Below are 53,148 nucleotides of genomic sequence, written 5' to 3'. Positions count from 1 at the left end.
TGCACGCCTTCTTCGATCCGGCGACTTCGTCTCTGACGTACGTCGCGTGGGATGAACTCACACGCGACGCGGTCGTGATCGACCCCGTGCTCGACTACGATCCCGCGACGCACTTGACGAGCGCGCACTCGCTCGATCGCGTGAGCCGCCTGGTCCGTGACCTCGATCTCAACGTACACTGGATTCTCGACACGCACGCGCACGCCGACCACCTGACCGCGGGTCGCGAGTTGCGTGCGCGGATGCCGGGCGCGCGCTGGGGCATGGCCTCGGCGCTGGGCGAGGTGTTCTCGCGCTTCCGCGAGGTGCTGGAGGTCTTCAGCTAGATGGCCGAAGACGCCGCCTCCAAGACAGAAGAGCCGACACCCAAGAAGCTCGAGGACGCGCGCCGCAAGGGCGACGTCGCCAAGTCGCTCGATATCCCCCAGCTCGCGTCGCTGGCAGCCGCCTTCGGCGTGCTCGCCGGCGCCCGGACCGGCACCCTGGAAATGATCTCGCCCGGCATGCGGCGCGAGGTGGTGGACGGCGTCGACAAGATCCGCGGCGCCTACACCGCAGGCAACGTCGCCACCCTGCTGGACCTGCCTTTCGCCCTCGTTTTCGTCGGCATGCTGTTCCTGCTGAGCCCGCCCATCGCCGTCGTGGCCTCCACCGTCATCACGCTGGTGCTGCTGGGCAGCCTGGCGTCTTCCGCCAGCCTGGCTTCCCGCATGAAGGACCTGGCGGTGGCGGGCGGCAGGCGCGGCGGCCTGATCGCATCGGCCATCGTCGCCGCGGACACCATACGCGCCTTCAATCTGGGCGGGTTCGTCCGCCAGGCCTGGGAAACGGAAGACGCGCGCCAGCGCCGCCTGGCGACCGTCATCGGCCTGCGCCAGGGCCTCCTGCAATCCGCCACCCAGACCGGCCAGGCCCTGATGGCGGTGGCCGTGATGGCCCTGGGCGCCGTGTTGGTGGTCAAGGGCGAGTTGAACATCGGCGCCCTGATCGGCTGCAACATCCTGGCCGGCAAGGCCCTGGGGCCCATCGTCTCCTTCGCCAAGCTGGCCGAGGCCTTCGCCAAGGCGGGCCACGCCGGGGCCATGATCGGCGAATTCGCCCGCCTGCCCATGGAACGCCTGCAGGGGTCCAAGCTTGCCCATTACGCGGGCGCCCTGGAATTCCGCGACCTGGCCTTCGCCTATCCCAACGCCAAGGGGCCTTTGTTCGAATCCCTCACCCTGCGCCTGGAGCCGGGCAGCCTGCTGGTGGCGTCGGGAGGCAACGGCACCGGCAAGACGACCCTGGCCCGCCTGCTGCTGGGCCTGGTGGAACCGACGCGCGGCCAGATCTTCATCGACGGCGTCGACCTGGCCCAAGTCCTGCCCGAATGGTGGCGCCGCCAAGTGATCTACCTGCCGCAGGAGCCCCGCTTCCTCAACGGAACGCTGGCGGAAAACATCCGGGCGGTCAATCCGGACCTGGACGACGAGGCCCTGTCGGCCCTGATCGACCAGGCGGGCCTTCGCGACTTCGTGTCCCGCAGCGCCGCAGGCTTGGCGAGCGAAATCACGGGCCACGGCGACAACCTGGCGCTGGGTATCCGCCGCCGCCTCGCCCTCGCCCGGGCCCTCGCCCACGACGGCATGCTGGCGGTGATCGACGAACCGGGCGAGGGTCTGGACAAGGAAGGCGTCGCAAGGGTCAACGCGGTGCTGATGGACCTGGCCCGGCGCGGGCGCACCATCGTGGTGCTGACCCACGATCCGTCGACGATCCGGGGCGCCCGCTGGGTGGTCGATCTGAACGCCAAGCCGGTGCCGCGCGTCCAGGCGGGGGACACGCCATGAACGGGGAAGGGCCGGAAGACGCCGTCGGCGCCGCGACGCGGGCCTTCTTTTGGCTTTGCGTGGCCCTGGTGGGCGGGTTTCTCGCCTGGGCCGGCATCGGCACCCTGGAGGTGGTGAGCACCGCCATGGGCGAGGTCATCCCCTCCACCCAGTTGAAAAGCGTCCAGCACCTGGAAGGCGGCATCGTGCGCGAGATCCATGTCGCCGAAGGCGACCGGGTCGAAGCCGGCCAGCCCCTGGTCAGCCTGGAACCCACATCGACCGGCGCCGACGTGGGCGAGTTGACCGCCCGCCTGGCCTCGCTGAAGGCCGACATCGTCCGCCTGGAAGCGGAAGCCGCGGGGGCCACGCAGATCGCCTTTCCCGCCGACTTCGCCGCCGATCATCCGGGCGCCGTGCGCGAGGCCAGGAGCCTTTTCGATGCCCGCCGCGCCCGCATCGAGGGCCAGATCGCCCAATCCCAGGAAACCGTCGCCCAGCGCGAGCAGCAGGTGCGGGAAATCTCCGCCCGGCTGGGCAATACCCGCGACAAGCTGAAGCACCTGAACGAGCAGGTGAAGATCAGCGAGGAACTGCTCAAGGACGACCTGACCAATCGCATGGTGCATCTCAACCTCTTGAAGGAGCAGTCGGGCCTGCGCAGTTCGGTGGCCGAGGACGAAGCCGCCCTGCCGCGCCTTCAGGCCTCGATCCGCGAGGCCCGCCAGCAGATGGAAAACATCCGCACCGGCTTCCACGAGGAAGTTCACGGCGATCTGGAAAAGAAGCGCCGCGACCTGGAAGAACTTTCCGCCCGCTTCCGCAAGTTCGAAGACAGCCTGACCCGCACGGTGCTGCGCGCCCCGGTGGCGGGGCTGGTCAAGACCCTTTACGTCGCCACCTTGGGCGGGGTGGTGAAGGCCGGCGGCTCGGTTGTCGATCTGGTGCCGGAAGGCGACCGCTTGGTCATCGAGGCCAAGCTGCCGGTGCAGGACGTGGGCTACGTCCATCCCGGCCAGACTGCGGTGGTGCGCCTCGCTTCCGCCGACGCGGTGCGGCTGGGCGACATCGAAGGCAAGGTGGTCCAGGTCAGCCCCGACGCCTTCCAGCAGGAAAAGGGCGGCGCCTATTACCGGGTGCGGATCGAAACCGGCCGCGACTACTTCGAACGCAAGCAGTTGCGCTACAGCCTGGTGCCCGGCGTCCAGGTCCAATGCAACATCCGGATCGGCCAGCGCACGGTGATGGAATACCTGCTGGAGCCGTTCCTCGGCACCTACCACATGGCACTCAGGGAGCGCTGATGAGTATCTGGGGCAAAGTGATCGGCGGCGTGGCGGGCTTCGCCATGGGCGGGCCCCTGGGGGCCCTGGCCGGCGCGGTGGCCGGGCATGCCTTCTTCGACAAGCGGCGGGAGGAAGAGGCTCCGCCCGCGCTGGGCTACGATGCCGAACGCCAACTCGCCTTCACCATGGCGGTGATCGTGCTGGCCGCCAAGATGGCCAAGGCCGACGGGGTGGTCAGCCGCGACGAGATCGCCGCCTTCCGCGGCCTGTTCCACATTCCGCCCGACGAGATCGGCAATGTCGGCCGCCTGTTCGACGAGGCGCGGGCCGACGCCGCCGGCTTCGAGCCCTACGCCGCCCAGATCGCCAGCCTGTTCGCGGGTCAGCCGGCGGTGCTGGTGGAACTTCTGGACGGCCTGTTCGCCATCGCCAAGGCGGACGGCGCGATCCACGAGGCCGAACTGGACTTCCTGCGCCGGGTGGCGGCGATCTTCGGCTTCGGGCCGCAGGCCTTCGAACGCATCCGCCAAGCCCACATGCCGCCCCAGGAAGCGGACCCTTACGAAATCCTTGGCGTCGAACGGGGTGCCGCCGATGCCGCGATCAAGGCGGCCTGGCGGAAGCTCAGCCGCGAAAACCACCCCGACCGCCTGGTCGCCCAAGGCCTGCCGCCCGAGTTCGCCGAACAGGCCAACCGTCGCATGGCCGCCATCAACGCCGCCTACGACCGCATCGCCAAGGAACGGGGCATGAAATGAAGCCCCGGGACGGCTGGCTGCTGGCGACCGTCCTGGTGGTCTGGGCGCTCAACATGGTCTTCGCCAAGGCCGGGCTGGCCCAGATTCCCGCCTTGCTGATGATCGCGCTCCGCTTCGTCCTGGTGGCACTGCTGCTGGCGCCCTACCTGCGCCGTCCGCCGACGTCGATGAGGGAACTGGCGATCCTGTCCGGCCTGGTGGGCGTCGTCCATTTCGGACTGTTGTTCAAGGGCCTGGAAGGCGTGGGTGCCGGACCGGCCTCCATGGCCTCCCAGACTTTCGTGGTCTGGGGCGCCGTGCTGGCCTGGCTGTTCTACCGGGAGAAGCTGCGGCCCTTGCAGATCGCCGGCATGGCCCTGGCCTTCGCCGGGGTCGCCGTGCTGGCCGGCGAGGCGCCCGACGGCCGTGACGCTCCCTCCTTCCTGATGGTGGTGGCCGCCGCCTTCACGCTGGCCTACGCCACCATCCGCATCAAGCGGCTGGGCGACGTCCATCCCATGGCCCTGAACGCCTGGATCGCGCTGTTGGGGGCGCCGCAACTGCTCGCCGTCTCCCTGGTGGTCGAAAGCGGCCACCTGCCGGCGCTGGCGGCCGCCGACTGGCGGGGCTGGGGCGCCACCGCCTTCATGGCCGTCGGGGGGACCATCGTCGGCCACGGCCTGTGGTATCATCTGGTCAAGCGCTACCCGGTGAACGTCACCGTGCCGCCCACCTTGCTGTCGCCGGTGCTGGCGGCGCTGTTCGCCGCTTGGCTGCTGGATGAGCCCTTGGGCTTGCGTTTGCTGCTGGGCGGGGCCATGACGCTGGGCGGCGTGGCCGCCATCCAGGTCTTCCAGGCGAGAGCCGCGCGATGATCGATCTGCCGTCCCCCAACTGGAACAACCGCCCGGCAGGAATCGCTGTCGATATGCTGGTGCTGCACTACACCGGCATGCGGACCGCCGCCGAGGCTCTGGCGAGGCTGTGCGATCCGGCGGCCGAGGTCAGCGCCCATTACGTCGTCGACGAGGACGGAACACTCTATCGTCTGGTGCCGGAGGATAAGCGGGCCTGGCATGCGGGCTTGGCTTCCTGGGGCGGGCGAAGCGACGTCAACACCCGCTCGCTGGGCATCGAACTGGTCAATCCCGGCCACGAGTTCGGCTACCGCCCCTTTCCCGAGGCCCAGATGGCGGTGCTGGAAGCCTTGTGCCGGGACATCCTGGACCGCCACGCGATCCCGCCCGCCAACGTGGTGGGCCATGCGGACGTGGCGCCGCGACGCAAGGCCGATCCGGGCGAGATGTTCGACTGGCGCCGCCTGGCGGCCAAGGGCATCGGGCGCTGGCCCACGGGCGCCCGCTTGCGAATGGCCCCGCCCGACGAGGTGAAGGCCTGGCTGGCCGCCTGCGGCTACGAGACCGAAGACCCGGCCGCCAGCCTGACTGCCTTTCAGCGCCACTTCCGGCCGACCCGTTGCGACGGCCACCCGGACCCGGAGACCGTCGGCCTGTTAGCGGCCTTGGCGATCTAATCCGGATTTCTCGTGTGATACTGGCCAACCCTTGAAATGACTCGTTGGCCGGTTGGTTCTCTAACCGGTGTCAATGCCTGGCACTCCACCTTTCCGCCTGATTCGGTCGAGATGCCCAATCGGGGACCTGGTTCTCTCCGCAGACCTCGGGCGGAGTTAGCCGCACCCTGGCTCCCGCCAGTTCCTGACCACCAAGCGGGGCGGTTCGGCGCTCCACGCGGCCTGTTTCTCGGCTTCATCCTGTCGGGTTCCCGGCTTCGCCGACAAGATCGTCTCGACGTACGCCCCCGGCATGCCTACGCCGGAAATCCATGGCCACCTGCGCAATTTCGGGGCGGGGATGCCGGACGGGCCCTCCCCGGTGGAGCACGGGCCCGTCCGACGGATTATTCCACGTCGACGTAGAACAGGTGGTCGCCGATGACGATCTTGGGCGAGCGCCGCCTGGCCCAGGGAGGAGTAATACCCCGGGCGTGGTAATGGGTGGCACCGCCCGTGGGATCGGAGAGCCGACCTTCGATGGCGTCGCGGGCGATGCGCAGGCAGACGGCGAAGACCTTGTTTCGCGCGGTGGCCTTCAGCAGCGCCTCGCGGTTGGGATCGTCCGCGTTCCAGCACGAGAATTGCCAGGGCTTGCGGCACACTTCGGCCACCGTGTTGCCCCACCAGTAGCCACCCTTGCGTCCGCGCGCCTTGCGAACCCGGTTCATCACCAGGCAAGCGATGGCTTCCCTGCCTTCGGCCGGCTCGCCGCGGGCCTCGCCGTAGAGAGTGCGGGCGAGAACGTCGATGGCCTCGCTTTGCGGCTGGGGCCCGGTCATGACCAAGCTCCCTTGTGGTCGCGGGGGCTACGGTCGAGCTTGTCCTCGATCCGCACCAGATGTTCGGTGAGGCGCTTCTCCACTTCCTTGAGATAGGAGATGGAAGCATAGTGCTGCGCTACCTCCAGCTTATAGGCCGACAGCCGTTCCTTCTGAGCGGCGACATCGGCATCGCAACGTTGCCGACACGCGTCGAAAGACTGATCCAGATCCTGGCGGTTGCGCCAGATCATCCAGAACAGTCCCGCGAGCGCAGGAAGCTCGACGACCGTGATCCACCAGATCAGGTCGACGGTCCAGGTTTCCTTCATGGACGTGACTCCGTGGTTGGTTGGAAAGGAAAAGCCCCGCCGGAGCGGGGCTTCGTGAGGGCACCGATGGTGCCGATTTCCCCGACGATGAGGAAATCTGTTGCCTCGTATTCAGATCTCGAAATCGAGGCCCGCCTTCCATCCCGCGGTGCCTGGCCGCCATCGACCCCGCGAGCGGATGTCGTCGGGGTCGGCCAGGCGCGCCAGGCGGACCGGTTCGGTAAGCAGGCAGCCGGCTACCGCGTCCAGGCCATCGTCGGGACCTGACCCTTGGGCGGTCCATTCCCGCATCTCGGTGATGAAGGGCGTCGACCAGACCTCGCGGTGAACATGCAGCCGTCCGGCTGCCAGGACCGCATCGAAGGCGTCGATGATTCGCAGTTCCTTGTTCCGCGTGCTCGTCATTTCGACGACCGCGCAGGCCAGGCCGGCGGCACGCAACTCGCGGCGCAACAGGCCCGGAAGGAACTTACCGAGACCGTTGCTTTCCAGACGTACGGCCGGCAGGAAGAATTCGTCGGCGAAGGCGGCAACCTGGCGGCAAAGCTGAGTCGCCTCGTCGACCTCGGCAAGCTTGGCCGGATCATGGCGCAGGTAGCGTATGCGGTGCAGCCAGTAGTCGCCGTCGGCATCGGTGAAGACGGCGGCGACGACGCTGGCATCTCCCTTGCCGGGAGACCCGTACGCGGGGTCCCACCAGCAGGAGGCCGAGACTAGTCGGTGCCCGCCCAGAGAGAGGGTGGCTTCGCCGTTGCCTTCGGCATAGACAAGATCGTCGGTGTATTCCCGCAGCTTATCGGGATCGAGCCGGCCTTCCGCCAAGCTGGTGGGCCTGAGCATCATCTGGCTGTCGAACTTGTTGGGACCGGTACGACGCCGGATGGCCTCGATCTTCGCGGCAGGGAAGCGTTCCGGCCACCGGCTTTCGCCCTTCTCGTCGACGACAGCCAGTTCCAGACGACGGAACCCGGCCAGGAAGGGCGCTTCCTCGCCGGTCTCCCGCCGCACCTCCTCGGCGTAGATGGTGTAGAAGGTGTGGGGTGTACCGACATAGAGCTGCAGACCGCCCGGCACCAGGACGTAGTCCAATTCGTGCAGGCGTTCGCGCAGGTCGGCGCGCTTGTTGACGCTGTCGCAGGTATTGGGCACCTCGACGTCGTCGCAGATGATGACGTCGGCGCGCGAACCGGTGACGTTCGCCCCGATGCCTTTGGCGAGCATGGAAGGATCGCGCAGTTCGGCCGGGCGCTTGACGGTGAACTGGTCGGAGGCCCATTGGTCGGCTCGTTCGGGCTTCAAGCCCTTGGTCAGCGGGTGGCGTTCGATGATCCGCTTGACGTTGCGCACCATCTTGCGGGCCAAAGCCAGATCGGCGGCCATCACGAGGATGCGGAGGTTGGGATCGCGCCCGAGCAGCCAGGCACAGAACAGGCCGACCAGGGTGGACTTGCCGCTGTTGCGGAAGGCCATGAGCAGCAGGTGATGATGGCGCGCCCGCCAGCTTTCGTCGAGCCAGCGCGCCATGCGGATGTGAAGGTCTGGGGTCTTGAGCGACTGGCGTTCGTTCCAGATCCAGACGAAGGCGGAAAAGTCGGCTTGGGGATCGGTCATCGGAATTTTCCCTCGAAAGGAAGAGGGCGCCGCCCCTCGGCTGCGGCGCTCTCCTGGTTCAAGCTTCTGGGTCTTCCCCCTCGCCCAGGGCGGCCCGCGCGCGGGCGATCAGGGACGAGGGGTCTTCGTCGGCAGGCCCGCCCGGACCGGACATCCTGTCCGACCCGTCGACCCAGCGGGCCAGCTTGGCCAGCAGGTCCAGGTGGCCTAGGGCGGCCCGGCAGGCGGCATGGTATTGCGCCGCCTCCTTGGCATCGGCAGGCGGCGGGTCCTTGGCCAGGGCCTCGTAACCGGCCATGGCCGCCGCGATGAGGGCGGGCAAGCGCAGGGACAGCACCCCCCGCGCCTCTTCGATGGTGGCCGGACCGCTGGCCTTCTTACGTGAACCCGCCATGGTCAAAAGTCCGGCCACAGATCGTCGTCGCCGATCTCCAAACCGGGCTCGGCGGCAAGCCGAACCTCAATGGCGTCGGACGCCGCGCGCACCGACTTGATCCAGGCCCAGGCGGCATCGATCAAGGCCGCTTCGGCCTGTTCGGCCTCGGTCCAGGTCGCCTCGCCGCGGCGTATCAGTTCAACGGCACGTGCCGTCATGTTGGCCTGCCTCCACTCCGGAAAGCGGGCGTTGATACGCCGACGGGCCTCCGCCTTCACCCGCAAGACGGGGGAAAGCGGCTTCTTCATTCTTCTAGCGGTCATCGCATCAATCCTTCCATTGCAGGACCACGCCGTGGACCTGGATTTGCTTGCCGTTGGCGGTTTCGATCCGGTACTTCATCGCCGACCCCGACGGTTGGGCGGAAATGTCGATGTCGGCGTCCTCGTAAAGGGTCGTGCCGTCGGCCAGGGTTTCGACGGCCATCAGGGTCGCGGCCGTCCAGGTCGTGCCGCCGTCGCGGCCGACCTTGCCGACGAGATCGGTGTTGATCGTGATGCCGTCGATGGGCTTGGTTTGGATCGCCAGCCGGGCCGTGGCGGGCACGGCGTCGGCCGTGAAGGCGGACGAGACGAGGGTCATGTCCGACGGAGACGCGGCGGCGTAGGCCTTGGCCTCGCCGAGAGTGACCGACGATCCGCCGAGAATCTGCGTAACGGTAAGCCGCCAGTACTTGTAGGTCGTCGAATTCGCGAACGTCCACTCACGGGTCTCAGGGATAGCCCAGTTCGACAAGCCGGACAGGTCGAGGAACGTCACCTCCTCCCCGGCGAACGCCCCGGTATTGCTGGCCTTGAGCGAGAGGGCGCCGGGACCGTAGTTGCCGGACGATGAAGAGTTCGACAGCGAGAACTTGGAGATCACCTCGCCGGAACCCGAGAAGGTATAAGTCCAGTATTGCGGCGCTGCGGTACCGGTCCACCAAGTCGCCTCGTTGCCGTCAATCAAATTGCCGGGCGTTCCCGCCGGAGACGAAGCGGAGCCATTCCCCGTGGTGAACAGGTTGATGCCGTATCCCGAAGCGGTGTTGTGGTAGTAATCTTCGGTTGCGTCGTAGGTGGCGCCTGTCTTGGTGGCCACGTCGGTCTCGTCGGCGAAGGGATCGGCGATGCCGTCGACCATGTTGTAGCGGTCGCCCTTCAACTCGGCGATGGACAGGGCGAACAGACGGTCGTTTTCCGACGTGCCGCCGGTCTGAAACGCAATGGCCTGCGCGACGCGGAGCGGCGTCATCGCGACGCCGTTGTCGGTGCCGGCTTCGGCTTCGGCCTGGGAGGCGATGGGCACGTCCAGGGTTCGGGTCTCGTTGCCGCCGTCGTTCTGGGTAGTCAGTCCCGCCAACCCGCTGGCCAGTAGCTTGGCCTCAAGATTCCCGATCATGGTGTCGTTGGCCGAAACCTTGATACCCCCGACTGCCGCCTGAGCCTCGTCGCGGGCCTGTTCCGCCCCGTCGCGTGCGGAGGCGGCGGAGCCTTCCGCAACCGCTGCCGCCGCCGCGCTAGATGCCGCGTTGGCCGCATGAAGCGAGGCATTGGCGGCATCGGTCTCGATCTCGGCCAAGCTGCGTGACGATACCGCGACGTTTCCGTCGACGTCGAAGGCCATTATCTTCATCGACCGTGCCGCCTTGGCCGGCAAGGTCAGCGTTGCGGCCACGTCGGTATCGCCCAGGCGGATCGAGCGGCCGAGATCGTCCGCCACTTGCTGGGCGAAAGCCGTTTGGCGATCAAGTTCATCGTTGATGGTCTTGGCACGGAAGTCACCAGATTCTTGGAAATCGGTGGACCGTTGAATGGCCAGCTTGCGCCGCAGGGTCACCACCGCCCCGCCGACGGGCGCGGCGGAAAGTCCGATGGTGCCGCCGTTGGACGTGCCGGCGCCGGTCACCGAATAGTCGGCGTTCAGCACCTTCTTCACCGTATCAACGTAGACCTCGATATCGGCGACGGCGAAGACGGGAAAGGGGTAGGTAAACAGGGTCTGTACCCCGTCCGCGACGTACTGGATGCGGGGGGAAACGTCCCCGATCTGGATGTGTTCGGTCATTTCCGGAATTCCCTATTGCTGAGAGAGAAGGTTCTTGCTGGGCAGGAACCGCTTGGCGTTGGAAAACAGCCACTGCATGCGCCGGTGGGAGGCATCGAGTAGGTTCTGCTGGCGCTTGTAGGCGGTGCTTTCACCGATCTCGTCCAGGCGCATCTGGGCCAGGCTGCGGTTGGCTTCCGCCTCGTCGTCGAAGGTAGAGGCGAGGCCGTCCAGGACCGCCTGGCCGGAGCCGGAGCCGGAATCGAGCCCCATGGCGCCGAACCGGGCGCGCTGGGTGCCGAGCGCCTGGCGCTGCTGCGCCGCCAGACGCTGGTTCTTCATGGCCGTGGCCTGCTGGATCTGCTGGGCCTTGGCCTCGGCTTCGGCGGCGATGGCGCGCCCTTGCAGCTTGGCCGACCGGTCGCCCTTGAACAGATCGGCAATGTCCATCGCGGCCTCGAGGGGGTTCATGTTCCCCATAAGTCACTCCTTAGGTTGCGGGTGGATGGAAATCAGCTGTTGGCGGCCAGTTCGGTGGTCACCGACAGCAGGTTGAAGGCCAGCGGGGCGTCGTCCTCGATGCGCCACAAGGGTTCGATCCCGCCCCGGCGCCAGCCGTAGGCACGGATCTTCTTGTCGCCCGTGAAGACGGGGGCGGGGGCGTCGAGCACGGCGTCCCCGAAGCGCTTGAACGGAACGCGGACGAATCCGCGCCCGACATCGATGCGCAGGGAGGCGGTATCCTCCATGCGCAGCGTGATCGCCACGGGACGGATACGCGTGCCCTGGATATTACCCCCCTGCCCCGCCAAGGCGGGGACCAGGGGCTCGATCAGATGGCTATAGGGCAGCCCGATCTGGACGTCGCTGGCGGCCTCGTCGAGAATCACGGTGCCATCAGAAACCACGGCAGGCGGGCGGATGGACCCGTCCGCCACGATGCTGACGGTCTGGCCGTCGAGGTGGTCGAAGCCCTCCCAGGTGGATGTCGGGGTCGCGCTGGACAGGGTGAGACCCGAATCGACGTTGAGCGTCCCGTCGAGCCTTTCGATGAAAACCCCGTTGGCCCGTTCCACCAGCAGGTAGAGCGTCTTGCCCACCATGGCGAGCGACTTGAAGCTGCCCGGGGTTTGCTGGAGACTCCAGGCGGTCACCTTCTCCGCCCGGTAGACCGTCACCGTGCCCAGCGTCCCGTCTTCCATCACCAGATGGAACAGGCGGCGCCCATTGTCGTAGTCGGCGGCCAGCGGGTCGATCACCAAGTGGTCGGCCAGCAGGGCCAGATCGAGGGCCTGGTAGGCCTGTTCCACGTCGGCGAACAGGAATTCCCGCAGTTCGTGCCCGCTGCGGGCGACGAACAAGGTGGCGCCGTCCACGTCGCGGGGCGGCACGGTGCGGTCGATGGGCGACCCGATCCGGGTCTGCCGGTTCAACTGCACCTTGCCGGGGGTCAGCGGATCGCCGGTGACCATCCATTCGGCGCCCGAGGTGAAGACCTGCAGGTGCCGGCCGGAGAAGACGGCGCGGATGGCATTGACGTGATCGGACAGGATGGCGAATTCGATCGCCTCGTCGTCCAGGCCTTCCCCCAGATCGAAATTGAACAGGTCGGACGATTTGGACAGCCACAGCCGGTTGGGCAGATCGCGCGCCCCGCCGATCACCATGCGGTCCTGGTGGAAGCAGACGGTGGCCGGCCAGCCGCGCAGCGAGGAAAAGGCCTGCTCCTCCCAATCCTTGGTCGCCTTGGTGTCAACGAGGTTCTGCTTGGCCGTTGCCGTGGCCTGGGTCGCCGAGGCCACGGCGGTGATCTCCACCTCCTTCTTCTGCAGGCGAAAGCGCGTCCCCACATGGGCCGCGTCGAAGACGGACGCCGACGCGGTCAGGGTGATGGTCCCCGAGGTGGTGTTGGGCTGCAGCGTCACCTCGTCGGCCGCGAACTTGTGGTACGGCTGGCGGATGACGTCGTAGGTATCGGTATCCTTGTCCTTTTCGGATACGAAGACCCAGTCGACGATGCTCCAGACTTCTCCGGGCGCGCGGGTGATCTTCCTCGGCTTGACCTCCGGATGGGTGACCAGCAGGGTATCGGCCGTCTGCGTCCAGTAGATCTGGGGCAACTGGGCGGCGGTCCAGGGAGTCGCGATATCGGCGATCCGGATGCCGTCCTTGTAGACGTCCAGGTGCTGGTCGGTGAACAGCAGAAGATAGACCTGCTCGGTGTTGAACTCGAACGCGACGAGGCGGCCCAGGCCCCTCGCCGTCTCCACGTAGCGCAGTCCGTCGCGCCGGCTGACGCCGCCGGTCGCATGGACGAAGACGTTACGCAGCTTGGCGGCGCCGTTCTCGTAGGCCGAAAGGTCGCCGCGCCCCAGCAGGCGGGACGTGATCTCGCCGCTGGTGAACTGGGTCTTCTCGACGCGCAGGAGTGCCATGTCAGTACCTCGCATTGATCAGGGTGAAGTCCTCGATGCGCCCCGGCGTGTCCTGTTGCGCGTCGATCTGCTTGGCGCGCGAGAACTCGTTTTCGGCCATCTTGTAGAGAGCCTCGGAGCGGGTCGTGCTGTCGGTCAGCGGAATGCAGAATTCGGCCGCCAGGCGCGCGATCAGGGTCTGATCGAAGAAGGGGGGGAATTCCTGCTCGGCCGGCCGGAAGATGTAGGTCAGCACCACGTCGGGAGAATCCGTATGCAGGCGGTTCTCCGCGATGCGGTAGCCGACGCCGTGGCCCCGGCCTTCGGTGCCCGCCGAAAGGGCACGCAGGAAGTCGGCCGGAAGCTGGTAGGCATAGGCGAAGTCGGCCACCGGTTCCGCCACCAGGCGGGGCAGGGTGACCTGGCCGGTGGCGAAATTCCAAGGGTGGCTGGACAGCAGGGCGTCGCGGACAGGGGGGTACAGGTTGGCGGCGATTTCCGCTTCCGCCGTCCCTTCGTCGAAGGATGCGATGCTGTTGGCGCCCAACTTCAGCAGGGCGCGCGAACAAAGGGCGATGGCGCTGAGAGCCATGGGATGTCTCCTCGTTTGACAAAGAAAAACCCCGCCGGAGCGGGGTGGACGAACGGCACCGGAGCGCCGGTATCGTGAACCGAAGGTGTGGCGGTATTCGTCGGTGACCCAGGCGACGTACTTGGGGTCCTGGTATGTCCAGTAGCGGGGGTCCCTTTGCAGGGCCTTCAGTTCGTCGTGGGTGAGCTTCAGGCGCTGGCCCAGGGCGGCGGCGAGTGCGCGGCGGACCTCGGTCAGCGCCGGAGCGTTCTCGGCCAGGCCGGCCGCGTTCAGGCGGCCCAGCAGATGGGGCCCGAAGGCGCGCACCGCGTCCCGCGACAAGACGAAGGCGCCTTCGGGCAGTTCGGCCGGCAGGTCGTCCTGACGCCGCGCCCAGTCGCCGTCCGCGACAAGGCCGCCCGCGGTCCGCGGCGTGCGGCCGGCGGCGTCCTCGGGGAAGGCGAAGCGATATTCGGTGGCGTAGCGCGACCGCGTCTTGTCGCAGGTCGGGCAAGGGTTCCAGTAGTCGCGGTCGGCGGCCATGCGCTTCTTGAGCACCTCTTCCGCCAGCGGCGGGCCGTCGCCGACGATTTCCGCCAGCTTGTCGCGCAGGCGCCGCACCGTCTCGGGCGAGCGGGCCAGGCGGTTCATCCCCGCCACCAGGGCGGTGTCGACGGCCCGCACCGTGACGGGGGCCAGCACGAATTCCCCTTCCTGGACGATGGCCGGGCGGACCGCGGTCCGGGGATCGCCGTCGGCCGGCACCTCGCCGCCCCGGTGGAAGAGAAGACCGAAGGGATTGTCCTCGTCCTGCCGGGGGGCCGCATCGGCGGCCATTTGCAGGGGCTGCAGGTCGGGGGATTTCTCTTCCTCCGGCCGCTCCCGTTCCTCTTGTTGCCAGAGACCTGCCGGTGCCTCCTGCTTTTCCTCGTTCCGCTCGGCCTGCTGCCAAAGCTTGGGGACCGGGGCCGCCTCGGGGGCTTCCGACCGGCGGTCGCGGCCGGGAAACAGGTCCTTCCCCGGCTGAGGGGGCCGGGAGTCTTCCGCCCCTTCCGGCGGGCTTTGGGACGGCAACAGTTGCCGCCGCTTTTCCTCGCCCCATTCGAAGAAGCGCTTGTCCAGTTCGTCGGCCAGCGCCCCGCCGGCGTCCTTGAGCACGCCGCCGGCGTTCATGATGTTTTTCAGATAGCCGGCGGGATCGGAGACGAAACCCTTGATGTCGTTGGCCTTATGTTCGATATAGGACTCCCAGAAGGACTCGCCGGATACGTCCTTGGTCGGCGCCCCGGCGTAAAGGCTCCAGCCTCCGCCCATCACCTTCTGCAGGTACTCGGGAGTGTAGGTGCCTTCGGGGAGCTTTTTTTTCTCAAAGACCTTCCGGTGGTATTCAACGGTTTGCCCGGATTTGACCCGGATATCGCCATATTCGTGGAAGTTTGCCTGTCGTGTGCGCAGGTCCGCCTGGGCGATCTGGGCCTGGATGGCCTGGCGCTCCTCCTCGGTGGGCAGGCGCCCCTGGGAGACCTGGAAGGCCTGGTCGAGGCGGCGGTTGGCGACCACGCCGGCGACGCCCCGGTTGGCCTGCACGTCGGCGGCCAGGTTGGCATAGGGATCGTGCCGGCCCATCAGGCGCCAGTAGCCCTGCAGGTCGCCGTCGGCCAGCAGCCGGCCGCCCTGCTCGAGGGCGGCGGCCGGATTATTTCGCTTGTCCATGGGTGTAGACTCCGTTTTCGCAGAAGTTGTAGGTCAAGGGGCCGGAAAGCTCCGGCACGAAGAAGCCGCAGACGATGCCGAAGACGCGGGCGACGATCTCGTCGGTCCGTTCCAGGTGCATGCGTTCGAAGCGAAGCGAAAGCTTCACGTTATCGACCAAGGGGAACTGTCCCTCGCAAAGAGCGTTAAGTTCCTCGCCCGTGGCACTTCGCCCGCGCTGCTGGTCACAGTCGAGAGCCACTTTCCTTTCGCCATCGATCCGCACCAGAATCTCATGCTCCGCTTGCCAATCGGGACAGCGGAGGAATCCGGCAACTTCGCCCTGGCAGGTGGCGAGGAACTCGGGGGCGTAATACTTGACGAAAGCCCCCGGATTGAACTTTATCGCTTGCAGGTAGAAGTCGACTTTTACCGCCTTGTCCCTGGTATAGGGCCCCAGGTCGGGCAGCAGGGCGCCCATCAGGATCGGGCCGGGAGACTTGGCGCCGAACCACTGCTCCCGCAGGGACAGGTAGGCGCGGGGAATGCGGAACCTGCGCCCCATCACGTCGAATTCGGCGATCTTCATGCTGTCGGTATGGTCGAAGGGCGAGCGCAGCGCCTCGGCAAGCCACAGCGCCGCCGCCAAAAGCGAACGGTGTCGGCACGACCTTACCATGAACGGATACTTGCAGCCTCATGGGTCATTCAAGGTTGCGGACATGGAAAAGCCGCCGCGGCGATCGCCGGGGCGGCGGGAAGGCGGCGGGCGCAGTTGTCCCGGTCACGTCGCGACTTTATGGCCGCCGCGGGCCGTGGTCAAGATATTTATTCGAACACAACGATTTTCTTCTCCGTGTTCGCGCTCGATAGCGCTCACGGCCCGAAGGCGTGGCGGTATTCGTCGGTGCCCCAGGCGACGTACAGGGCCTTCGGTTCGTCGTGGGTGAGCTTCAGGCGCTAGCCCAGCCCTTTCGTAGTCCTGCCGGGCCGCGGAAGGCGCCGCTCCGGGGGCGGGCGAGGCCGGGACGCCGCCGGCGACCGCCGCAAGAGCTTCGTATTCTTCCGCCGACAGGGGCCGCAGCCTGGAACTGCTCGCGCACGTTCGGACGCAGACGCCCGTCCGGCATGATCGGCAGGTAGCCCAGGCCGATGGCCGGAGAACGGGTGTCGAGGTTGTAGAAGGATGGCTTCGGGAATTCATGCCTTGCCAGCCACTTGGTATAGGACGCAATCGCTTCCTCACGCTTTCCCATGACGGGCCTCCCGTGCTTGATGTGGACAAAAAGAAGGCGGCACCCTTGGCGCCGCCGGAATCGGTTCGAAATGAACCTAACGAAATCTATCGTCTGAGGTGCATCAGGTCGTAGTGTCGTTGTGGAGATATGAAATTATGTTGCGTCCCATAATAATCACGCCGTCCCTGGAGTTGCTTCAAGGCATCGACTTCCGAAAAAAATACCTCGAAGGCAAGAAGGCAGGCAGAGATGGGATCCGTCTGCCAATCCTCCGGGAAATGCAGGCGTGCCCACTTTCCCATCTTGGACATATAGGTCCCCGCCTTGAAGGGCGTGAGCAGTTCCCAGTATTCCCGTCCCTTGTCGTCATAATGGCGCTTGAAGGGGATTTCGCCGTGGGCGCCCAGGACGACGGAATTCTCCTTCACTTCGAGGTCTCCCATTTCCTCGTCGGTGCCGCGCGAAAAGGGCACCCATTTGCCCTCGATCACCGTCGGGCAGCCGAACTTGCCGAGAGGACGGGTGTCCGGGGGCGGCAGATCGTCGCCCGCCGCCAGGGCCGCCCCCGCCGCCAGAACCGTCGCCATCGCCAATCCCAGGAACCGCATGCCGCCCTCTTCGCCTGACCTGACGGAAGGAATTCTATCGAACCTTTTGGGGAAACGCACCGGTCCGGCTACCTGGCGCCCTGCTCGAGGGCGGCGGCCGGGTTATTTCGCTTGTCCATGGGTGTGGACTCCGTTTTCGCAGAAGTTGTAGGTCAAGGGGCCGGAAATCTCCGGTACGAAGAAGCCGCAGACGATGCGCGTCGATGTCACGCGGGCCATGGCCGGTTCTCCTGCGAACGGTGTCGGCACGACCTTACCACGAACGGATACTTGCAGCCGTCTCTTCCGGTCCATCCGAACCGGAGTCCCGCCGCCACAGACCACTTGATCGACCGAAACCAACCCCCGCCTTTCCCCGCAACCCCAGAAGCCGCCGATCGACGCCATAATGAGAACTGCTGGGGCGTTGCCCGAGGCCTCGGCTTCCTCTAGCATCCACTGTCATGGCCCCCGGTTCGGATGCACTATCGCGGATTCTTCCCTGCCCCGACCTGCGGGGCGGCAGTATCGTCAATGGCAGGGACGATGGAAACCTTTGGACCACGGAAATCCAATGCGTCCTGGTAGGGGAGGACGGGGAGACGCTGTACCTGTCCCATGAGTGCCGATTCGAGTCCGTGGCCTTCGGGCCGGAACCGCCCGCGGAAGGCGAGACCCTGATCAAGCGCCGCCAGCCCTTTTCCTTTCTGACGTTCACCCGGAACGGGCGCTTCTTCCATATTCCCCAGCCCGACACTTTGTTCGGCGAATCCTTGACCCGGGGAACCCGGCGCATCGATGTCGACGGCGGATTCGTCTTCCGGCCCCACTCCCAGGAGGATTGGGCATCGCGGGTCTCCTGTTCCTGGGGAGAAGGCGAGGAAGTCTCCTTCTCCCAGCTTTCGGCCGATTTGCACCGAAAGGCGGTTCCGGTCCGCGATCTTTTCGTTCGCGCCCGCTTTGGACTGTCCGGACGGCAATGGAGCCTCTACTGCCCCTGCCGTTACCTGAATTTTCCGGGGCCGCGCCTTCCCGGCGGCCCCTATTTGCAGCCCATTTCAGGCCATGTCCTGGTTCCCGTGGAAGACAGCTTTTCTGCCGGCTACCTGGTGGCCGGAACGGACGGGGACCGGGTTCGCATGGAATTGGCCATGCCCTGCTATCGCGACGCGGCCGAGGTCCTGGGGCGCTCGCTGGCCTTGGGGCCCGAGGAATCGGCCCTGATGGGCCGTATGGCCCAATTGTTCCCTGCTCATGTCGGGGTCTACGATCTGGTATTTCCCGTCGACGGCGATGTCGCCTTCTATCGTCAGAAGGGGTAGGGTGAGACGCCGATCGCCGCCTCGTGGCCCCAGAGGATCAGGCCGTAGAGCGCCAAGCCGCCCAGAAGGCGCCAGAGGCCGATGCCAGTCCCGTGAAGCCGCGCCCGTCCGGCCAATACCGCCGCGAAGGGGATATTCGATGTCCCGATTGCCAGGCGGAGCCATTCCTCCTCGCCCAGGTGGCGGCGGCGCTTGGCGTCCAGGCTGGCCGGTCCCATCGATCCCAGGCCGAGCAGCAGGCCGAACAGCAGAATCGAGGCCAGATCGCCGTTGGGTGCCAGATGAGCCGCCGCCCACAGGATGAAGGCCCACATCAGGGGATGGCGGGTGATGGTCACGATGCCCGGCCGCACCGGATCGTAGCCCTTGCTCCCGGCCCCTACCGACAGGGGGTTGGGAGCGCTCAGGCCCGCCACCAGCAGGATGCAGGCGAAGGGCATGACCGCCAAAGGCACCCAGCGCAAAGACGTGGCGAAGGGCCAGACTTCGATGTAGGGCGCGCGGGCGTAGGCAATGCCCAGCCAGACGACGATCGCCAGGGTGAGCGCCGTATAGGCGATCACGTAGGCCACCTCGCCCATGCGCCGCACCAGCCCCTCCCGGATGGGCCGCCAGGCCGGGATGGCATGGGCCAGAATGAAGACGGCCGTGGCGGCGAACAGTTCGCCCATCAGAGGTCGGGGACTTCGATCCCCTGCTGGCGGCAGGCGGCGACCACCGTGTTGCGCAGCAGGCAGGCGATGGTCATCGGGCCGACGCCTCCCGGCACCGGGGTGATGGCGCCGGCCACGGCCGAGGCGGCCTCGAAGTCCACGTCGCCCACCAGACGCGTCTGGCCAGGCCCCTTTTCCGGGGCCTCGATGCGATTGATGCCGACGTCGATCACCACCGCGCCCGGCTTGATCCAGTCGCCCTGGATCATGCGCGCCCTGCCGACGGCGGCGACCAGAATGTCCGCCCGCCGGCATTCTCCGGCCAGATCGTGAGTCCGGGAATGAGCGATGGTAACCGTGCAGCTTTCTTTGAGCAGAAGAGCTGCCATGGGTTTTCCGACGATGTTGGAACGTCCGACCACGATGGCCCGCTTGCCCGACAGGCTGCCCAGTCGGTCCTTGAGCAGCATCAGGCACCCCAGGGGCGTGCAGGGCACCAAGGCATCGTCGGCGCCCACCGCCAGCTTTCCGGCGTTCACCACATGGAAGCCGTCCACGTCCTTGGCCGGGTCGATGGCGTCCAGGATCGCCTTCTCGTCGATCTGCCTCGGGAGCGGCAACTGCACCAGGATGCCGTTGACGTCGGCCCGCCCGTTCAATTCCTTCACCAGGGCCAGCAGGGTTTCCTGGGAGGTGTCGGCGGGAAGCTTGTGCTCGAAGGACCGCATGCCGGTCTCCAGGGTTTGCTTGCCCTTGTTGCGCACATAGACTTGGCTGGCCGGGTCCTCGCCCACCAGGACGACGGCCAGACCTGGGGTCAGCCCATGGTCGGCGGCGAGCCGGGCCACCTGCTTCGCCACCCGCTTGCGCAGTTCTTCCGCGAAGGCCTTGCCGTCAATGATCTCAACCATGACTATCCTCCATCCAGCGGCCGAGCCGCCGCACCAATTCCGCCGGATCGCCCACTACGCGCAGCACCTTGTTGCGGTCCGTGGCACCCAGGTGCACCGAGAAGGCGCTCTTGGGCAGTTTCCATGCCTTCGCGAGCAGCTTGACCACCGCCGCGTTGGCCTTGCCGTCCTCGGCCGGCGCGGTGACCGTGACCTTCAGCACCGACCGCCCCTCGGCGTCGGGATGGGTCCCGTGAATGCGGTCGTAAGGACCGCGCGGCGTCGCCCGGAGCCGGATCGTCACGCCGTCTTCGACGGCGGTGAAGAAAGCCTCAGCCGACAAGGCGGACCGCCGCCTCGACCAGGATGTCGCGCAGCAGTACCAAGCCCAGCACCAGGATGATCGGCGAGATGTCGAAAGTGCCCAGGCTGGGCAGGGCGTTGCGAATCGGCCGGAGCGCCGGCTCCGTAGCGCGAAACACGAAGTCCCCGATCGCGTAGACTACCCGGTTGCTGCTGTTGAGAACGCCGAAGTTAACCAGCCAACTCAGGACGACGCCGGCCACCACGACCCAAACATAGAGATCGATCACCGTGACCAGCAGCTTGACGACGGGGCCGACGATCATGTCCATGGGGGCGGTTCCTGTCCGGGTAAAAAAGCGCGGCCACCTTGCCCCGAAATGGCGTCGGGTTCAAGCTTGACAGGAGCCTGACCCTCCCGCCATTATCCGCCACCCTTTTCGAGGGGCCGTAGCTCAGTTGGGAGAGCGACGCGTTCGCAATGCGTAGGTCAGGGGTTCGAATCCCCTCGGCTCCACCATTTATCTGTTCGGGCCTGTTCGGGAAGCCTGAAAAAACAGCCAAAAAACAAAAGCTTGAACCCTGGCGGCTTTCGCCAGGGTTCGCTTGCGTTCGCCCATTTTCGGAATTATGGTGTGGACTCAGGTGTGGACTGGCAGGTCTAATTCCTGGTTTTTTGATCTATGGGCAAACTCACCGCCAAGACCGTTCAATCTGCGAAGGCTCCGGGACTTCTCGGGGACGGCGGCGGGCTGTACCTCAAAGTCACGCCCACGGGAACCAAATCGTGGGTCTACCGTTTCAAGGTCGGACAGAAGCAGCGCTACCATGGCCTGGGCTCGGCGGAGGTGCTGACTCTCGCTGTCCGATTGCCACTTTCCGTCGCGGATTGCGTCAGGTTTGGAACAGAATTTAGCGATCTTCAAAAACGCAGCCAGGAAGACCGGAGGGGGTGAAAGGCAAGGTCAGGGATCAACGGCGGAGGTCCGCCAGGATCACCGCCTGGGTCTCCGCTAGTGATGAAGCAATGAACTCGATGAAGGGGGCTAGCGCTCCGCTGTCAGCGTCTTTCAGTGCGGCGAGATACTGCCGTCGGCGTTCATTCCTGACGACCGCCGGAGGGTAACCGGCCTTCATCAGGATCAGGTTCATTAGGAGCCGCGCACCTCTCCCGTTGCCGTCATCGAACGGATGGATGCGGACCAGGTCGTGATGAGCGATGGCCGCGACGGTCACTGGATGCGTCCGACCTTCCTGCGTGGCAATCCATCCACAGAGGGCGGCCATCCCTCCCGGAACCTGAAGCGGGTCAACGTAGCGATGAATCGTCCCGTCGGGCTGGAGGACATGGTTAGGCAGTCGCTTGTACTCCCCAGGCCGGGCCTCCTTTTCGATCCGCTCACCCCGCTCGTTAATCGCCGGTGTAGCCCTCACTCCCAGAAGCAGCAGGGCGTTGATTTCCTTGAGCAGGCCTTCGGTAATCGCTCGGCGGGCAGCCACCACGTCACCAAGGAGATCCACTGCCTCCGCGTGATTGCGGGCATCGAGAAAGTCCTTGAGTGGTTTGCCTTCCACCGTCAGGCCTTCCTTGAGGTAGAAGATCGTATCGCCCAGGGACAGGGTGCTTCCTTCGATGGCGTTGGAATCGTAGGTCCAGGTGAACTTGAGCTTCTCCTGCACCGTCGGCCAGAGGTCTGGCCGCTCTGACCTTTGCCGGTCAATCTCGGCCCGCTGCGCTTCCACTTGATGCAACAAGGAAGTCAGTGACGGGCTTTCCGTCACTTCAAAACCGGCCGGGGTCGAGAGGGAGCCTGTGTTCATGGCGTCGGGAGATTCTTCTTTGCGTTCCATGCAGTTAGTCGTTAGGCGGCTGCTCGGATTATAGTGGCGGCCGGAACTCCGTGCAATTAAATGCGGGGAGCCAGTTGGGTAGCCACTGTGGTTCAGCTTTCCAGTTCCTGCGTAGGTGCTTGCGCGATGTCGCGCGGGATATGGAGGTGGCGCTATCACAAGGCTTGCCGTGCGGCGAAGGGCTGACTCCGGGTTGAGGTTGCCGTTGCGGCGGTGGCCGGCTGCCCGAAACCGGGCAGGGCGAGGGCTGTCCGCTGGCCGGCGAAGCCGATGGCGCCCTGGGTCTCCTTGACCCGCCAAGCCAGCGGCAGCGCCCGCCCGCCGATGCGCACGCTCACCATCACCCTCTGGTGGCGATCCGTGGCCTGGCTCTGATCGATCATCAGCACCACATGCCGCTCCGCCCCGGCCGCCCGCGCCAGAAGCTCGCCCCCGTAGGGCGCCATCACCGCATCCACGGCCACCCGCGGATTGGCCAGAAAGCGATGATCGCCGTCGATCACCCCATCGTCGATGACCATCTGGGGCTGCCATTCGATGCGTGGCATGTCGGGCCTCCGAAGCCGGCCCCCTTCCCGCCTTGGTTAGGACAGAAGCGGGCCGGGTTCGTCAACCACGTTCATCGAGCCAGGCGGCCTGGATGGCTTCCAGAACCTTTTCGTTGGCCCGTTCCGGATCGTCGGCGAAATTGGACAGCTCCCGCACCCACTTCCAAAGATCGGTGAAGCGCAGATTGGCCACGTCGGCGTCGGGATGGAGGTCTTCCAACTCGATGGCGATATGGCGGACGTCGGTCCACTTAAGGCCCATGGGACGCCCCCCTACTTGTCCACCATCATGTTGCGTGTAGCCTCGGGCAGCCGGACGACAAGGCCGTCCAAATCGGCGGTCATGCGGATCTGGCAGCCGAGCCGGGAAGTATGGGCCAGTCCGAAGGCGAGGTCGAGCATGTCCTCTTCCTCCTCCTTGGCCTCGTCGAGTTGGTCATACCATTCCGGATCGACGATCACATGGCAGGTGGAACAAGCCAGCGATCCCTCGCAAGCCCCTTCCAGGGAAATCTTGTTCTTGTGGGCGATCTCGAGCACCGACAGGCCGACCGGCGCCTCGACTTCATGGCGCATCCCGTCGGGGGAGATGAAGGTCATCTTGGGCATGGACTCGTCCTCGTTGTTCCGCGCCCTCCATTTAGTGGTTCGGGGCCGGCGGGGCAAGTCTTCCCTGATCCCGCCTCTAGTAAATGAGCTGTTCCTCCTCGCCGGAACCGGCGATGACGATTTCGCCGGAATCGGCCAGGGCCTTGGCGACCTGGACGATGGCGGCCTGGGCCTCGTCCACGTCCTTGAGGCGGACGGCGCCCATGGCCTCCATGTCCTCCTTCAGCATCTTGCCGGCGCGTTCCGACATGTTCTTGAAGAACAGTTCCTTGACTTGGTCGTTGCCGCCCTTCAGTGCCATGCCCAGCTGTTCCTTCTCCACTTGGCGCAGCAAGAGCTGGATGCCGCTGGAATCGACGCGGATGAGGTCGTCGAAGGTGAACATGAGGGCCTTGATCTTGTCGGCGCTCTCGCGGTTGCGTTCCTCGAGGGCCGAGATGAAGCGGTTTTCCGTGTTGCGGTCCAGGTTGTTGAAGATGTCGGCGATCATCTCGTGGCTGTCGCGCCGGGCGGTGCGTGCCAGGTTGGTCATGAATTCGTTGCGCAGCGTCCGCTCCACCTGATCGAGGATGTCCTTCTGCACGACTTCCATGCGCAGCATGCGCATGATGACCTCAAGGGCGAAATTCTCGGGCAGCATGGCCAGAACGCGGGCGGCATGGTCGGGCTTCACCTTGGACAGCACCACGGCGACGGTCTGGGGGTATTCGTTCTTCAGGTAGTTGGCGAGCACGGCCTCGTTCACATTGCCCAGCTTGTCCCACATGGTGCGACCCGCCGGACCGCGGATTTCCTCCATGATGGTCGACACGCGGTCGGCCGGCAGCGTCTTGAGCAGAAGCCGTTCGGTCGAATCGAAGCTGCCCACCAGCGAGCCGCCCGAGGACAACTGTCCGGCAAACTCGGTGAACAGGCGCTCGACGACGTTGGAACCGATCGACCCCAGGGTGGCCATGTTCTGGGAAATCTCGCGGATTTCCTCGTCATCCATCATCTCGAAAAGCTTGCTTGCGTGCTCGTCGCCCAGGGCCAGCATGAAGATTGCCGCCTTCTTGGGGCCCGTCAGGCTCCGGTAGTCGTCCTTGACCGCTGCCATGGGAAACGTCTCCTGTCGACGGACATCGTCTGGAAGGCGGAATGGTAACTTAGAAGACCTCGCCAATAAAGGGGCGTTTGCCGCTGCCCCGGCCCGGCGGATTTGCTATATAGGAGTCATGCAGCAAGGCCATCTGACATCGGGACCGCGTCCGGGTCCCTTTTCCGACCACGGCGACGCCCCGCGGCGGGGCCGTGGTCTCCGCCGCGGGCTGGCCGTCCTGGGCGGCTTGGCGATGGCCGGCGCCGCCTATTCCGCCCTCTGGTACGGGGCCAGCCGCGCCCTTGGGCAGGGTATCGACGGCTGGAGCGCCCAGCGGCGCGCCGAAGGCTTCGATGTCGTCCACGGACAGCCGCGAATCGACGGCTTCCCCTTCCTGGTGCGGGCGACCGTCGATTCGCCCGCCCTGGCCGCCCCGGAAGCCCAAGGCGGTTGGCGCTGGGCGGGCGAGCGGCTGTTCGTCGAGGGGCGTCCCTGGAACTGGACCCGGTTGACCTTGCGGGCGCCCGGCGCCCAGCGGATTGCCGTGCCCTGGCAGGGACGGACGACGGAATTCACCGGCAGCGCCACCCGGTTGGCGGTCGATCTGACCCTGTCGGGCGGCATGGCGATCGCCATGGACGCGATGGCGGAGGGAGTGGCCCTGGCGGCGGTCGAACCCCGTCTGGACTTGGCCGCCAAGCGGGCCCATCTGGTCCTGGAGCGGCGCACCGACGGCAAGTCGCAAGCCGGCTTGCGGCTGGAGACGGTGGGCCTCGACCTGCCCAACGGCTCTTTCGACCTGCCGTTGGGCCGTCATGTCGAGGACTTGGCGTTCGTTGCCGAACTGACCGGCCCTCTGCCCGCCACCCTGGCCTACGCCCCCCTGCTCGCTTGGCGGGACGAAGGCGGCACGGTGGAAGTGGGCTCGCTTGCCGTCGTCTACGGACCGCTGGCCCTCCGGGCCAATGGCACCCTGGCGCTCGACGGCCGCATGCAGCCCATCGGTTCCTTCGCCGCCCAGGCGGAGGGATTCTTCGAGACCCTGGCCGTCCTGGAAAGACGCGGCCTGGTGCAGCCGCGCGACGCGGCCACGGTCAAGCTGGTCATGGGAGCCCTGGCCAAACGGCCGGACGGGGGCGGAAAGCCGGTGCTGGAATTCCCCCTGAGCCTCCAGGAACGCCGGATCTTCGCCGGCCCGGTGCCGCTCATCAAGCTGGAGCCCGTCGTCTGGCCGGGCACTCCGGCCGGCACCTGGGGCGCCCCCGGCCCCGCTCCCGTCAGGGAGGAACGGCTATGAGGATGCTGGCGTTCCTGCTCGCCTGGCTGGCCCTGGCCCCGCCGGTAGGGGCCGAAGAGACGGAAGCGCCGCTCAAACAGACCCGCTTCCTGGGCGGCCAGTTCCTGATCGCGGGTCCCGGCATGCGGGACCCCCGGTTCCGCGAGACCGTCATCTACATGGTCAGCCACGACCGCCAGGGAGCCCTGGGGCTGGTGGTCAACCAAGTGCTGGGCAAGGGACCGCTCAAGGACCTGCTGGCCGACGCGGGAATCGCCGCCCCCGAGGACATGGAGGGCGAGATCGACTTGCATATCGGCGGGCCGGTCGAAACCCGGCGGGTCTTCATCCTGCACAAGGGCGACTGGCGCGGCCCCGCTACGGAATCCCTTGCTGGCGGCATGTCCATGACCACGACCCCGGACATCCTGGAAGCCCTGGCCAAAAGGGAGGGTCCGAAGGAATTCGTGGTGATCGCCGGCTATTCCGGTTGGGGACCCGGCCAGTTGGAAAAGGAAATGGCGCGCGGCGACTGGATCACCGCGCCGTCCGACATCGGGCTGGTCTTCGATCGGGACCAGGCCGGTAAATGGCAACGGGCCAGCAAGCGCGGCGGCCTCGCCCTGTAGACGAAAAAGGCGCCCCGGGGAGATCGTCCCCGGGGCGGGCCCGTCAAACGAGGGAGGGAGTCTTCAACGGGTCAAGTCGAACGAGATGTCGCTGGCGTCGTCGGTGGTTTCGAAGATGCGGTCCAGGATCTCCACCAGCACCCGGAGCGCCCCCTGGTAGCCGAAGGTGGGGAAGCGGTGGTGGTGGTGGCGGTCGAAGACCGGGAAGGTGAGGCGGATCAGGGGGATGCCGGTGTCCTTTTCCAGATACTTGCCGTAGGACGAGCCGATCAGGAAGTCCACCGGCTCGGTGAACAGCAGCGAACGCATGTGCCAGAGATCCTTGCCGGCGTAAGCCTTGCAGTCCCGGCCGAAGGGCGAGGAAGCCAGCAGTTCCTTCATCTTGGCGTCCCATTCCTTGCCGCCGTTGGTGGCCAGGCAGTGGGTGGGCTCGCAGCCCAGTTCCATCAGGAAGGAAGCCATCGAGTAGACGAAGTCGGGATCGCCGAACAGGGCGAACTTCTTGCCGTGCAGCCAGGCCTGGCTGTCGGCTACCGCGTCCACCAGGCGGCCGCGTTCCTTCTCGATGGCTTCCGGGATCGCCTTGCCCGACAGTTCGGACATGGTCATCAAGAAGGCGTCGGTGGCGGCGATGCCCATGGGGTAGTTGAGGGCGGCCGTTTGCTGGCCCTTGCCCGCCACGTATTCCAGGGAGGACTTGGAGGAGAATTCCTGCAGGGCCACGGTGGCCTTGGCGTTGATGGCCTCGCGCACCGACTCGATGGTGGTGCCGCCGTCGTACATGCGGTAGGTGCCGTCCGACGGGGTATCGAACACGTCGGAAACGTCGGAGACGATCGTGTACTCGACCCCCATGGCGTCCAGGTAGCGCTTCATTTCCCGGTTGTTGGCGACCGCGTAGCCGTCGAAGCCGGGGATGATGTTGATGGACCCCTTGGGGCTGGGCGTCAGCTCGCCCTTTTCGCGTTCCCAGAAGTACTGGAGGATGCCCTTGATCATGTTGTCGTAGCCGGTCAGATGGCTGCCGACGAAGGACGGGGTATGGGCGAAGGGGACCGGATAGTCCTGCGGGATGGAGCCCTTCTCGCGCGAGGTGCTGATGAAGGCCGACAGATCGTCGCCGATCACTTCCGCCATGCAGGTGGTGGAAACGGCGATCATCTTGGGCTTGTAGAGCGTGTAGGCGTTGAGCAGCCCTTCCACCATGTTGTTGAGGCCGCCGAACACCGCCGCGTCTTCCGTCATCGACGAAGACACGCAGGCCGAGGCCTCCTTGAAGTGGCGGGCGAGGTGCGAGCGGAAGTAGGCCACGCAGCCCTGGGAGCCGTGCACGAAGGGCAGCGTGCCCTCGAAGCCGGCGGCGGCGAAGACCGCGCCCAGCGGCTGGCAGGCCTTGGCGGGGTTGATCGAGGCCGCCTCGCGGGCGAAGTTCTTTTCCCGGTATTCCCAGGTCTTGGTGTATTCGGCCTGCTTGCGGACTTCCTCGTCCGTGGCCCGGCATTCGTAGGCGGCTTTCTTGGCCGCGAACATCTCCTTGTATTCCGGTTCCTGGAACAAAGAGACGTGGTCCTTGACCTTGACTGCGCTCTGGGGCATGGCGTTTTCTCCTTGCATGCGGTTGGGAAGGGGCCTCAGGCCGCCTTCCAGGGCGCCTTGAACTTGCTCCACACCGGCGCATTGACGGCCATATCCATGTCGCGGGCGAAGATGGCGAAGCCGTCGTAGCCGTGATAGGGGCCGGAGTAGTCCCAGGAATGCATCTGGCGGAAAGGCACGCCCATCTTCTGGGTGGCGTACTTCTCCTTGATGCCCGACCCGACCAGGTCGGGGCGGATCTTCTCGATGAACTTCTCCAGCTCGAACCCGGTGACGTCGTCGTAGACCAGGGTCCCGTCCTTCACATAGTGGGTGGTGCGCTGGTAGTCGTCGCCGTGGGCGAATTCGTAGCCGGTGCCGGCGATTTCCATGCCCAGGTCCTCGTAAGCGGTGGCGACATGGCGCGGACGCAGGCCGCCCACGTAGAGCATCACCTTCTTGCCGACGAGCCGGGGCTTGAACTTGGCCGTCACCTCATCGACCAGCGGCTGGTACTTGGCGATCACCTTCTCGGCGTTGGCCTTGATGGTGTCGTCGAACTGATCGGCGATCTTTCGCAAGGACGCGGCGATCTGCGTCGGGCCGAAGAAGTTGTATTCGACCCAGGGAACGCCGTAGGCTTCTTCCATGTGCCGGCAGATGTAGTTCATCGAGCGGTAGCAATGGATCAGGTTCAGCTTGGCCTTGGGGGCGCGTTCGATTTCCGCCAGGGTGGCGTCGCCCGACCAGGAGCCGATGACCCTGAGGCCCATTTCCTCAAGGAGCTTCCGCGACGGCCAGGCGTCGCCGCCGATGTTGTAGTCGGCGATCAGGTTGACGTCGTAGGGGCCGGTTTCCCATTCCGGCTTGGTCTTGTTGAAGACCCAGTCGCGGATGGCGTCGTTGGCGATGTGGTGGCCCAGGGACTGGGAGACGCCACGGAAGCCCTCGCAGCGCACGGGCACGATGGTCTTGCCGGACTCCTTGGCCTTCTTCTTGGCCACCGCCTCGATGTCGTCGCCGATCAGGCCGATGGGACATTCCGATTGCACCGAGACGCCGCGCGCCAGGGGAAACATCTCGCCCAGTTCGTCGATCATCCTTTCCAGTTTCTTGTCGCCGCCGAACACGATGTCGCGTTCCTGGAAGTCGGAAGTCACCTGCATGGTGACGAAGCTGTCGATGCCGACCGTGCCGTTGAAGTAGTTGCGGCGCTGGGACCAGGAATACTGGCCGCAGCCGACGGGGCCGTGGCTGATATGGACCATGTCCTTGACGGGGCCCCAGACCACGCCCTTGGAACCGGCGTAGGCGCAGCCGCGGATGGTCATCACGCCCGGAATCGATTTGATGTTGGACTTCACGCCGCAAGACGAGTTGCCGTCCTCTTCGGTCTTCTTGACGCTGAGGTGGCGGGCGCGCTTTTTCGCCGTCTTTTCCGGGTACTGGTCGAGAACCTCCTTGATGAGGGCCTCGTTGAACTGGGCGGTGGTGGAGCGATCGAGGCTCATGGCCGTTCTCCTTGATGGGGTCCTTCACTCCCCTTCCCCCACCCGCCCGAAGGCGGGTGGCAGGCGGGGCGGTCTGGCGCTCAGGCGGTGGCGCAGAGGGTCTTTTCCTTGGCTTCCAGTTCGGCCAGTTGCTGCTCGTCGGATTTCATGATGCCGAACTCAAGCAGCATGTCCTCCAGTTCCTCCATGGAGATCGGCGTCGGGATGGTGCCCTTGCCGCCGTTGGCGTGGATCTTCTTGGCGAGCTGGCGGTATTCCTCGGCCTGCTGGCAGTCGGACTTGTACTGGATGACCGTCTGGCGGCGCAGTTCGGCGTGCTGGACGATGTTGTCGCGCGGCACGAAATGGATCATCTGGGTGTTGAGCTTCGACGCCAGGGTCTCGGCCAGATCCAGTTCGCGGTCGGTCTGCCGCTCGTTGCAGATGAGCCCCCCCAGGCGCACGCCGCCCGAACCGGCGTATTTCAGGATGCCGCGGGCGATGTTGTTGGCGGCATAGAGCGCCATCATCTCGCCCGACATGACGATATAGATTTCCTGGGCCTTGTTCTCGCGGATCGGCATGGCGAAGCCGCCGCAGACCACGTCGCCCAGCACGTCGTAGGAGACATAGTCCACGTCTTCGTAGGCGCCGTTCTCTTCCAGGAAGTTGATGGCGGTGATGACGCCGCGCCCCGCGCAGCCGACGCCCGGCTCGGGCCCGCCCGCCTCGGTGCACTTGATGCCCTTGTAGCCGATCTTCATCACGTCCTCGAGTTCCAGGTCCTCGACGGAACCGGCCTTGGCGGCCAGGTGCAGCACCGTGTCCTGCATCTTGGAATTGAGGATCAGGCGGGTGGAATCGGCCTTCGGGTCGCAGCCGACGATCAGGATCTTCTGGTCCATCTCGACCAGGGCCGCGAGGGTGTTCTGGGAGGTCGTCGACTTGCCGATGCCGCCCTTGCCGTAGAATGCGATCTGACGAGGCATGATCTTGTTCCTTTCGCTGTCGTCCGAGTTCGGGTCGGCGGGGGCAGGCCCTCCGCCACGCCCCTTTCATCGCAACGGTCGTGCCATGTCTCCGGTCCGCGCCGGAATTTTCAGAATCCGGCTGTGGAATCAGGCGACTGAAGGACGTTCCCTACAATGGCATCTGGCCTTGGGGGGCTGTCGCGGTCCCGACAATCGTCCGACAAGCCTGTCGCGGGCCGCACAGGAAGCGGAAGAACGGCCGGCGGATTCCTTCGCTTTCCGGCAAGGCACGGCGCTTGCTTCCTACGGTCCGGCTGGTGGGAGGATGGAATGGTTCGCGAAACGGCGGAGATTCTGGCCAGGCGGGGCCACAGCACCAACTTGGTGGGCATCCCCACCGGGCTGCTGGCGAGCGCGGCGTTCAACGACCATCCGATCCGGCTTTCGCTGGGCGGCGTGCGCGAAACCAACCGCTCCTTCTTCCAAATGCTTGCCGATTCGCCCACCGCCGACGATGCCGCGCTGGCCTTCGAACTCTACATGGCGGCCGCCTTCGGGCTGGACCCGGAACTGCAGGAAGGGGACCGCGGCGAGCGCAAGCGGCGCTACCGCTCCAGCTACCTGCGCCTGCTCAAGGGCTGGGGCTACGACGCCAACGGACGCGAAGGCGCGGTGCTGAAGGGCTGGGTGGAAAGCCGCTTCGGACTTTACCCCACCTTTCACAAAGAACCCCTGGAAAGCTTCTCCACCTCCGCCTGGACTACCTACATCGAGGAAAAGATGGCCAGCCGCTTCCACAACAACGCCATCTACACCCAACTCGATCTTCTGTACGAATATTGCCAGTGGAGCCTGGAGCGCTTCCACGCCGTCGGTCGGCACCACGCTATCCTCTATCGCGGGGTCAACGACTTCGCGGAACATCCCGTGGTCGAGCGCCAGGACGGCGACACCGTGGTGCTGCGGCTCAACAACCTGGTCTCCTTCAGTTCGGAACGCGACATCGCCTGCTGCTTCGGCGACCACATCCTGGAAGCGCGGGTGCCGACGGTGAAAATCCTGTTCTTCAACAAGCTGCTGCCGCGGGCGCCGCTGGTGGGCGAGAACGAATATCTCGTCATCGGCGGCGACTACCGCGTGCGTGCCAGCTATCTCTAGGCGAGGGCCCATGCCAAACCATCGACCCACCTTGCGCGAACGGGCGCTGGGCGCCTACCTGGGCCTTGCCGTGGGCGACGCACTGGGCGCCACGGTCGAATTCCTCACCCAGCGCGAGATCGCGCACAAATACAAGGTTTATGACCGCATGGTCGGCGGCGGCTGGCTCAATCTGAAGCCCGGCCAAGTGACCGACGACACCGAGATGAGCCTGGCCCTGGGCCGCGCACTGCTGGCCGAGAAGGGCTTCTCCGCCCAGGCGGTTTGCGAGGCATTTGTCGCTTGGCTGCGCTCCAAGCCGGCGGATGTCGGCAACACCTGCCGACGCGGCATCCGCCGCTACATGGCCAACGGCAGCCTCGAAAGTCCCTTCAGCGACGGCGATGCCGGGAACGGTGCGGCCATGCGCAACGTTCCCGTCGTGCTCGCCACCCTGCATGACGAGGCGGCCTTCGCGGCCTGGACTCTGGGCCAGTGCCACACCACCCATAATCACCCCTTGTCCGATGGCGCCACCTTGGCTCTGGGGCGGATGACGCGCCGGATGATCCAAGGCGAAATGATCGTCGCCGCCCGCGAGGAATCCAACCGTCTGATCGCCGAACACCCGCAGTTCCGCTTTACCCCCTATCGGGGGCTCTGTTCGGCCTACGTGGTGGATACGGTGCAGACGGTTCTGCACCATTTTTTCGCGACAGACGGTTTCGAGCCCTGCCTGGTGGCGGTGGTCAACCAGGGCGGCGACGCGGACACCACGGGCGCCATCGCCGGCATGGTGGCAGGTGCCGCCTACGGCGTGCGTGACATTCCGCCGCGCTGGCTGAAGAAGCTGGACCGCAACGTCGCCCGCGAAATCGAAGAGCAGGTCGACCGGCTGCTTGACCTGGCCGGGGTCGCGTAGAAGGGCGGGGTCCAAGGCGAATCGCCGGTAGGTTATCCCTTCGACAGGACGATCCGCTGCGGTGATAAGGTTAAGCTCCGCCTCGCCTTCCGGGCCGCGGTTGACAGCCTGGAGGAACCACTGCAAAGTCGGCCTCGGTGGCTCTCGGTTGGGCGAGGGGACTGGGGGAATCGTGTCCGAAAAAATTGGACGGGGCTGGTATGGGGCGTCGCTGGTCGCAGCCGTTTGGCTGGTGGCGACGCCGGTTCTCGCCGACTCTCTCCAGGAATTTCTGGGCGCGGCTCAGGCCAGGGACCCGAAGCTGGAGGCGTTGCGCCACGACCGCGTCGGCGCCCAGGAAAAGGCCAAGGAAGCCTGGAGCGACTGGTACCCCGAGGCCTCGGTCAATGCCTGGGGCGGGCGGCAGAAGCAGAACCAGCCGGCGGGCACCCAGACCAACACGGTGGCCCGCGAGCACAGCCTCACGGTGACCCAGCTCCTTTACGACTTCGGCAAGACCGGTGCGGCCATCGACACGGCGGCGCTGCAGGAAGTGCGGGCCGACTTGGCGGTGATCGACGGGGAACAGGCCTTGTTCCTGGAGGCGGTCACGGCCTACGCCAACTTGATCCGGGCGCACGAAACCCTGCAGTTTGCCCGGCAGGCCGAGGCCAACGTACGCAGCCAGACCGGCCTGGAAGAAGCCCGTGTGCAGAGCGGCGGCGGCTACACGACGGACGTCCTGCAGGCCAAGTCCCAACTGGCCGGCGCCCGGGCCCGCCAAGTGCGCGCCGAGGGCCAGTACGAACAGGCGCTCAACCGGTTTCGCAGCGTTTTCGGGGAATTGCCCAAGGACATCGCCAAGCTGGTCAAGCCGAAGCTCGAGATGAATGTCCTGCCGAAGACGGTGGACGAGGCCCTCGCCCTGACGCTGGACCGCAGCCCGTCGCTCCGCCTGGCCAAGGTAACCGCCGACATTTCGCGCGAGCAGGTGCGGGCGGCCACGGCAAAGGGCTTTCTGCCGGTCATCGAGGCGGTGGGCGAACACAAGAAGCAGACCCATGTCGACGGAACCATGGGGGATAAGGAAACCGACACCGTCAAGGTTCAGCTCAAGCTGCCGTTCAACCTGGGCCTCACCGCGCTCAACAGCATCCGGGCGGCGGAAAGCGGGGTTTCAGCCTCGGAAAGCCGGGTACGCCAGGCCCTTGAGCAAGCCGAGGAGCAAGTGAGGAATGCCTGGCAGTCGTTGCAGACGGCGCTGGCCAACTGGCGCTATCTTCAGGATCAGGCGACCCTGGCCAATGCCTTTCTCGAGTTGGCGCGCAAGGAACGCGAACTGGGCAGTCGTTCGCTGCTGGACGTGCTGAACGGCGAGACGACGGCGATCAATGCCCTGAGCGACGCCTCGTCGGCCGAAGCCGACGTCACCATCGCGGCCGTCACCCTACTTTACCGAATGGGAACCTTGACCCGGGCGGAGATGACGAGCCTCGCCGCCGCTAAATAGAGGGCCGGCCCATGAACGAGCTTCTGCAAAGGCTGGCGGCACGGCGGGGCATCGTCGCCGAGATCCTGGCCGCGAGCTTCATCATCAATCTTCTGGGGTTCACCAGCACCATCTATGTGATGCAGGTGATGAACCGCTATATCGGTTTCGGGGTCGATGCCACCTTGATGACCCTGACCGTGGTCGCCATCATCGCGGTGGCTTTCGAAGCCGGCTTTCGCGAGGCGCGGACGCGCCTCGCCCGTCTGATCGTCCGGGAACCCAACCGGGTGCTCGCCGAGCGGACCATGGAAACCCTCCTGGAAAGCCGATTGGCCGGCCTGGAGAAATTGCCCCAGTCCCACCGCGGCGAGGTCATGCGCGGCATGGATGCCGTCGAGCAGACTTATTCGGCGACCAACTTGGCGGCCCTGACCGATCTTCCCTTCGCGTTATTGTTCCTGGGGGCTTTGTTCCTGCTGCATCCCGCCCTGGGAATGGTCGCCTTTCTGGCATCGGCGCTCCAGATCGCCGCCACGTTGCACAACCAGATGCGTCTTCGCGACCCGACCCGCCAGGTCGCCGACGCGCAGGCCGAAGTCAACCAGTCCATCGCCGCCGCCGTGGGCGCCGCGGACACGGTGCGCGCCTTCCTGGGGGCGGAGTTCGTCAAGCAACGCTGGGGCCGCGACCGCGAGGTTCTTTCCGGGCGGCGGGAAACCGTGGGCGGTCTGCAGGGCCTGGTGATGACCCTATCCGGGATGATCGGCGGGCTGCAGGGAGTCGCCATCATCTGCTTGGGCGGTATCCTGGTGGTCACGGGCAGCCTGACGGCGGGGGCCATGATCGGCGCCAATATCCTGGCGGGGCGGGCCCTGCAGCCGATTTCGCGCTTTGCCGCCATGCTGGAATCGATCTCCAAGGCCAATCAGGCGATCCGTCTGGCGGAGGACTTCGGAAAGCTGCCGCGCGAACGCCGGGAAGGAACCCTGCCGGACCGCCATGCCGGACACCTGGAACTGATCGACCTCGCCTTTTCCTTTCCCGGCGCGCCGATGCCCCTGTTCGAATCCCTTAGCCTGAAGCTGGCTCCGGGCGAGGTGCTGCTGGTGGTGGGAACCAACGGGGCGGGGAAGACCACCTTGGCCCGCCTGCTGGTCGGACTGCTGGAACCGCAACGCGGCCAGATTCTGGTGGACGGGATCGACCTCCGCCAGATCGACACCGGCTGGTGGCGGCGGCGGATCGCCTACCTGCCGCAGGAGCCTTCCTTCCTTCCCGGCAGCATTGCCGACAACTTCAAGGCGATCGATCCGAGCCTGGATCAGCGGCGCATGACCGAGGTCATCGCCGCCGCCGGGCTCAAAGCCTTCGTGGACGGCCAGGCCCGCGGCCTCGACACCCCGATCGTCGACGGCGGACGTACCTTGGCGGTGGGGGTGCGGCGGCGCCTGGCCCTGGCGCGGGCCCTGGTCAACCCGTCCCGCCTCGCCATCCTGGACGAACCGACCGAAGGCATGGACGCGGAAGGTACGGCGGCCCTGCACAAGGCGGTCAACGCCCTGGCCGCCGGGGGGGCCACCCTGATCCTGTTCTCCCACGATCCCAACGCGATGAAGGGTGCCACCTTCGTCCTGGACCTGGGGGTCAAGCCCGTACCCAGGTTGACGGCCGTCGCCCAACGGGAAAAGGTCCCAGGCGATGCGTGAGGATTTCCTGCGGCATGTCGAAAGGCTGCGGACGGCGTTCCGGGACCCCGAGATGGGACCGACGCACCTGTTCGTCGCCTTGTGCGGTGCGCTGTTCGCGGCGGTCCTGCTGAGCGGCTTCATCGGGCGGCTCGATATCGTCGCGGTGGCGACGGGGGAGGTGATACCCTCCACCCAGGTGAAGAGCATCCAGCACCTGGAGGGTGGGATCGTCTCGGAGATCTTCGTGCGGGAAGGCGAAAAGGTGGCGGTCGATCAGCCCCTGCTGGCCCTGCAGACCACGGCCAGCGAAGCGGACGTGAACGAACTCACCCTGCGCCTCGCCGCCTTGACGGCCGACCGTGGCCGGCTGGAGGCGGAACTCGCGGACAAGGGGGAGCCGGTCTATCCGGCCGACCTGGCGGAGAAGCACCCAGCCCTGGTGAAGCAATCGCGTGAACTGTTCCAGGCCCGCCGAGACCGGAAGATCAATGCGGTCCGCAAGCAGGAAGAGGCCATCACGCAGCACGAGCACGCCGTCCAGGAAATCGCGGCGCGGCTCAGGAATTCGCAGAATACCCTGAAGCTCCTGGGCGAGCGCATCGATATCAGCGAGCATATGCTCAAGCAGGAACTGTCCAGCCGCCTCAACCACCTGAGCCTGTTGCAGGAATCTTCGGTGCTGAAGGGACGTATCGAGGAGGATGCGGCCGGCCTGAAGCGCGCCGATTCGGCACTGAAGGAAGCCCGGGTCGAACTGGCCTCCCTGCGCCAGCGCTTCGTCGAGGAGGCGACCACCGACCTGTCCAAGGCCCGCCGCGACCTGGAGGAATTGAGCCAGCGCCTGGGCAAGTTCACCGACAACCTGGGCCGCACCGTGCTGCGCTCGCCGGTGGCCGGCACGGTCAAGACGCTCTACGTGGTGACCAAGGGCGGCGTGGTGCAGGCCGGAAAGACGGTGGCCGACATCGTTCCCGGCGAGGACCGGCTGGTCATCAAGGCCCGCATGCCCACCTACTACATCGGCTACCTGCGCGAGGGCCAGGCGGCGCGCATTCGTCTCGCCTATTCGGACGCCGCCCGCTTCGGCCACCTGGACGGGCGCCTGACCCTGGTCAGCCCCGATGCCGTGGTCACCGACAAGGGAGCCTTCTACGAGATCCGCATCGAGACCGACCGCGACGCCTTCGAGGCGGGGCCCCTCACCTATCGGCTCTATCCGGGCGTGCAGGTCACAGCCGACGTGCTGATCGGCGACCGCAGCATCTTCGAGTACCTGCTGTCGTCCTTTCTGGCGGGTTTCCAGGGGGCCATGCGGGAACTGTAGACGCCACAGCTTCGCCACAAAACCGGACTATACGAATCCGAGGACGCGCATCGGAGACGGCTCCGTCATGATCCCAAAGGCTCTGGCCTTCATCGTCGCGACGACCCTGGCAGGCGTGGCCCTCGCCGCCGACCGCCCGGGCATCGCCCAGGTCCGGCTGCCCGGCGTTGCCACCCTGCAACGGCCAGCCGCCATCGACAGTCCGCAGGCGCGGGCCGAACGCCTGCGCCTGCGCGACGAGGTTCGCTCCTTCCGCAGCCAGCGGAATAACCTTAGGGTGCAATAGTGTATGCAATTTTGAACTGGAAAGAGTTTCCCTGGGCTCTACAATAGGCGTCCATGGGGGAGGAAGGTGGGGTTCTGAGAGTCGAACTGGCCAAACGGGTGTCGAGGGAAGTCCGGCTGGCCGCCGCTCTGGTAGCGGCGACGGTGATGGTGTTGTCCGGCTGGCAGACCTGGAGCCACCACGACGACCAGATGGCGGCGGCCGAACGCTTGGCCTCCGCCCTGGTCCGCGCCGCGGAGGAGCGGGTGGGCGGCTCCTTGCGCAGCATCGACCTGCTGCTTCAGGATATCGCCAAGGAAGTCGCTGCGCAGCCGTTACCCGACGAGGTCACCTTCACGGCCTACTTGACGGCGCGCGCCGCCGCCTATCCGGAAGCCAAGACCGTCTTCGTGGTCGGGCAGGAAGGGATATCCCGTTACGCGACCGCCTCGGGATCGACGAACATTCATGTCGCCGACCGCGCCTATTTCCTGGAAAGCCGGGCCAGCAAGGACGATCCGTCCCTCTATCTCAGCGAGCCCCTGACCAGCCGCGCCCTGGGCACCAAGGTGATCTTCGCCGCCCGGCCGATCGTCGACGACGGCGGGGACTTCAAAGGCGTGGTGGTCGCCACCTTGAACCCGCGGTTCTTCCTCGAAGCGGTCGCGTCGATCACCGCCGGCGGCAGTGCCCGCGGCCTGTTGATGCACCGCGATGGCACGGTCTACGCCCGCGAGCCCGATCCGGACAAGTTCCTGGGGGTGAAGATGGTGAATTCGCCCATGTTGATTTCCCTCGCCAAGGCAGACTCGGGAACCTACCGGGCGTTGTCGCCTTTCGACGGGCTGGATCAGATCGTCGCCTACCGGTCCCTGGCCCACTACCCCCTGGTGGTGGGCGTCGGCGTGCCGCTGGACGGCTTCATGGCCGCTTGGCGGCGCAGCGCTGCGATCACGGCCCTGGTCAATGCCCTGCTGGCCGCCGTTGCCTTCGCCCTCGCCTTCGTTCTGGACCGTCGGCGGGACGAGCGCTTGCGTTCCCAGGCCCTGCTGGAGAATCAACAGGCCGAACTGACCCGCCACGCCGAGGCCTTGGAACGCTCCAACGCGGAACTGCGCCAGCTATCCCACGTGGCCGCCCACGACCTGCAGGAACCCTTGCGCAACATCACCAACTACCTGGGTCTGCTGGAAAGGCGCCATGGCTCCCATCTGGAAGGCGAGGCCCGCGATGCCGTCGACATCGCCATCGAAGGCAGCCGCCGGCTGCATCGCCTGATCCGTGACCTGCAGGAGTTCAGCGAAATCGGCGTCCACGAACGGCCGGCGGAGCGGATCGAAGTCGCCCGCCTGCTACGCGACGCCCTGGACGCCCTGGCCCCGGCTATCGAGGCCAGTCAGGCCCGGATCACCCACGACTCCCTGCCGGCCGTGGTCGCCGACGCGGCCCTGTTGGGCACGCTGCTCATGCAACTCCTGCGCAACGCCCTGATCTTCCGCCGGACGGACGAGCCGCCCGCCGTCCATGTATCGGCGGTGCGGGAGGGAGGCGAGTGGGTCTTCTCGGTGGCCGATAACGGCATCGGCATCGATCCCGATTACCATGATCGCATCTTTCGCATCTTCCAGCGGCTGCACGCCCAGGAGTCCTACGAGGGCACCGGTATCGGCCTGGCGCTCTGCAAGAAGATCGTCGAATGGTACGGCGGTCGGATCTGGGTCGAGTCCGCCGAGGGCCAGGGGAGCACGTTCTTCTTCACTCTGCCGGCGCCGGAGTGACCGCGGCCGGGACGGGCCGCCGGCTGCGGTCGGCCAAGCGGTCCAGGTAAAGGTAGATCACCGGCGTGATGTAAAGGGTGAGGAACTGGGACAGTACCAGTCCGCCCACCACCGCGATGCCCAGGGGCTGTCGGGATTCGGCGCCCGCCCCGAACTTCATGGCGATGGGCAGGGTGCCCATCAGGGCCGCCATGGTGGTCATCATGATGGGGCGGAAACGGCGCAGGCAGGCTTCCAGGATCGCGGTCTCGGCGTCCTTGCCTTCCTTACGCCGGGCCTCGATGGCGAAGTCGACCATCATGATGGCGTTCTTCTTGACGATGCCGATCAGCATGATCATGCCGACGAAGGCGGTCACCGACAGTTCCATCTTGAAGTAGCTCAAGGCCAGCAGGGCGCCGATGGCGGCGGACGGCAGGCCCGACAGGATGGTCACCGGGTGGATGAAACTTTCGTATAGCACACCCAGCACGATATAGATCACCACCACCGCCATCAGCAGCAAAAGCGGCAGTCCCCGGTTGGATTCCTGGAAAACCTGCGCGGTGCCCTGGAAGCTGGTGATGATGGTGCCGGGCACGTTCATCTCGGCTTCCGCGGTCTTGATCCGGTCGATGGCCTGGCTGAGCGCCACGCCTTCCTTCAAGTTGAACGACAGGGTGACGGCCGGCATCTGTGCCTGGTGTTGGATGGTCAACGGCCCCGTCGTCCGGGTCACCTTCACCAGGGCGTCCAGCGGCACCAGTTTGCCGCCCGTGCCGCGCAGGTGCAGCAGCGCCAGGGCGTCGGGACCGGATTGGTCGCGCGGCACCACCCCCATGACCACCTCGTAGTCGTTGGTCGGGGTGAAGATGGTGCTGATCTGGCGGGTGCTGTAGGCATAGGATAGGGCCTCCTCGATCTGCTGCACGGAAATGCCGGCGGCCGAAGCGCGGTCGCGGTCGATCAGCACGCGAGCCTGGAGGCTGGAAATCTGCAAGTCGGTGGTGACGTCGGTCAGTTCGGGAATCTTGCGCAACCGGACCAGCAGGCGGTCCGACCAATCGAACAACTCCTCCAGGTCGCTGGCCTGCAGGGTGTATTGATACTGGCTCTTGGTCAGGCGCCCGCCCAAGCGGATCAGCGGCGGGTTCTGCAGGAAGACCCGAATGCCGGGGATCTGCCCCAGTTTGGGCTTCAGTTCCTCGATGATCTGCTCGGGGCTCTTCTGCCGTTCCGGCTTGGGCTTGAGCTGCAGGAAGACGCGCCCGGTGTTGCCAGTCGCGTTGGGGCCGCCCGCCCCCACCGCCGACATGAAACCGTGGACGTCCGGATGCTGGTTGATGACCGCGGCCACCCGCTTCTGGCGCTCCATCATGGCCTCGAACGAGGTGTCCGGGTTGGTCTCGGTGAAACCGAAGATCAGGCCCGTGTCGTCGTTGGGCAGGAAGCCCTTCGGGGCCGAGGCGTACATCCAGCCCGACAGGACCAGAGTGCCGAGCGCCACCAGAAGGGTGAGGAAGCGGTGGCGCATCGCCGCCACCAGGGAGACTTCGTAGAGCCTGAGCCAGCCATCGAAGAATCGCTGCAGAAGGTTGTAGACGGAACCGTGCCTCTCCTCGGTCACCGGCTTGAGGAAGCGCGCGCAGAGCATGGGGGTGAGCGTCAGCGAGACGAAGCCCGACAGCAGCACGGCCACGCAGATGGTCACCGCGAATTCGTGCATCAGGCGGCCGATCACGCCCGGCATGAACAGTACCGGAATGAAGACGGCGGCCAGCGAGACGGTCATCGACAGGATGGTGAAGCCGATCTCGGCCGATCCCTTGAGGGCGGCTTCGCGGGGCGCCATGCCCTGTTCGATGTGGCGGTGGATGTTTTCCAGCATGACGATGGCGTCGTCGATGACGAATCCCACGGCCAGCGTCAGCGCCATCAGGGTCAGGTTGTTCAGCGTATAGCCCAGGTAATACATGGCGGCGAAGGTGCCGACCACCGATAGGGGCATCGCCAGGCTGGGGATCACCGTGGCCGGGATCGAGCGCAGAAACAGAAAAATCACCGCCACCACCAGCACCGTGGCGAGGATCAGGGTGAACTGCACGTCGCGGACCGAATGCCGGATGGAAACCGAGCGGTCGTACAGCACCTCCATCTCCATGGCCGCCGGCATCTGGGCCTGCAACTGGGGCAACATGGCGCGGATGTCGTCGACGATGGCCACCGTGTTGGTGTTGGGCTGGCGCTTGACGGCCAGCACGATGGCGCGGGTCTCGCGATGCCAACTGGCGATCTTGTCGTTGGCGACGCTGTCGGTCACCCGGCCCAGTTCCTCGAGGCGCACCGGTGCGCCGTTGCGGTAGGCGACCACGATCCGGCGAAAGCCCGCGGCGTCCAGCAACTGGCCGTCGGACTGTACGATGTAGGCTTGGCGGGGGCCGTCCAGAGACCCCTTGGCGATGTTGGAATTGCCCTGCGAAACGGCCTTGGCCACTTCGTCGATGGCGATGCCGCGAGATGCCAGGGCTTCCGGTTCCACCTGGATGCGCACCGCGTATTTCTGGCTGCCGTAGACTTCCACCTGGGCGACGCCCTTCAGGGTCGACATGCGCTGGGCGACGATGGTCTGGGCGAACTCGTCCACCTGGGACAGCGGCAACACCTCGGACTTCATCGACAGGTAGAAGATCGGCATGTCGGCCGGGTTGGACTTGCTGTAGTAGGGCGGCGAAGGCATCTCCTTGGGCAGGCTGCGCAGCGAGGCGGAAATGGCGGCCTGCACGTCCTGGGCGGCCGCATCGATGTCGCGGTCCAGCTTGAACTGAAGCGTGACGCTGGTCGCTCCCAGAGCCGAGGTCGAAGTCATGCTGTCCAGCCCGGAAATCAGGGAAAACTGCTTTTCCAGGGGGGTCGCCACCGAAGCCGCCATGGTCTCCGGGCTGGCGCCCGGCAGCTTGGCCGAAACGTTGATGGTCGGGAAGTCGACCGAGGGCAATTCCGCCACCGGCAGGGCCTTATAGGCCATGGCGCCGTATATGAGAATCGCCGCCATCAGCAGCGTCGTCATCACCGGCCGGCGGATGGAGAGTTCGGGGAGATTCATCCCGGCTTGCCGTTGCCCGGGGCCGCGCCGGCCGGCTTGCCCTTTTCGCGGATCGCCACCTTGGTGCCCGGCGCCAGACGGATATGACCTTCGGTGACCACCGTGTCTCCGGCCTCCAGTCCGGCACCGATCACCGCCTTGCCATCGTTCACCCGCAGCACCTTGACCGGGCGGACTTCAACTGTCTGGTCCGCCTTGACCAAGTAGGCCACGGTACCCTTCTGACTTTCCTGCACCGCTTCGGCAGGCACGGCGAGCACCGGTTCGTCCCCGCCCAATTGCAGGGCGACCCGGACGAACTGGCCAGGCCAGAGGATGCGGTCCTCGTTGGCGAAGGTGGCCTTGAGCCCGATGGTGGCCGTGTTGACGTCCACCGTGTTGTCGACGAACGTAACCTCCCCTGGGACGGCCCTGTCTTCTGCGTCGGCAGTGGTTACCGTGACCGTGGCGCCCCGGGAACCCGCCATGCGGGCGCGGACGTCGGCCAAGTGGCGTTCCGGGACCGAGAAGGAAACGTCAACCGGTTGCAGCCGGTGGATCACCACCAGCGCACCGGTATCGTTGGCCTTGACCAAATTGCCCTTGTCCACCAGGAGGGCGCCGACCCGGCCGTCGATGGGCGAGCGGATGGCGGTGTAGCCGAGTTGCACGCGGGTCACTTCCACTGCCGCGTCGTCGGCACGGATGGAGGCCTCCAGGGTGCCCAGCGTGGCCTGGGCCTTTTCGAACTGCTGGCGCGAGACGTGGTCCTTCTTGGCCAGTTCGGCGTATCGTTCCACGTCGTGGCGAGCGGTCGACAACTGGGCGCGGTTGCGCGCCAGATTGGCTTCGGCCTGGCGCAACTGAGCCTGCAGCGTGCGGGCGTCGAGGGTGAACAGGAGGTCGCCGGCCTTGACGTCCTGGCCTTCGGTGAAGGCCACCTGGACGATCTCGCCGTCGACCCGCGACTTGACCGCCACCACGGCGGAGGCCTTCACCGTCCCCACCGATCTCACCCGGAGCGGCACCACCTGGCGTTCGGCCTGGACGGCGAAGATCGGCACCACGGGCGGTCCGGCGGGCTTGGCGGCTTCGTCCTTGCCCTTGCCGAACTGCCACCAAAGGCCACCGCCGGCCGCGGCGACGACTAGCAGGACGGTCAAATAACGAAGACGTTTCAACGCAGGCTCCCGCCCTTCATCGGCCCAATATCCGTCCCAAGGGATGCCACATCATACCTTAACCTGGGATGAACGTCGCGTGATCCATGGGGAAAAGCCACGATTGACATATGACCGGCGCTGCGCAATCGTCCCGTCGCACCTTGGAGGACGGTCCCGTGATCGAACGCAAGCTGGAACAAACCATTTTCGCCAGCCGGTGGCTGATGGCACCCTTCTATCTGGGCCTGACGATCTGCCTGGGCCTGTTGACCGTCAAGTTCCTGCAGGAACTGATCCATATCGTCCCGCAGACCCTGGCCCTGACCGAAAACCAGATGATCCTGGCGGTCCTGTCGCTGATCGACCTGTCGCTGGCCGGAAACCTGCTCTTGATGGTGATTTTCGCCGGCTACGAGAACTTCGTGTCCAAGATCGATACCGGCGGCCACGAAGACCGGCCCGAGTGGATGGGCAAGGTGGATTTCAGTGGGCTGAAGCTCAAGTTGATCGCCTCCATCGTCGCCATCTCGGGCATCCACTTGCTGAAGGCCTTCATGAACGTCGAGGCGATGTCGAAGGAAAGCCTCGCCTGGATGGTCGGCATCCACATGGTGTTCGTGGTTTCGGGCGTGCTGCTGGCCCTGATGGACCGCATCATCGAGGGGCCGCCGCAGCATCGCTGACCGGGAGGCGAACCGTAACGGTGGTGCCGCCGCCGGGGACGCTCGCAATCTCCATGGTTCCGCCGTGGGCCTCCACCAAGCCCTTGGTGAGCGGCAGGCCCAGTCCCGTGCCTTCGTGGGAGCGGGTCAGCGCCGAGGCCACCTGTCCGAAAGGTGTCAGGGCTTTGGCGATCCCGGTGTCGTCCATGCCGATGCCGGTATCGACCACCGTGATTTGCACGCGGCCGATGCCGTCCCGTCCCACATCCAGGGAGACTTGCCCCCCGGCCGGCGTGAACTTCACGGCGTTGGTCAGAAGATTGACTAGGATCTGCTTCAGCCGCCGCCGGTCCGCCGGAAACGGCCGCATGCCCGAGGCGACGTGAGATGCCAGGACGACCTGTCCTTTCTCGGCACGCGGCCGAACGAGGCGCAGGGTCTCCTCGACCAGCTTTTCCGGGTCGACGGCTTCCGGATGCAGCTCCAGCTTTCCGGCCTCGATGGTGGAAACGTCGAGAATGTCGTTGATAAGCGCCAGCAGGTGCTGGCCGCTTTCCTGGATGTTGCCCAGGTATTCCTCGTAGCGCGGGTTTTCCAGCCTGCCGAAGGTGGCGTGCAGAATGACGTCGGAAAAGCCGATGATGGCATTGAGCGGCGTGCGCAATTCGTGGCTCATGTTGGCCAGGAACTCGGTCTTGGTACGGTTGGCGAGCTCCGCTTCCTCCTTGGCTCGGCGGAAGTTGTCGAGGGTTCGCTTGTGGTGGGCGATCTCCTGCACCAGGGCCGCGGTGCGTTCGCGCACCCGTTCGTCCAGCATGTCATGGGATCTTCGCAGCGTTTCCTCGGCCGCCTTGCGATGGCTGATGTCGCGTACGGTGAGAACCAGGAATCGACGCCCGGCCACCTCGGATGCCGAAGCCGCGACCTCGACCGCGGTGGTGGTGGCGTCCCGATGCAGCGCCATCATCTCGCAGGGAGTATCGCGGCAAACGGCGCTACCCAGCCGCTCGACGAACGTGCCCCCCAGTTCGTGGCGCAGCCAGCGTTCGACGGGCCCGCCCAGGATCTCATCCTTGGCGTAGCCGAACACGTCTTCCGCCTTGGGGTTGAATGCCTCGACGCGACCTTCCCCATCCAGGACCACCATGGCGTCGGGGATGTTCTCCAGGATGGCGTGCTCCCGGCTTTCCAGGATCTCCAGGTCCCGCTTCTGGCGGGCCAACTCCTGGCGGGCCAAGTCGATGTCCTCGGCCATGGCGACTAGTTCCTGGCCTTGCTGCTCCAGGATCGCCTTGGCCATTTCCAGTTCGGCGTTGGCGCGCTGCAGGGACTGCCCGCGATAGATCAGTTCGCGCTGCTGTTCCTTCAGTTCGGTGACGTCGGTGAGCGTGGTGACGATGCTGCCTTCCAGGGTGCGCTTCTGGTTGACGATGAAGTAGCGGTCGTCCTCGTATTCCAGGAATCCCTGGGCCGCGGGCATGCGGCATTCGTCCAGGCGCCGCCGGATCCACTCCTCGGGCGCCTCGTTCAGTTTCAGGAATCCGGAATGGGCGAGCCCCGTCACGACGTCGGCATAAGGCTGGCCGTGTCGTGGCGGGCCATTCTTGCTGGAAAAGCGTTCGGCGAACTTGGCATTGAACATGTCGAGCTGGCCGGCTTGGTTCCAGGCGGCGAATCCGTCGGCCATGCAGTCCATGGCGCTTTCCAGGCGCAGTTGATAGCGCACGCGCTCGGTGGCGTCGGCCCAGTAGCCGATCACGCCGCCGTCGGGCAGCAAGCGTTCCTTGATGTCGATCCAGCGGCCATCGGTCAGGCGCTCGGTGGTGACGCCCACCTTGGCGCGATGGGTCTTGAGGCGATCCTTGATCCAGCGATGGGGCGCCTCGACGACCAGCGAACCGGCGATCTCGCCGTTGGCCACGAGAATCTTGAGAATATCCTCGAACTTCAGGCCGACGACATCGTCCAATTCCTGAAGCGAACGATAGATGAAGCGAAAGTGTTCGTTGCAGTAGACAAGGGTGTCGGAAGGGTCGAACAAAGCCAGCCCGACCCGCAGGTGGTCGAACGACCTCAGCGTTCGCTGGTTCTCATCCCCGTCATTCGACATCATCGTGCGGATGCCGCCATTGCTTGTGCGAGATGGACTGGCGAGATGCCCTTTCGAGGCGGTCGGACGCCCCCTGTTTGCGGTCACCTTACCTCAGGTCGCGACGCATTCCCAGCGTTTCGAGGGCCGAGAGAGATCGGGCGACATCCGTCTTGACTCGGAAACGGCGAGGGCCGACTTTGCCCCCGAGAGGAAGGGACGGGCCATGGACCAGCAGAAGTTCGAATTCGTCACCAAGCTTCTGAAGGACCGCTCCGGGCTCGTCCTTTCGGTGGACAAGGCCTACCTGATCGAGAGCCGCCTGGCGCCCATCGCCAAGAAATACGGTCATGCCACGACGGACTACCTGATCGACCGCCTGCGCGACGGGCGCGACGAGGCGTTGGCGCACGAAATCACCGACGCCATGACCACCAACGAGACCTTTTTCTTTCGCGACGGCAAGCCCTTCGATTTTTTCCGCCAGACCCTGATTCCCGCCTTGGCGGATTCCCGGAGCCAGACCCGTAGTCTCCGGGTCTGGTGTGCCGCCGCCTCCACCGGCCAGGAGCCCTACACGCTGGCGATGATCCTCAGGGAGGAGTTGAAGCGCCTTCCCGATTGGAAGCTGGAAATCGTCGCAACCGACATTTCCACCGAGTCCCTGGCGCGCGCCCGCATGGGCCGCTATTCGCAGTTCGAGGTGCAGCGCGGCTTACCCATCCAGCTTCTCGTCAAGTATTTCAAGAAGCAGGACGAGATGTGGGAGATCAGCCCCGAGGTCCGCTCGATGGTGGACTTCCGGTCTTTCAACCTGCTGATGCCTTTCGCATCGCTGGGACGGTTCGACGTGGTGTTTTGCCGCAACGTTCTGATCTACTTCGACATCCCGACCAAGACCGATATCCTGAACCGCATGAGCCGCCAGATGGCCGACGACGCCCACCTGTTCCTTGGCGGTGCGGAGACCGTGCTGGGCATCACCGAACGCTTCAAGGCCCTGAGCGGCGAGCGGGGCGTCTACCAAGTCAACGGCCGGCCATGAGTTACGTCGTCTGGCAGGAGAAATTCCGCATCGGCATTCCCGAAGTGGACGATGACCACAAGATGCTGTTCGACCTGATCGACCAGTTCCACGAAGCCTATGCGCGAGGATCGGCGTCGCACGACCCGGAAAGGGTCTTCTCCGTTCTTCTTGCCTATACGGACCGCCATTTCGTCCGCGAGGAAGGGCTGATGCGCGATGCCGGCTATGGCGGTCTGGCCGCCCATGTCTGCGCCCATCGGGCGCTGCGGCTGGACGTCGTCGCATTCTACGAACGCTTCCGGCGTGGGGAGCAAGCGGGCCTCTGCCTCGAACTCCTGGCCTTCCTGAAGAACTGGCTGCACTTCCATATCATGGAAGACGACATGGCCTTCAAGAAGGTCTTCCGGCCTGGGGGATAGTCCGGCACACCTCGCCACAAGAAGCGGCAAAAAAGGAAGGGCCGCGGCGGTTGCCCGACGCGGCCCCGATCCATCGTTCGGCAGGAACGGGCTTACATGCCCATGTCGCCCATTCCGCCCATTCCGCCCATGCCGCCCATGCCGCCGGCGCCGCCCATGGCATCCTTCCGCTCGGGCTTTTCGGCGATCATGGCTTCGGTGGTGACGAGCAGGCCGGCCACCGAGGCGGCATCCTGCAGGGCGGTACGCACGACTTTGGTCGGATCGATGATGCCGGCCTTCATCATGTCGCCGTACTGCATCGACTGCGCGTCGAAGCCGTAGTTGGTGTCCTTGGCTTCCAGCAGCTTGCCGGCCACGACGGCACCGTCGGTACCGGCGTTCTCGGCGATCTGGCGCACCGGGGCCTGGAGGGCGCGGCGCACGATCTCGACGCCGACCTTCTGGTCTTCGTTGGCGACCTTGACCTTATCGAGGGCACGGGTGGCGTAGAGCAGCGCGGCACCGCCGCCGGCCACCACGCCTTCCTCGACCGCGGCCCGGGTAGCGTGCAGGGCGTCGTCGACGCGATCCTTGCGCTCCTTCACCTCGATCTCGGTGGCGCCGCCGACCTTGATCACCGCCACGCCGCCGGCCAGCTTGGCCAACCGCTCCTGCAGCTTCTCGCGGTCGTAGTCGGAGGTGGTCTCCTCGATCTGGGCGCGGATCTGGCCACAACGGGCGACGATGTCGGTCTTCTTGCCGGCCCCTTCCACGATGGTGGTGTCTTCCTTGGTGATGACCACCTTCTTGGCGCGGCCCAGCATGTCCAGCGTCACGCTTTCCAGCTTGATGCCCAGGTCTTCCGAGATCACCTGGCCGCCGGTGAGGATCGCGATGTCCTCCAGCATGGCTTTGCGGCGATCGCCGAATCCGGGGGCCTTGACCGCCGCGACCTTGAGGCCGCCGCGCAGCTTGTTGACCACCAGGGTCGCCAGCGCCTCGCCCTCGATATCCTCGGCGACGATGATAAGCGGACGGTTCGACTGGACGACAGCCTCGAGCACCGGCAGCAGCGGCTGCAGGCCGGAGAGCTTCTTCTCGTGGATGAGAATCAGCGCGTTCTCCATCTCGCAGGTCATCTTTTCGGCGTTGGTGACGAAGTAGGGCGAGGTATAGCCGCGATCGAACTGCATGCCTTCGACCACGTCCAGTTCGGTGGTCAGGCCCTTGGCCTCTTCCACGGTAATGACGCCTTCCTTGCCGACCTTCTCCATCGCCTGGGCGATCAGCTTGCCGATTTCCGCCTCGCCGTTGGCCGAAATGGTGCCGACCTGGGCGATCTCCTCGCTGGTCGAGACCTTCTTGGAGCGCTTCTTGACGTCGGCCACGACGGCCTCGACGGCCAGATCGATGCCGCGCTTGAGGTCCATCGGGTTCATCCCGGCGGCGACGGCCTTGTTGCCGGCGTGCACGATGGCTTGGGCCAGCACGGTCGCAGTGGTGGTGCCGTCACCGGCCTCGTCCGAGGTCTTGGAAGCGACTTCCTTGACCATCTGGGCACCCATGTTCTCGAACTTGTCGGCCAGTTCGATCTCCTTGGCGACGGTGACGCCGTCCTTGGTGATGCGCGGAGCGCCGAAGGCCTTGTCGATAACGACGTTGCGGCCCTTGGGGCCCAGCGTCACCTTGACCGCATCGGCCAGGACATCGACGCCACGCAGCAAACGCGTGCGGGCATCGGTGGAAAAGCGTACTTCCTTGGCAGGCATGATGTTCGTCCCTTTCTCGTGTGGGGCGGAAAATTACTTCTTTTTGGCCTTGGCGGCCTTGGCGTCGGCTTCAACGATACCGAGAATGTCGGACTCCTTCATGATGAGGAGTTCCTCGCCATCGAGTTTGACCTCGGTGCCCGACCACTTGCCGAACAGCACCCGGTCGCCGGCCTTCACGTCCAGCGGTTGCAGTTTGCCGTTTTCGTCCCGCACGCCCGAACCGACGGCCAGGATTTCGCCCTCCATGGGCTTTTCCTTGGCGGTGTCGGGAATGATGATGCCACCCGCGGTCTTGGTGTCCGACTCGACGCGACGGACCACGACGCGGTCATGCAGCGGCCTGAACTTCATGGTATAGACCTCCACGAACCCTTGAAAATCCAATGAACGGGGCGGGCTGCTAGCACTCACCCCGCATGAGTGCCAACCATCTAGGCCGCGTAGGCGTCGCTGTCAAGGGGGTGAGGTTGAGGCGCACAGAAATATACACCGTTTTTGTTATTTACAATCCAATAACATGCAATATATTGTATTTTATGCTCGACAAAGCGAAAGATAGGCCCATGTTCGACGCTCGCCCCTTCATCCAGATCCAGGAAGGCTTTGCCGGGAATGTCGCTCCTTTCGCCGCATGGCAGATGCTGGCGGCAGACCCGCGCTTGGTCATGGTCGATGTGCGGACGGAAGCCGAATGGAATTTCGTCGGGCATCCCGACCTGTCGTCCCTGGGCAAGGAACTGAAGTTCGTTCAGTGGCAGCTTTTCCCGGGCATGGCGGCCAATCCGGACTTTGCCGTCCAACTGGAAAAGGCGGTGCCGGACAAGGATACGCCCATCTTGTTCATCTGCCGCATCGGCCAACGGTCCCGCCACGCGGCGGTGGCGGCGACGGCGCAGGGTTACCGCTGCTGCTATAACGTGGCCGACGGATTCGAGGGCAAGCCCGACGAGGCCAAGCACCGCGGCCTTCTGGGCGGCTGGAAGGTGGAAGGCCTGCCCTGGGTACAGTACTGAGGGTGGAAACGCGCCGCGGCTGCGGTTAGATTGGACGACATGACCGCCCCGCTTGCCGCCATCGACCTGCCCGACGAGGAAGCCACCCGCCGCCTGGGGCGTCGGCTGGCCGGCGTCTGCCGGCCGGGCGACGTCTTCGCCCTGGCGGGCGACCTGGGTTGCGGCAAGACGGTGCTGGCCCGGGCCTTCATCGCCGCCTGCGAGGGCCACGACGAGGAAGTCCCCAGCCCCACCTTCACCCTGGTGCAGACCTACGAGACCGGCCGCGGTTCCCTTTATCATTTCGACCTCTACCGGTTGGAGCGGCCGGACGACGCCTACGAACTGGACATCGAGGAAGCCTTCGCCGAAGCCATATCCCTGATCGAATGGCCGGAGCGCCTGGGGCACCTGTTGCCCCCTTCCGCCCTGACGGTTGGGCTCGCCCATGCCGGGGGCGATGCCCGCCGGGCCGTGCTGTCCGGCCCCCCCGCCTGGGCACCCCGCATCGAGGAGGCCGGACTTGTCCGATAGGCAGCAAGCCATCGCCGATTTCCTTCAGGCCGCCGGATGGGGCGGGGCGGAACGGCGCAAGCTGGCCGGCGACGCGTCCTTCCGCAAGTACGACCGGGTCTTCCTGGCCGGGCGGCGGGCCGTGCTGATGGATGCCCCGCCGCCCCAGGAGGACGTGCGCCCCTTCGTCCGGGTGGCCCGCCACCTGTCCGGCCTGGGGCTCAGCGCCCCCGCCGTCCTGGCCGAGGACGTGGACCGGGGTTTCCTGCTGCTGGAGGATCTGGGCGACGACACCTACACCCGCATGCTGGCGAACGGCGGCGACGAGCGGGCGCTCTACGAACTGGCGACCGATGTGCTCATCGACCTTCACCGCCGGGCCGCCGTCCTGCCCGACGGCCTGCCGCCCTACGACGACGACAGGCTGCTTGCCGAAGCCTGCCTGGTCACCGACTGGTACATGCCCGCTGTTCTGGGCCATCCGACGCCGGAGGACCTGCGGCGGGACTATGCCGGGGTTTGGAAAAATCTGTTTCCCGTCGTCCGCGCCCAGCCGCCTGTCCTGGTGCTGCGCGACTATCACGTCGACAACCTGATGTGGCTGCCCGGACGCGAGGGAACGGCGCGCTGCGGCCTGCTCGACTTCCAGGACGCGGTGGCGGGGGCCGGCGCCTACGATCTGATGTCCCTGGTCGAGGATGCGCGGCGCGACATCGCGGATTCGCTGCGCGATGGCATGGTCGAACGTTATCTGTCCGCCTTCCCGGCCCACGACCGCCGCGCTTTCCGCGATGCCTTCGCCATCCTGGGAGCCCAGCGTCACGCCAAGGTGATCGGCATCTTCACCCGGCTCTGCGTCCGCGACGGCAAGCCTGGCTACCTGGTCCATATCCCGAGGGTCTGGCGCTTACTGGAACGTTCATGCCAACATCCCGTCATGGCGCCGGTGGCCGCATGGCTCGACCGGCATCTGCCCAAAGATAAACGGATCATCCCGCCATGCCCGAACGCCATTCCGTGATTCCCAAGGTCGGCATGGTGCTGGCGGCCGGCAAGGGGCTGCGCATGCGCCCGATCACCGACCGCCTGCCCAAGCCGCTGATCAAGGTCGGCGACCGTTCCATGCTCGATCATGCCCTCGACCGCCTGCAGGACGCCGGCGTCGAAACCGCGGTGGTCAACGTCCACCACCTCGGCCACCTGATCGTCCAGCACCTGCGGTCACGGCTTCTGCCGCGCATCCTGATTTCGCGCGAGGACGGCGAACTGCTGGAAACCGGCGGCGGCGTCAAGAAAGCCCTGCCGCTGCTGGGCGAGGCGCCCTTCTTCGTCGCCAACGGCGACGTGCTGTGGCTGGACGGCTACCGGCCGGCCCTGCACCGCCTGGCCGAAGCCTGGGATGGCGCCCGAATGGACGCTCTGCTGATGCTCCATTCGACCGTGGACGCCTATGGCTACGACGGCGTCGGCGACTTCCAGCTCGATCCCGAAGGCCGCATCGCGCGCCGGGCCGAAGGCGAGGTCTCGCCTTACCTCTATACCGGCGTGCAGATCCTCCATCCGCGCCTGTTCCAGGGCGCGCCGGAAGGGCCCTTCTCCCTCAACCTCCTCTACGACAGGGCCATCGCCGCCGGGCGCCTGTTCGGCATGCAGCACGACGGCGAGTGGTTCCATATCGGCACGCCGGACGGCCTGGCCGAAGCGGAAACCTACCTGCGCGACCGCTACCCCGGCCGCGAACGGCGGTCGACCTGACATGGGGGCCCCGCGGGTCTACAGCATCCCGGCGGGGACGCCTTTCGTCGATGCCCTGGCGGCCGGTACCGCCCGGATCGCCGGGCCGGCGCCGGAAGACTTGGCGGGCGTGCTGCTGCTGCTGCCGACCCGGCGCGCCGGGCGGGCGCTGCGCGAGGCCTTTCTCAGACGCAGCGGCGGCCAGCCCCTGCTACTGCCGCGCATGATGCCCCTGGGCGACCTGGACGAGGACGAACTGGCGCTCGAATCCTGGAACGCCGAAGGCGGTCTGGACGTGGCGCCGGCGATTTCCCCCTTGCGGCGACAGATTTTGCTTACCCGATTGGTGATGGCCTTCGAGAAGCGGCCCGGCATCCCGCCCGAGCAGGCCGCCCTGCTGGCCGCCGAACTGGCCCGGCTGCTGGATCAGGTGCGGACCGAGCGTCTCGACTTTGCCTGCCTGCCCGCCCTGGTGCCCGAGATGTACCGGCATTCGGAACACTGGCGGGTGGTGCTGGAATTCCTCTGTATCCTCACCGAACGCTGGCCGGCGGTGCTGGAAGGCGAGGGGGCGCTCGATCCCGCCGACCGCCGCAACCGGCTGCTGGAGGCAAGGGCTGGCCTGTGGCGCGCCCGGCCACCGGAGCATCCGGTGATTGCCGCCGGCTCCACGGGCACCGTACCGGCCACCGCCGACCTGCTGGCCGTGGTGGCGGACCTGCCCCAAGGTGCCGTGGTGCTGCCTGGCCTCGACCGTTCGATGGACGACGAGAGTTGGGCGGCCCTGGAACCCACCCACCCCCAGTACGGCATGGCCCGCCTGCTGGCGCGTCTGGGCCTGGACCGGCGCGCCGTGCCCGATTGGCCGGCGCCCGGCGTGCCC

At 65.7% G+C, this 53,148-nt stretch carries 52 protein-coding genes, 1 tRNA gene and 1 pseudogene; 25 read left to right on the top strand and 29 right to left on the bottom strand.

All coding sequences use genetic code 11. The features are described 5' to 3' along the window. The 6 genes from H7841_09545 to H7841_09520 form a co-directional block, all read left to right on the top strand. Positions 1 to 326: MBL fold metallo-hydrolase (locus H7841_09545; protein MEO5337122.1), on the top strand; the 326-nt coding region annotated here is incomplete at its 5' end. Further along, entirely contained in the window at positions 327 to 1,829 is a 1,503-nt protein-coding gene (locus H7841_09540) for an ATP-binding cassette domain-containing protein (protein MEO5337121.1), read from the top strand. Next, positions 1,826 to 3,112, top strand: coding sequence for an HlyD family type I secretion periplasmic adaptor subunit (locus tag H7841_09535; GenBank protein ID MEO5337120.1), 1,287 nt, complete (start codon positions 1,826 to 1,828; stop codon positions 3,110 to 3,112). The genes H7841_09540 and H7841_09535 overlap by 4 nt, the downstream gene beginning before the upstream one ends. Beyond that, complete coding sequence (locus H7841_09530) at positions 3,112 to 3,852, top strand: TerB family tellurite resistance protein (GenBank protein MEO5337119.1); 741 nt, start codon at positions 3,112 to 3,114, stop codon at positions 3,850 to 3,852. The genes H7841_09535 and H7841_09530 overlap by 1 nt, the downstream gene beginning before the upstream one ends. Next, positions 3,849 to 4,706, top strand: coding sequence for an EamA family transporter (locus tag H7841_09525; protein ID MEO5337118.1), 858 nt, complete (start codon positions 3,849 to 3,851; stop codon positions 4,704 to 4,706). The genes H7841_09530 and H7841_09525 overlap by 4 nt, the downstream gene beginning before the upstream one ends. Continuing rightward, positions 4,703 to 5,365, top strand: coding sequence for an N-acetylmuramoyl-L-alanine amidase (locus tag H7841_09520; GenBank protein MEO5337117.1), 663 nt, complete (start codon positions 4,703 to 4,705; stop codon positions 5,363 to 5,365). The genes H7841_09525 and H7841_09520 overlap by 4 nt, the downstream gene beginning before the upstream one ends. A 386-nt stretch (positions 5,366 to 5,751) precedes the next feature. Here H7841_09520 and H7841_09515 read toward each other — a convergent pair whose 3' ends face one another. The 12 genes from H7841_09515 to H7841_09460 form a co-directional block, all read right to left on the bottom strand. Next, complete coding sequence (locus H7841_09515; GenBank protein MEO5337116.1) at positions 5,752 to 6,186, bottom strand: cell wall hydrolase; 435 nt, start codon at positions 6,184 to 6,186, stop codon at positions 5,752 to 5,754. Next, positions 6,183 to 6,497 (bottom strand): hypothetical protein, encoded by a 315-nt coding sequence (locus tag H7841_09510; GenBank protein MEO5337115.1) that lies wholly within the window; start codon positions 6,495 to 6,497, stop codon positions 6,183 to 6,185. Before H7841_09510 ends, H7841_09515 begins: the two co-directional genes overlap by 4 nt. Positions 6,498 to 6,608: 111 nt before the next feature. Further along, positions 6,609 to 8,108: a phage terminase large subunit gene (terL, locus tag H7841_09505; protein ID MEO5337114.1), complete on the bottom strand. Its 1,500-nt coding sequence runs from the start codon at positions 8,106 to 8,108 to the stop codon at positions 6,609 to 6,611. Positions 8,109 to 8,166: 58 nt separating this feature from the next. Then, positions 8,167 to 8,502, bottom strand: a complete 336-nt coding sequence (locus H7841_09500; protein MEO5337113.1) for a hypothetical protein — start codon at positions 8,500 to 8,502, stop codon at positions 8,167 to 8,169. 2 nt (positions 8,503 to 8,504) lie between these two features. Then, positions 8,505 to 8,807 carry a hypothetical protein gene (locus tag H7841_09495; GenBank protein MEO5337112.1) on the bottom strand — a complete coding sequence of 101 codons (303 nt, stop codon included), beginning with the start codon at positions 8,805 to 8,807 and terminating at the stop codon, positions 8,505 to 8,507. Between the two features lie 4 nt (positions 8,808 to 8,811). Next, complete coding sequence (locus H7841_09490) at positions 8,812 to 10,590, bottom strand: phage tail fiber protein (protein ID MEO5337111.1); 1,779 nt, start codon at positions 10,588 to 10,590, stop codon at positions 8,812 to 8,814. 12 nt (positions 10,591 to 10,602) lie between these two features. Beyond that, positions 10,603 to 11,040, bottom strand: a complete 438-nt coding sequence (locus H7841_09485; protein ID MEO5337110.1) for a hypothetical protein — start codon at positions 11,038 to 11,040, stop codon at positions 10,603 to 10,605. Between the two features lie 41 nt (positions 11,041 to 11,081). Beyond that, complete coding sequence (locus H7841_09480; protein MEO5337109.1) at positions 11,082 to 13,004, bottom strand: hypothetical protein; 1,923 nt, start codon at positions 13,002 to 13,004, stop codon at positions 11,082 to 11,084. Position 13,005: 1 nt separating this feature from the next. After that, positions 13,006 to 13,575, bottom strand: a complete 570-nt coding sequence (locus H7841_09475; protein MEO5337108.1) for a hypothetical protein — start codon at positions 13,573 to 13,575, stop codon at positions 13,006 to 13,008. Between the two features lie 1,675 nt (positions 13,576 to 15,250). Further along, positions 15,251 to 15,925 (bottom strand): hypothetical protein, encoded by a 675-nt coding sequence (locus tag H7841_09470; protein MEO5337107.1) that lies wholly within the window; start codon positions 15,923 to 15,925, stop codon positions 15,251 to 15,253. Between the two features lie 274 nt (positions 15,926 to 16,199). Next, on the bottom strand, positions 16,200 to 16,502 hold the full coding sequence (locus tag H7841_09465) for a hypothetical protein (protein MEO5337106.1): 303 nt from the start codon (positions 16,500 to 16,502) through the stop codon (positions 16,200 to 16,202). 86 nt (positions 16,503 to 16,588) lie between these two features. Then, positions 16,589 to 17,092 (bottom strand): hypothetical protein, encoded by a 504-nt coding sequence (locus tag H7841_09460; protein MEO5337105.1) that lies wholly within the window; start codon positions 17,090 to 17,092, stop codon positions 16,589 to 16,591. 443 nt (positions 17,093 to 17,535) lie between these two features. Here H7841_09460 and H7841_09455 point away from each other — a divergent pair, with 443 nt between their 5' ends. After that, complete coding sequence (locus H7841_09455) at positions 17,536 to 18,393, top strand: hypothetical protein (GenBank protein ID MEO5337104.1); 858 nt, start codon at positions 17,536 to 17,538, stop codon at positions 18,391 to 18,393. On the opposite strand, the gene H7841_09450 is transcribed toward H7841_09455, so the two are convergent. Genes H7841_09450 through H7841_09435 form a run of 4 tightly spaced genes read right to left on the bottom strand, consistent with a single transcriptional unit; the run spans position 18,381 to position 20,571 of the window. Continuing rightward, positions 18,381 to 19,064, bottom strand: a complete 684-nt coding sequence (locus tag H7841_09450; GenBank protein ID MEO5337103.1) for an NnrU family protein — start codon at positions 19,062 to 19,064, stop codon at positions 18,381 to 18,383. The two genes, H7841_09455 and H7841_09450, sit on opposite strands and share 13 nt — an antisense overlap. Next, a complete protein-coding gene (gene folD, locus H7841_09445; GenBank protein ID MEO5337102.1) occupies positions 19,064 to 19,963 on the bottom strand; it encodes a bifunctional methylenetetrahydrofolate dehydrogenase/methenyltetrahydrofolate cyclohydrolase FolD in 900 nt (299 codons plus the stop codon). The genes H7841_09450 and folD overlap by 1 nt, the downstream gene beginning before the upstream one ends. Beyond that, entirely contained in the window at positions 19,950 to 20,279 is a 330-nt protein-coding gene (locus H7841_09440; protein MEO5337101.1) for a DUF167 family protein, read from the bottom strand. The genes folD and H7841_09440 overlap by 14 nt, the downstream gene beginning before the upstream one ends. After that, positions 20,269 to 20,571 carry a YggT family protein gene (locus H7841_09435; protein ID MEO5337100.1) on the bottom strand — a complete coding sequence of 101 codons (303 nt, stop codon included), beginning with the start codon at positions 20,569 to 20,571 and terminating at the stop codon, positions 20,269 to 20,271. Before H7841_09435 ends, H7841_09440 begins: the two co-directional genes overlap by 11 nt. A gap of 112 nt (positions 20,572 to 20,683) precedes the next feature. On the opposite strand from H7841_09435, the gene H7841_09430 reads away from it, so the two are divergent. Further along, a tRNA-Ala gene (locus H7841_09430) sits at positions 20,684 to 20,759 on the top strand. A 452-nt stretch (positions 20,760 to 21,211) separates the two neighbouring features. Here the strand turns inward: H7841_09430 and H7841_09425 are convergent. The 5 genes and pseudogenes from H7841_09425 to fliG all read right to left on the bottom strand — a co-directional run bounded on the left by H7841_09425 (position 21,212) and on the right by fliG (position 24,343). Then, positions 21,212 to 22,090 (bottom strand): Fic family protein, encoded by an 879-nt coding sequence (locus tag H7841_09425; GenBank protein ID MEO5337099.1) that lies wholly within the window; start codon positions 22,088 to 22,090, stop codon positions 21,212 to 21,214. 242 nt (positions 22,091 to 22,332) lie between these two features. Continuing rightward, positions 22,333 to 22,554: pseudogene (locus H7841_09420) on the bottom strand (IS4 family transposase). A gap of 145 nt (positions 22,555 to 22,699) precedes the next feature. Then, the gene (gene iscX, locus H7841_09415) at positions 22,700 to 22,900 is read right to left on the bottom strand and encodes a Fe-S cluster assembly protein IscX (protein ID MEO5337098.1); all 201 of its coding nucleotides are present in this window, start codon (positions 22,898 to 22,900) and stop codon (positions 22,700 to 22,702) included. A gap of 11 nt (positions 22,901 to 22,911) precedes the next feature. Then, positions 22,912 to 23,247: a ferredoxin family 2Fe-2S iron-sulfur cluster binding protein gene (locus H7841_09410; GenBank protein ID MEO5337097.1), complete on the bottom strand. Its 336-nt coding sequence runs from the start codon at positions 23,245 to 23,247 to the stop codon at positions 22,912 to 22,914. Between the two features lie 76 nt (positions 23,248 to 23,323). Beyond that, the gene (gene fliG, locus H7841_09405; GenBank protein MEO5337096.1) at positions 23,324 to 24,343 is read right to left on the bottom strand and encodes a flagellar motor switch protein FliG; all 1,020 of its coding nucleotides are present in this window, start codon (positions 24,341 to 24,343) and stop codon (positions 23,324 to 23,326) included. A 118-nt stretch (positions 24,344 to 24,461) separates the two neighbouring features. On the opposite strand from fliG, the gene H7841_09400 reads away from it, so the two are divergent. Continuing rightward, complete coding sequence (locus tag H7841_09400; protein MEO5337095.1) at positions 24,462 to 25,622, top strand: DUF2125 domain-containing protein; 1,161 nt, start codon at positions 24,462 to 24,464, stop codon at positions 25,620 to 25,622. Then, positions 25,619 to 26,230: a YqgE/AlgH family protein gene (locus H7841_09395; GenBank protein MEO5337094.1), complete on the top strand. Its 612-nt coding sequence runs from the start codon at positions 25,619 to 25,621 to the stop codon at positions 26,228 to 26,230. Before H7841_09400 ends, H7841_09395 begins: the two co-directional genes overlap by 4 nt. A gap of 63 nt (positions 26,231 to 26,293) precedes the next feature. Here H7841_09395 and nifK read toward each other — a convergent pair whose 3' ends face one another. The 3 genes from nifK to nifH all read right to left on the bottom strand — a co-directional run bounded on the left by nifK (position 26,294) and on the right by nifH (position 30,284). Next, positions 26,294 to 27,826: a nitrogenase molybdenum-iron protein subunit beta gene (gene nifK / locus H7841_09390; GenBank protein ID MEO5337093.1), complete on the bottom strand. Its 1,533-nt coding sequence runs from the start codon at positions 27,824 to 27,826 to the stop codon at positions 26,294 to 26,296. A gap of 35 nt (positions 27,827 to 27,861) precedes the next feature. Further along, a complete protein-coding gene (gene nifD / locus H7841_09385; GenBank protein MEO5337092.1) occupies positions 27,862 to 29,316 on the bottom strand; it encodes a nitrogenase molybdenum-iron protein alpha chain in 1,455 nt (484 codons plus the stop codon). A gap of 80 nt (positions 29,317 to 29,396) precedes the next feature. Continuing rightward, complete coding sequence (nifH, locus tag H7841_09380; protein ID MEO5337091.1) at positions 29,397 to 30,284, bottom strand: nitrogenase iron protein; 888 nt, start codon at positions 30,282 to 30,284, stop codon at positions 29,397 to 29,399. A gap of 312 nt (positions 30,285 to 30,596) precedes the next feature. On the opposite strand from nifH, the gene H7841_09375 reads away from it, so the two are divergent. The 7 genes from H7841_09375 to H7841_09345 all read left to right on the top strand — a co-directional run bounded on the left by H7841_09375 (position 30,597) and on the right by H7841_09345 (position 38,851). Then, a complete protein-coding gene (locus H7841_09375) occupies positions 30,597 to 31,424 on the top strand; it encodes an NAD(+)--dinitrogen-reductase ADP-D-ribosyltransferase (GenBank protein ID MEO5337090.1) in 828 nt (275 codons plus the stop codon). A 10-nt stretch (positions 31,425 to 31,434) separates the two neighbouring features. Next, positions 31,435 to 32,325 (top strand): ADP-ribosyl-[dinitrogen reductase] hydrolase, encoded by an 891-nt coding sequence (gene draG, locus H7841_09370; protein ID MEO5337089.1) that lies wholly within the window; start codon positions 31,435 to 31,437, stop codon positions 32,323 to 32,325. A gap of 172 nt (positions 32,326 to 32,497) precedes the next feature. Beyond that, positions 32,498 to 33,814 (top strand): TolC family protein, encoded by a 1,317-nt coding sequence (locus H7841_09365; GenBank protein ID MEO5337088.1) that lies wholly within the window; start codon positions 32,498 to 32,500, stop codon positions 33,812 to 33,814. 11 nt (positions 33,815 to 33,825) lie between these two features. Further along, the gene (locus H7841_09360) at positions 33,826 to 35,502 is read left to right on the top strand and encodes an ATP-binding cassette domain-containing protein (protein ID MEO5337087.1); all 1,677 of its coding nucleotides are present in this window, start codon (positions 33,826 to 33,828) and stop codon (positions 35,500 to 35,502) included. Beyond that, positions 35,495 to 36,808, top strand: coding sequence for an HlyD family type I secretion periplasmic adaptor subunit (locus H7841_09355; GenBank protein ID MEO5337086.1), 1,314 nt, complete (start codon positions 35,495 to 35,497; stop codon positions 36,806 to 36,808). The genes H7841_09360 and H7841_09355 overlap by 8 nt, the downstream gene beginning before the upstream one ends. A gap of 67 nt (positions 36,809 to 36,875) precedes the next feature. Continuing rightward, a complete protein-coding gene (locus H7841_09350; protein MEO5337085.1) occupies positions 36,876 to 37,094 on the top strand; it encodes a hypothetical protein in 219 nt (72 codons plus the stop codon). Between the two features lie 53 nt (positions 37,095 to 37,147). Further along, on the top strand, positions 37,148 to 38,851 hold the full coding sequence (locus H7841_09345) for an ATP-binding protein (protein ID MEO5337084.1): 1,704 nt from the start codon (positions 37,148 to 37,150) through the stop codon (positions 38,849 to 38,851). On the opposite strand, the gene H7841_09340 is transcribed toward H7841_09345, so the two are convergent. After that, the gene (locus H7841_09340; protein ID MEO5337083.1) at positions 38,829 to 41,933 is read right to left on the bottom strand and encodes an efflux RND transporter permease subunit; all 3,105 of its coding nucleotides are present in this window, start codon (positions 41,931 to 41,933) and stop codon (positions 38,829 to 38,831) included. The two genes, H7841_09345 and H7841_09340, sit on opposite strands and share 23 nt — an antisense overlap. Continuing rightward, entirely contained in the window at positions 41,930 to 43,093 is a 1,164-nt protein-coding gene (locus H7841_09335; protein MEO5337082.1) for an efflux RND transporter periplasmic adaptor subunit, read from the bottom strand. Before H7841_09335 ends, H7841_09340 begins: the two co-directional genes overlap by 4 nt. A 158-nt stretch (positions 43,094 to 43,251) precedes the next feature. On the opposite strand from H7841_09335, the gene H7841_09330 reads away from it, so the two are divergent. Continuing rightward, positions 43,252 to 43,758, top strand: coding sequence for a TIGR00645 family protein (locus tag H7841_09330; protein MEO5337081.1), 507 nt, complete (start codon positions 43,252 to 43,254; stop codon positions 43,756 to 43,758). On the opposite strand, the gene H7841_09325 is transcribed toward H7841_09330, so the two are convergent. Beyond that, positions 43,730 to 45,850 carry a PAS-domain containing protein gene (locus H7841_09325; GenBank protein MEO5337080.1) on the bottom strand — a complete coding sequence of 707 codons (2,121 nt, stop codon included), beginning with the start codon at positions 45,848 to 45,850 and terminating at the stop codon, positions 43,730 to 43,732. The genes H7841_09330 and H7841_09325 overlap by 29 nt on opposite strands. A 202-nt stretch (positions 45,851 to 46,052) precedes the next feature. On the opposite strand from H7841_09325, the gene H7841_09320 reads away from it, so the two are divergent. Together H7841_09320 and H7841_09315 are read left to right on the top strand one after the other, a co-directional pair. Further along, positions 46,053 to 46,871, top strand: a complete 819-nt coding sequence (locus H7841_09320; GenBank protein ID MEO5337079.1) for a protein-glutamate O-methyltransferase CheR — start codon at positions 46,053 to 46,055, stop codon at positions 46,869 to 46,871. Then, positions 46,868 to 47,272, top strand: a complete 405-nt coding sequence (locus H7841_09315; protein ID MEO5337078.1) for a bacteriohemerythrin — start codon at positions 46,868 to 46,870, stop codon at positions 47,270 to 47,272. The genes H7841_09320 and H7841_09315 overlap by 4 nt, the downstream gene beginning before the upstream one ends. Positions 47,273 to 47,364: 92 nt before the next feature. On the opposite strand, the gene groL is transcribed toward H7841_09315, so the two are convergent. Continuing rightward, complete coding sequence (groL, locus tag H7841_09310) at positions 47,365 to 49,023, bottom strand: chaperonin GroEL (GenBank protein MEO5337077.1); 1,659 nt, start codon at positions 49,021 to 49,023, stop codon at positions 47,365 to 47,367. 33 nt (positions 49,024 to 49,056) lie between these two features. Further along, positions 49,057 to 49,377, bottom strand: coding sequence for a co-chaperone GroES (groES, locus tag H7841_09305; GenBank protein ID MEO5337076.1), 321 nt, complete (start codon positions 49,375 to 49,377; stop codon positions 49,057 to 49,059). Positions 49,378 to 49,589: 212 nt separating this feature from the next. Here groES and H7841_09300 point away from each other — a divergent pair, with 212 nt between their 5' ends. The 5 genes from H7841_09300 to H7841_09280 form a co-directional block, all read left to right on the top strand. After that, the gene (locus H7841_09300; GenBank protein MEO5337075.1) at positions 49,590 to 50,039 is read left to right on the top strand and encodes a rhodanese-like domain-containing protein; all 450 of its coding nucleotides are present in this window, start codon (positions 49,590 to 49,592) and stop codon (positions 50,037 to 50,039) included. A 39-nt stretch (positions 50,040 to 50,078) separates the two neighbouring features. Beyond that, positions 50,079 to 50,552 (top strand): tRNA (adenosine(37)-N6)-threonylcarbamoyltransferase complex ATPase subunit type 1 TsaE, encoded by a 474-nt coding sequence (gene tsaE / locus H7841_09295; protein MEO5337074.1) that lies wholly within the window; start codon positions 50,079 to 50,081, stop codon positions 50,550 to 50,552. Then, positions 50,542 to 51,552, top strand: coding sequence for a phosphotransferase (locus H7841_09290; protein ID MEO5337073.1), 1,011 nt, complete (start codon positions 50,542 to 50,544; stop codon positions 51,550 to 51,552). The genes tsaE and H7841_09290 overlap by 11 nt, the downstream gene beginning before the upstream one ends. Next, entirely contained in the window at positions 51,531 to 52,286 is a 756-nt protein-coding gene (locus H7841_09285; protein MEO5337072.1) for a nucleotidyltransferase family protein, read from the top strand. The genes H7841_09290 and H7841_09285 overlap by 22 nt, the downstream gene beginning before the upstream one ends. A 1-nt stretch (position 52,287) precedes the next feature. Next, on the top strand, positions 52,288 to 53,148 hold an 861-nt coding region (locus H7841_09280; GenBank protein MEO5337071.1), incomplete at its 3' end, for a double-strand break repair protein AddB.

The organism is Magnetospirillum sp. WYHS-4, assembly GCA_039908345.1.
Taxonomy (GTDB): Bacteria; Pseudomonadota; Alphaproteobacteria; order Rhodospirillales; family GLO-3; genus JAMOBD01.
This window is presented reverse-complemented; position numbering and strand designations above follow the sequence as displayed.

Coding starts and splice junctions, on each gene's coding strand:
- H7841_09375 (MEO5337090.1), top strand. CDS start 30,597: ATGGTTCGCGAAACGGCGGAGATTCTGGCCAGGCGGGGCCACAGCACC.
- H7841_09520 (MEO5337117.1), top strand. CDS start 4,703: ATGATCGATCTGCCGTCCCCCAACTGGAACAACCGCCCGGCAGGAATC.
- nifD (MEO5337092.1), bottom strand. CDS start 29,316: ATGAGCCTCGATCGCTCCACCACCGCCCAGTTCAACGAGGCCCTCATC.
- nifH (MEO5337091.1), bottom strand. CDS start 30,284: ATGCCTCGTCAGATCGCATTCTACGGCAAGGGCGGCATCGGCAAGTCG.
- H7841_09355 (MEO5337086.1), top strand. CDS start 35,495: ATGCGTGAGGATTTCCTGCGGCATGTCGAAAGGCTGCGGACGGCGTTC.
- fliG (MEO5337096.1), bottom strand. CDS start 24,343: ATGGCAGCGGTCAAGGACGACTACCGGAGCCTGACGGGCCCCAAGAAG.
- H7841_09450 (MEO5337103.1), bottom strand. CDS start 19,064: ATGGGCGAACTGTTCGCCGCCACGGCCGTCTTCATTCTGGCCCATGCC.
- H7841_09485 (MEO5337110.1), bottom strand. CDS start 11,040: ATGAACCCCCTCGAGGCCGCGATGGACATTGCCGATCTGTTCAAGGGC.
- iscX (MEO5337098.1), bottom strand. CDS start 22,900: ATGGGCCTTAAGTGGACCGACGTCCGCCATATCGCCATCGAGTTGGAA.
- H7841_09465 (MEO5337106.1), bottom strand. CDS start 16,502: ATGGGAAAGCGTGAGGAAGCGATTGCGTCCTATACCAAGTGGCTGGCA.
- H7841_09300 (MEO5337075.1), top strand. CDS start 49,590: ATGTTCGACGCTCGCCCCTTCATCCAGATCCAGGAAGGCTTTGCCGGG.
- H7841_09455 (MEO5337104.1), top strand. CDS start 17,536: ATGGCCCCCGGTTCGGATGCACTATCGCGGATTCTTCCCTGCCCCGAC.
- H7841_09475 (MEO5337108.1), bottom strand. CDS start 13,575: ATGGCTCTCAGCGCCATCGCCCTTTGTTCGCGCGCCCTGCTGAAGTTG.
- H7841_09515 (MEO5337116.1), bottom strand. CDS start 6,186: ATGACCGGGCCCCAGCCGCAAAGCGAGGCCATCGACGTTCTCGCCCGC.
- H7841_09400 (MEO5337095.1), top strand. CDS start 24,462: ATGCAGCAAGGCCATCTGACATCGGGACCGCGTCCGGGTCCCTTTTCC.
- H7841_09285 (MEO5337072.1), top strand. CDS start 51,531: ATGCCCGAACGCCATTCCGTGATTCCCAAGGTCGGCATGGTGCTGGCG.
- nifK (MEO5337093.1), bottom strand. CDS start 27,826: ATGCCCCAGAGCGCAGTCAAGGTCAAGGACCACGTCTCTTTGTTCCAG.
- H7841_09540 (MEO5337121.1), top strand. CDS start 327: ATGGCCGAAGACGCCGCCTCCAAGACAGAAGAGCCGACACCCAAGAAG.
- H7841_09350 (MEO5337085.1), top strand. CDS start 36,876: ATGATCCCAAAGGCTCTGGCCTTCATCGTCGCGACGACCCTGGCAGGC.
- draG (MEO5337089.1), top strand. CDS start 31,435: ATGCCAAACCATCGACCCACCTTGCGCGAACGGGCGCTGGGCGCCTAC.
- H7841_09410 (MEO5337097.1), bottom strand. CDS start 23,247: ATGCCCAAGATGACCTTCATCTCCCCCGACGGGATGCGCCATGAAGTC.
- H7841_09525 (MEO5337118.1), top strand. CDS start 3,849: ATGAAGCCCCGGGACGGCTGGCTGCTGGCGACCGTCCTGGTGGTCTGG.
- H7841_09345 (MEO5337084.1), top strand. CDS start 37,148: ATGGGGGAGGAAGGTGGGGTTCTGAGAGTCGAACTGGCCAAACGGGTG.
- H7841_09435 (MEO5337100.1), bottom strand. CDS start 20,571: ATGGACATGATCGTCGGCCCCGTCGTCAAGCTGCTGGTCACGGTGATC.
- H7841_09320 (MEO5337079.1), top strand. CDS start 46,053: ATGGACCAGCAGAAGTTCGAATTCGTCACCAAGCTTCTGAAGGACCGC.
- H7841_09315 (MEO5337078.1), top strand. CDS start 46,868: ATGAGTTACGTCGTCTGGCAGGAGAAATTCCGCATCGGCATTCCCGAA.
- groES (MEO5337076.1), bottom strand. CDS start 49,377: ATGAAGTTCAGGCCGCTGCATGACCGCGTCGTGGTCCGTCGCGTCGAG.
- groL (MEO5337077.1), bottom strand. CDS start 49,023: ATGCCTGCCAAGGAAGTACGCTTTTCCACCGATGCCCGCACGCGTTTG.
- H7841_09535 (MEO5337120.1), top strand. CDS start 1,826: ATGAACGGGGAAGGGCCGGAAGACGCCGTCGGCGCCGCGACGCGGGCC.
- H7841_09360 (MEO5337087.1), top strand. CDS start 33,826: ATGAACGAGCTTCTGCAAAGGCTGGCGGCACGGCGGGGCATCGTCGCC.
- H7841_09460 (MEO5337105.1), bottom strand. CDS start 17,092: ATGCGGTTCCTGGGATTGGCGATGGCGACGGTTCTGGCGGCGGGGGCG.
- H7841_09480 (MEO5337109.1), bottom strand. CDS start 13,004: ATGGCACTCCTGCGCGTCGAGAAGACCCAGTTCACCAGCGGCGAGATC.
- H7841_09510 (MEO5337115.1), bottom strand. CDS start 6,497: ATGAAGGAAACCTGGACCGTCGACCTGATCTGGTGGATCACGGTCGTC.
- H7841_09395 (MEO5337094.1), top strand. CDS start 25,619: ATGAGGATGCTGGCGTTCCTGCTCGCCTGGCTGGCCCTGGCCCCGCCG.
- H7841_09325 (MEO5337080.1), bottom strand. CDS start 45,850: ATGATGTCGAATGACGGGGATGAGAACCAGCGAACGCTGAGGTCGTTC.
- H7841_09490 (MEO5337111.1), bottom strand. CDS start 10,590: ATGACCGAACACATCCAGATCGGGGACGTTTCCCCCCGCATCCAGTAC.
- H7841_09500 (MEO5337113.1), bottom strand. CDS start 8,502: ATGGCGGGTTCACGTAAGAAGGCCAGCGGTCCGGCCACCATCGAAGAG.
- tsaE (MEO5337074.1), top strand. CDS start 50,079: ATGACCGCCCCGCTTGCCGCCATCGACCTGCCCGACGAGGAAGCCACC.
- H7841_09530 (MEO5337119.1), top strand. CDS start 3,112: ATGAGTATCTGGGGCAAAGTGATCGGCGGCGTGGCGGGCTTCGCCATG.
- H7841_09340 (MEO5337083.1), bottom strand. CDS start 41,933: ATGAATCTCCCCGAACTCTCCATCCGCCGGCCGGTGATGACGACGCTG.
- H7841_09470 (MEO5337107.1), bottom strand. CDS start 15,925: ATGGTAAGGTCGTGCCGACACCGTTCGCTTTTGGCGGCGGCGCTGTGG.
- H7841_09495 (MEO5337112.1), bottom strand. CDS start 8,807: ATGACCGCTAGAAGAATGAAGAAGCCGCTTTCCCCCGTCTTGCGGGTG.
- H7841_09425 (MEO5337099.1), bottom strand. CDS start 22,090: ATGGAACGCAAAGAAGAATCTCCCGACGCCATGAACACAGGCTCCCTC.
- terL (MEO5337114.1), bottom strand. CDS start 8,108: ATGACCGATCCCCAAGCCGACTTTTCCGCCTTCGTCTGGATCTGGAAC.